At 53.1% G+C, this 47,457-nt stretch carries 62 protein-coding genes, 1 rRNA gene and 1 other annotated feature; of the genes, 59 read left to right on the forward strand and 4 right to left on the reverse strand.

Features of this window, described 5'->3' with window-relative positions; genetic code table 11:
* Positions 1–338: 338 nt before the first annotated feature.
* The 17 genes from DFP98_RS36305 (at position 339) to tuf (ending at position 20,343) form a co-directional block, all read left to right on the forward strand.
* Positions 339–1,772, forward strand: a complete 1,434-nt coding sequence (locus DFP98_RS36305; protein ID WP_116065540.1) for an aldehyde dehydrogenase family protein — start codon at positions 339–341, stop codon at positions 1,770–1,772.
* 316 nt (positions 1,773–2,088) lie between these two features.
* Positions 2,089–2,238: a 50S ribosomal protein L33 gene (rpmG, locus tag DFP98_RS36310; RefSeq protein WP_094050645.1), complete on the forward strand. Its 150-nt coding sequence runs from the start codon at positions 2,089–2,091 to the stop codon at positions 2,236–2,238.
* A 17-nt stretch (positions 2,239–2,255) separates the two neighbouring features.
* The gene (gene secE, locus DFP98_RS36315) at positions 2,256–2,465 is read left to right on the forward strand and encodes a preprotein translocase subunit SecE (RefSeq protein ID WP_116065541.1); all 210 of its coding nucleotides are present in this window, start codon (positions 2,256–2,258) and stop codon (positions 2,463–2,465) included.
* 25 nt (positions 2,466–2,490) lie between these two features.
* Positions 2,491–3,024: a transcription termination/antitermination protein NusG gene (gene nusG / locus DFP98_RS36320; RefSeq protein ID WP_116065542.1), complete on the forward strand. Its 534-nt coding sequence runs from the start codon at positions 2,491–2,493 to the stop codon at positions 3,022–3,024.
* Between the two features lie 86 nt (positions 3,025–3,110).
* Positions 3,111–3,536, forward strand: a complete 426-nt coding sequence (gene rplK / locus DFP98_RS36325; RefSeq protein ID WP_116065543.1) for a 50S ribosomal protein L11 — start codon at positions 3,111–3,113, stop codon at positions 3,534–3,536.
* A gap of 117 nt (positions 3,537–3,653) precedes the next feature.
* On the forward strand, positions 3,654–4,346 hold the full coding sequence (gene rplA / locus DFP98_RS36330; RefSeq protein WP_116065544.1) for a 50S ribosomal protein L1: 693 nt from the start codon (positions 3,654–3,656) through the stop codon (positions 4,344–4,346).
* 66 nt (positions 4,347–4,412) lie between these two features.
* Positions 4,413–4,622: a sequence feature (ribosomal protein L10 leader region), on the forward strand.
* Between the two features lie 56 nt (positions 4,623–4,678).
* The gene (gene rplJ, locus DFP98_RS36335) at positions 4,679–5,179 is read left to right on the forward strand and encodes a 50S ribosomal protein L10 (RefSeq protein WP_116065545.1); all 501 of its coding nucleotides are present in this window, start codon (positions 4,679–4,681) and stop codon (positions 5,177–5,179) included.
* A 59-nt stretch (positions 5,180–5,238) separates the two neighbouring features.
* Positions 5,239–5,601, forward strand: coding sequence for a 50S ribosomal protein L7/L12 (gene rplL / locus DFP98_RS36340; RefSeq protein ID WP_116065546.1), 363 nt, complete (start codon positions 5,239–5,241; stop codon positions 5,599–5,601).
* Between the two features lie 151 nt (positions 5,602–5,752).
* Positions 5,753–6,367 carry a class I SAM-dependent methyltransferase gene (locus DFP98_RS36345; RefSeq protein WP_116065547.1) on the forward strand — a complete coding sequence of 205 codons (615 nt, stop codon included), beginning with the start codon at positions 5,753–5,755 and terminating at the stop codon, positions 6,365–6,367.
* Positions 6,368–6,612: 245 nt separating this feature from the next.
* A complete protein-coding gene (gene rpoB / locus DFP98_RS36350; RefSeq protein ID WP_116065548.1) occupies positions 6,613–10,158 on the forward strand; it encodes a DNA-directed RNA polymerase subunit beta in 3,546 nt (1,181 codons plus the stop codon).
* A 45-nt stretch (positions 10,159–10,203) separates the two neighbouring features.
* Entirely contained in the window at positions 10,204–13,827 is a 3,624-nt protein-coding gene (gene rpoC, locus DFP98_RS36355; protein WP_116065549.1) for a DNA-directed RNA polymerase subunit beta', read from the forward strand.
* Positions 13,828–13,935: 108 nt separating this feature from the next.
* The gene (locus DFP98_RS36360; RefSeq protein WP_116065550.1) at positions 13,936–14,793 is read left to right on the forward strand and encodes an ATP-binding cassette domain-containing protein; all 858 of its coding nucleotides are present in this window, start codon (positions 13,936–13,938) and stop codon (positions 14,791–14,793) included.
* On the forward strand, positions 14,790–15,494 hold the full coding sequence (locus DFP98_RS36365; protein WP_116065551.1) for a hypothetical protein: 705 nt from the start codon (positions 14,790–14,792) through the stop codon (positions 15,492–15,494). Before DFP98_RS36360 ends, DFP98_RS36365 begins: the two co-directional genes overlap by 4 nt.
* Positions 15,495–15,972: 478 nt before the next feature.
* On the forward strand, positions 15,973–16,395 hold the full coding sequence (rpsL, locus tag DFP98_RS36370; protein WP_116065552.1) for a 30S ribosomal protein S12: 423 nt from the start codon (positions 15,973–15,975) through the stop codon (positions 16,393–16,395).
* Between the two features lie 57 nt (positions 16,396–16,452).
* On the forward strand, positions 16,453–16,923 hold the full coding sequence (gene rpsG, locus DFP98_RS36375) for a 30S ribosomal protein S7 (protein ID WP_116065553.1): 471 nt from the start codon (positions 16,453–16,455) through the stop codon (positions 16,921–16,923).
* A 39-nt stretch (positions 16,924–16,962) separates the two neighbouring features.
* A complete protein-coding gene (fusA, locus tag DFP98_RS36380; protein WP_116065554.1) occupies positions 16,963–19,035 on the forward strand; it encodes an elongation factor G in 2,073 nt (690 codons plus the stop codon).
* Between the two features lie 114 nt (positions 19,036–19,149).
* Entirely contained in the window at positions 19,150–20,343 is a 1,194-nt protein-coding gene (gene tuf, locus DFP98_RS36385) for an elongation factor Tu (protein ID WP_116065555.1), read from the forward strand.
* Positions 20,344–20,411: 68 nt separating this feature from the next.
* Here the strand turns inward: tuf and DFP98_RS36390 are convergent, their stop codons facing one another.
* Positions 20,412–20,999, reverse strand: coding sequence for a YitT family protein (locus tag DFP98_RS36390; protein WP_116065556.1), 588 nt, complete (start codon positions 20,997–20,999; stop codon positions 20,412–20,414).
* Between the two features lie 98 nt (positions 21,000–21,097).
* A complete protein-coding gene (locus DFP98_RS36395; protein WP_116065557.1) occupies positions 21,098–21,793 on the reverse strand; it encodes a DUF421 domain-containing protein in 696 nt (231 codons plus the stop codon).
* 341 nt (positions 21,794–22,134) lie between these two features.
* Here DFP98_RS36395 and rpsJ point away from each other — a divergent pair, with 341 nt between their 5' ends.
* From rpsJ to DFP98_RS36585, 38 genes are all read left to right on the forward strand, one after another.
* Positions 22,135–22,443 (forward strand): 30S ribosomal protein S10, encoded by a 309-nt coding sequence (gene rpsJ / locus DFP98_RS36400; RefSeq protein ID WP_116065558.1) that lies wholly within the window; start codon positions 22,135–22,137, stop codon positions 22,441–22,443.
* Positions 22,444–22,488: 45 nt separating this feature from the next.
* Positions 22,489–23,115, forward strand: a complete 627-nt coding sequence (gene rplC, locus DFP98_RS36405) for a 50S ribosomal protein L3 (RefSeq protein WP_116065559.1) — start codon at positions 22,489–22,491, stop codon at positions 23,113–23,115.
* 31 nt (positions 23,116–23,146) lie between these two features.
* Complete coding sequence (gene rplD, locus DFP98_RS36410; protein ID WP_116065560.1) at positions 23,147–23,770, forward strand: 50S ribosomal protein L4; 624 nt, start codon at positions 23,147–23,149, stop codon at positions 23,768–23,770.
* Complete coding sequence (rplW, locus tag DFP98_RS36415; protein ID WP_094050626.1) at positions 23,770–24,063, forward strand: 50S ribosomal protein L23; 294 nt, start codon at positions 23,770–23,772, stop codon at positions 24,061–24,063. The genes rplD and rplW overlap by 1 nt, the downstream gene beginning before the upstream one ends.
* Positions 24,064–24,092: 29 nt before the next feature.
* On the forward strand, positions 24,093–24,923 hold the full coding sequence (gene rplB / locus DFP98_RS36420) for a 50S ribosomal protein L2 (protein ID WP_116065561.1): 831 nt from the start codon (positions 24,093–24,095) through the stop codon (positions 24,921–24,923).
* 63 nt (positions 24,924–24,986) lie between these two features.
* Positions 24,987–25,268: a 30S ribosomal protein S19 gene (rpsS, locus tag DFP98_RS36425; protein WP_116065562.1), complete on the forward strand. Its 282-nt coding sequence runs from the start codon at positions 24,987–24,989 to the stop codon at positions 25,266–25,268.
* Positions 25,269–25,356: 88 nt separating this feature from the next.
* Positions 25,357–25,695 (forward strand): 50S ribosomal protein L22, encoded by a 339-nt coding sequence (rplV, locus tag DFP98_RS36430; protein ID WP_094050623.1) that lies wholly within the window; start codon positions 25,357–25,359, stop codon positions 25,693–25,695.
* 13 nt (positions 25,696–25,708) lie between these two features.
* Positions 25,709–26,371, forward strand: a complete 663-nt coding sequence (gene rpsC, locus DFP98_RS36435) for a 30S ribosomal protein S3 (protein WP_116065563.1) — start codon at positions 25,709–25,711, stop codon at positions 26,369–26,371.
* A 2-nt stretch (positions 26,372–26,373) separates the two neighbouring features.
* Positions 26,374–26,811: a 50S ribosomal protein L16 gene (rplP, locus tag DFP98_RS36440; protein ID WP_116065564.1), complete on the forward strand. Its 438-nt coding sequence runs from the start codon at positions 26,374–26,376 to the stop codon at positions 26,809–26,811.
* Positions 26,798–26,995: a 50S ribosomal protein L29 gene (gene rpmC / locus DFP98_RS36445; RefSeq protein WP_094050620.1), complete on the forward strand. Its 198-nt coding sequence runs from the start codon at positions 26,798–26,800 to the stop codon at positions 26,993–26,995. The genes rplP and rpmC overlap by 14 nt, the downstream gene beginning before the upstream one ends.
* 23 nt (positions 26,996–27,018) lie before the next feature.
* The gene (gene rpsQ / locus DFP98_RS36450; RefSeq protein ID WP_094050619.1) at positions 27,019–27,282 is read left to right on the forward strand and encodes a 30S ribosomal protein S17; all 264 of its coding nucleotides are present in this window, start codon (positions 27,019–27,021) and stop codon (positions 27,280–27,282) included.
* Between the two features lie 35 nt (positions 27,283–27,317).
* Complete coding sequence (gene rplN / locus DFP98_RS36455; RefSeq protein ID WP_116065565.1) at positions 27,318–27,686, forward strand: 50S ribosomal protein L14; 369 nt, start codon at positions 27,318–27,320, stop codon at positions 27,684–27,686.
* 45 nt (positions 27,687–27,731) lie between these two features.
* Entirely contained in the window at positions 27,732–28,085 is a 354-nt protein-coding gene (gene rplX / locus DFP98_RS36460) for a 50S ribosomal protein L24 (RefSeq protein WP_116065566.1), read from the forward strand.
* A gap of 35 nt (positions 28,086–28,120) precedes the next feature.
* The gene (gene rplE / locus DFP98_RS36465) at positions 28,121–28,663 is read left to right on the forward strand and encodes a 50S ribosomal protein L5 (RefSeq protein ID WP_116065567.1); all 543 of its coding nucleotides are present in this window, start codon (positions 28,121–28,123) and stop codon (positions 28,661–28,663) included.
* Between the two features lie 50 nt (positions 28,664–28,713).
* Complete coding sequence (locus DFP98_RS36470; protein WP_027087364.1) at positions 28,714–28,899, forward strand: type Z 30S ribosomal protein S14; 186 nt, start codon at positions 28,714–28,716, stop codon at positions 28,897–28,899.
* A gap of 30 nt (positions 28,900–28,929) precedes the next feature.
* Positions 28,930–29,328: a 30S ribosomal protein S8 gene (rpsH, locus tag DFP98_RS36475; protein ID WP_116065568.1), complete on the forward strand. Its 399-nt coding sequence runs from the start codon at positions 28,930–28,932 to the stop codon at positions 29,326–29,328.
* 30 nt (positions 29,329–29,358) lie between these two features.
* The gene (gene rplF / locus DFP98_RS36480) at positions 29,359–29,901 is read left to right on the forward strand and encodes a 50S ribosomal protein L6 (protein ID WP_116065569.1); all 543 of its coding nucleotides are present in this window, start codon (positions 29,359–29,361) and stop codon (positions 29,899–29,901) included.
* A 61-nt stretch (positions 29,902–29,962) separates the two neighbouring features.
* Positions 29,963–30,328 (forward strand): 50S ribosomal protein L18, encoded by a 366-nt coding sequence (rplR, locus tag DFP98_RS36485; protein WP_116065570.1) that lies wholly within the window; start codon positions 29,963–29,965, stop codon positions 30,326–30,328.
* A 29-nt stretch (positions 30,329–30,357) separates the two neighbouring features.
* Positions 30,358–30,855 (forward strand): 30S ribosomal protein S5, encoded by a 498-nt coding sequence (rpsE, locus tag DFP98_RS36490; protein ID WP_116065571.1) that lies wholly within the window; start codon positions 30,358–30,360, stop codon positions 30,853–30,855.
* A 13-nt stretch (positions 30,856–30,868) separates the two neighbouring features.
* On the forward strand, positions 30,869–31,048 hold the full coding sequence (rpmD, locus tag DFP98_RS36495) for a 50S ribosomal protein L30 (RefSeq protein WP_116065572.1): 180 nt from the start codon (positions 30,869–30,871) through the stop codon (positions 31,046–31,048).
* A gap of 42 nt (positions 31,049–31,090) precedes the next feature.
* Positions 31,091–31,534 carry a 50S ribosomal protein L15 gene (gene rplO, locus DFP98_RS36500; RefSeq protein ID WP_116065573.1) on the forward strand — a complete coding sequence of 148 codons (444 nt, stop codon included), beginning with the start codon at positions 31,091–31,093 and terminating at the stop codon, positions 31,532–31,534.
* Positions 31,534–32,832, forward strand: a complete 1,299-nt coding sequence (secY, locus tag DFP98_RS36505) for a preprotein translocase subunit SecY (RefSeq protein ID WP_116065574.1) — start codon at positions 31,534–31,536, stop codon at positions 32,830–32,832. The genes rplO and secY overlap by 1 nt, the downstream gene beginning before the upstream one ends.
* 27 nt (positions 32,833–32,859) lie before the next feature.
* Positions 32,860–33,504, forward strand: coding sequence for an adenylate kinase (locus DFP98_RS36510; RefSeq protein WP_116065575.1), 645 nt, complete (start codon positions 32,860–32,862; stop codon positions 33,502–33,504).
* A 6-nt stretch (positions 33,505–33,510) separates the two neighbouring features.
* The gene (gene map, locus DFP98_RS36515) at positions 33,511–34,257 is read left to right on the forward strand and encodes a type I methionyl aminopeptidase (protein ID WP_116065576.1); all 747 of its coding nucleotides are present in this window, start codon (positions 33,511–33,513) and stop codon (positions 34,255–34,257) included.
* Between the two features lie 15 nt (positions 34,258–34,272).
* Positions 34,273–34,575: a KOW domain-containing RNA-binding protein gene (locus tag DFP98_RS36520; protein ID WP_116065577.1), complete on the forward strand. Its 303-nt coding sequence runs from the start codon at positions 34,273–34,275 to the stop codon at positions 34,573–34,575.
* A 3-nt stretch (positions 34,576–34,578) separates the two neighbouring features.
* The gene (gene infA / locus DFP98_RS36525) at positions 34,579–34,794 is read left to right on the forward strand and encodes a translation initiation factor IF-1 (protein ID WP_116065578.1); all 216 of its coding nucleotides are present in this window, start codon (positions 34,579–34,581) and stop codon (positions 34,792–34,794) included.
* A gap of 34 nt (positions 34,795–34,828) precedes the next feature.
* Positions 34,829–34,942 (forward strand): 50S ribosomal protein L36, encoded by a 114-nt coding sequence (gene rpmJ, locus DFP98_RS36530; protein ID WP_003333770.1) that lies wholly within the window; start codon positions 34,829–34,831, stop codon positions 34,940–34,942.
* A gap of 24 nt (positions 34,943–34,966) precedes the next feature.
* On the forward strand, positions 34,967–35,335 hold the full coding sequence (gene rpsM / locus DFP98_RS36535; protein ID WP_094050606.1) for a 30S ribosomal protein S13: 369 nt from the start codon (positions 34,967–34,969) through the stop codon (positions 35,333–35,335).
* Positions 35,336–35,351: 16 nt separating this feature from the next.
* A complete protein-coding gene (rpsK, locus tag DFP98_RS36540) occupies positions 35,352–35,750 on the forward strand; it encodes a 30S ribosomal protein S11 (RefSeq protein ID WP_094050605.1) in 399 nt (132 codons plus the stop codon).
* A gap of 154 nt (positions 35,751–35,904) precedes the next feature.
* Positions 35,905–36,849, forward strand: coding sequence for a DNA-directed RNA polymerase subunit alpha (locus DFP98_RS36545; RefSeq protein WP_116065579.1), 945 nt, complete (start codon positions 35,905–35,907; stop codon positions 36,847–36,849).
* Between the two features lie 33 nt (positions 36,850–36,882).
* A complete protein-coding gene (gene rplQ, locus DFP98_RS36550; protein WP_116065580.1) occupies positions 36,883–37,248 on the forward strand; it encodes a 50S ribosomal protein L17 in 366 nt (121 codons plus the stop codon).
* Between the two features lie 104 nt (positions 37,249–37,352).
* A complete protein-coding gene (truA, locus tag DFP98_RS36555; RefSeq protein WP_116065581.1) occupies positions 37,353–38,189 on the forward strand; it encodes a tRNA pseudouridine(38-40) synthase TruA in 837 nt (278 codons plus the stop codon).
* 294 nt (positions 38,190–38,483) lie between these two features.
* The gene (rplM, locus tag DFP98_RS36560) at positions 38,484–38,921 is read left to right on the forward strand and encodes a 50S ribosomal protein L13 (protein ID WP_116065582.1); all 438 of its coding nucleotides are present in this window, start codon (positions 38,484–38,486) and stop codon (positions 38,919–38,921) included.
* Positions 38,922–38,939: 18 nt separating this feature from the next.
* Positions 38,940–39,332 carry a 30S ribosomal protein S9 gene (gene rpsI, locus DFP98_RS36565; protein WP_116065583.1) on the forward strand — a complete coding sequence of 131 codons (393 nt, stop codon included), beginning with the start codon at positions 38,940–38,942 and terminating at the stop codon, positions 39,330–39,332.
* Between the two features lie 219 nt (positions 39,333–39,551).
* A complete protein-coding gene (locus DFP98_RS36570) occupies positions 39,552–40,244 on the forward strand; it encodes a phosphoadenylyl-sulfate reductase (protein ID WP_116065584.1) in 693 nt (230 codons plus the stop codon).
* Positions 40,245–40,318: 74 nt separating this feature from the next.
* Positions 40,319–41,497: a sulfate adenylyltransferase gene (gene sat / locus DFP98_RS36575; RefSeq protein WP_116065585.1), complete on the forward strand. Its 1,179-nt coding sequence runs from the start codon at positions 40,319–40,321 to the stop codon at positions 41,495–41,497.
* Positions 41,498–41,561: 64 nt separating this feature from the next.
* Entirely contained in the window at positions 41,562–42,380 is an 819-nt protein-coding gene (gene cwlD, locus DFP98_RS36580) for an N-acetylmuramoyl-L-alanine amidase CwlD (RefSeq protein WP_246017109.1), read from the forward strand.
* A 45-nt stretch (positions 42,381–42,425) separates the two neighbouring features.
* The gene (locus DFP98_RS36585; protein ID WP_116065586.1) at positions 42,426–43,544 is read left to right on the forward strand and encodes a P-loop NTPase; all 1,119 of its coding nucleotides are present in this window, start codon (positions 42,426–42,428) and stop codon (positions 43,542–43,544) included.
* A 70-nt stretch (positions 43,545–43,614) separates the two neighbouring features.
* Here DFP98_RS36585 and gerD read toward each other — a convergent pair whose 3' ends face one another.
* Positions 43,615–44,298: a spore germination lipoprotein GerD gene (gene gerD, locus DFP98_RS36590; protein WP_246017117.1), complete on the reverse strand. Its 684-nt coding sequence runs from the start codon at positions 44,296–44,298 to the stop codon at positions 43,615–43,617.
* A gap of 133 nt (positions 44,299–44,431) precedes the next feature.
* Between gerD and DFP98_RS36595 the strand changes: the two genes are divergently transcribed.
* Positions 44,432–45,046, forward strand: a complete 615-nt coding sequence (locus DFP98_RS36595) for a KinB-signaling pathway activation protein (protein WP_147310332.1) — start codon at positions 44,432–44,434, stop codon at positions 45,044–45,046.
* On the opposite strand, the gene pdaB is transcribed toward DFP98_RS36595, so the two are convergent.
* Positions 45,039–45,839, reverse strand: a complete 801-nt coding sequence (gene pdaB, locus DFP98_RS36600; protein ID WP_116065589.1) for a polysaccharide deacetylase family sporulation protein PdaB — start codon at positions 45,837–45,839, stop codon at positions 45,039–45,041. The two genes, DFP98_RS36595 and pdaB, sit on opposite strands and share 8 nt — an antisense overlap.
* Before the next feature lie 166 nt (positions 45,840–46,005).
* On the opposite strand from pdaB, the gene DFP98_RS36605 reads away from it, so the two are divergent.
* The 3 genes from DFP98_RS36605 to DFP98_RS36615 all read left to right on the forward strand — a co-directional run.
* The gene (locus DFP98_RS36605) at positions 46,006–46,617 is read left to right on the forward strand and encodes a stage II sporulation protein M (RefSeq protein ID WP_116065590.1); all 612 of its coding nucleotides are present in this window, start codon (positions 46,006–46,008) and stop codon (positions 46,615–46,617) included.
* A gap of 140 nt (positions 46,618–46,757) precedes the next feature.
* Positions 46,758–46,988, forward strand: coding sequence for a hypothetical protein (locus DFP98_RS36610; protein WP_116065591.1), 231 nt, complete (start codon positions 46,758–46,760; stop codon positions 46,986–46,988).
* Positions 46,989–47,359: 371 nt separating this feature from the next.
* Positions 47,360–47,457 (forward strand): 16S ribosomal RNA (locus DFP98_RS36615); the annotation flags it as partial.

Raw genomic sequence — 47,457 nt, forward strand, 5'->3', positions numbered from 1 at the left:
GAATGGGTCATGAGTCTAGATGACCGGTCAAAATTCTTCTGGCCGAGAAAGAACGTGAAATAAAGAGCATAACTGCGACATGAGTCGGTTTGATATGGAAGACTCCGGAATTAGGGGGTCGCACCGTATAAAGCGGGTTTTCCATCTTAAATTTGAGAAAAGCCGTTTTTTCGAAAATTAAAGCGGAAAACCCGATTTAATTGAGCCGAATCGCCCCGGTAGCCGGAAATAAAGCGGGTTTCCCGCTTTATTGGCAATAGGATCGAAGGGGAGTGCAGAAGCGGACTCAGCGTAGAAGGTAAGTAAAGCAAGAGCGGAGAGAAAGGAGTCGAAGTGAAGTGGAAGAGAGAAAAAGGTTGTTCATCGGCGGTCGATGGCAGGAAGCGAGGAGCTGCGAGGAACTGAGGTCGCCTTACTCGGGGGAGATTATTGCTGAAGTCCCCGTCGCCGATAAAACGGAGACGGACGAAGCGATTCGCGCGGCCTGCGAGGCGAAAGCTGCGATGGCCGCTCTGCCGGCGCATGAGCGGGCGGCCATTCTGGAGCGGGTAGCCGCACTGCTCGACAGCCGCATTGAGGAAGCTGCGCGGCTGATCGTCCTGGAGGCGGCCAAGCCGATCAAGGCCGCCAGGGCGGAGATCGGCCGCACGGTGCAGACTTACAAGTTCGCCGCAGAAGAAGCGAAGCGAATCGGCGGAGAGACGATACCGCTCGATGCCGCTCCGGGAGGAGAAGACAGGTTGGCGTATACGGTGCGGGAGCCGTTGGGCGTTATCGGGGCGATCATGCCGTTTAACTTCCCGTTTAATCTGGTCGCGCACAAAGTCGGGCCCGCGATCGCCGCCGGCAATACCGTTGTGCTGAAGCCGGCCGAGCAGACGCCTCTGTCGGCGCTGTATATCGCCGAGCTGTTCGCGGAAGCCGGACTGCCTTCGGGGGCGCTGAACGTGGTGCCCGGGCACGGGGAGGTCGCAGGCGCCGTGATCGTGGAGGACGAGCGGGTCGCGATGATTACGTTCACCGGAAGTCCGGCGGTTGGCAAAAGCATACGAGCGAAAGCGGGACTAAAGCGCGTAACTTTGGAGCTTGGCTCCAATTCGGCGCTTATCGTCGACAGAGGCGTCGATCTCGATGCGATCATGCCGCGCTGCGTGACCGGCGCTTTCTCCAATCAAGGTCAGGTATGTATCTCTCTTCAACGGATTTACGTCCATGAGGAAGTTTACGAAAGCTTCGTCGAGAAGTTTGTAAAGGCGGCAAAACGCTTAAAACAGGGCGATCCGTTCGATCCCGAGACGGATCTGTCGGCGATGATATCTCCCCGTGAGACAGAGCGGGCACTGGGCTGGATTCGGGAGGCGAGGGACGAAGGAGCTAAAATTGCGACGGGGGGAGCCGTCAAGAACGGGATGCTCGAGCCGACCGTCATTACGGAGGCGGACCGGCAAATGAAGGTGTCGTGTCGGGAAGCGTTCGCTCCGCTCGTCGTAATCGGCAGCGTAAAGTCGGTGGACGAAGCGATCGGCGAGGTGAACGATTCGTCATACGGACTGCAGGCCGGCATCTATACGACCGATTTGTTTACGGCGCTTGGCGCGGCCGAGAGGCTGCGGGTAGGGGGCGTCATGATCAACGATATTCCGACGTTCCGCGTCGACCATATGCCGTACGGCGGCGTCAAGGAAAGCGGGACGGGGCGCGAGGGCGTCAAATATGCGGTCGAGGAGATGACGGAGACGAAATTGGTCGTCATCAACAAGCGCCTCGGTTAGCGGGAAGTCTATTTTTCCGGGGCCGACGGTTAAATAGAGCGAAAACAGGAAGAATGGTATTAAGCCGATTTTGTAAGGTTAACACTTGTCCAGACGGTTTTCGTTGACATCGATATGCCCCTGTGATAAATTATTTTAGTAACCTTAATGTGGTTTCTTATGCGCTGGCTCTGAATCATCGGCGAAACACCAGGAATTGTTGTCTTGATGGCTTGCCATCAGCCGGCAATTTCAAACTCAGCCTTGGTTCGCCAAGCTGGAGTTTCCGCTGAATGGTTGTATTTTTATGAAGTCATGGTCCCGGGAGGTGGAAGGGATGCGGGTGATCATCACGCTGGCTTGCACGAGCTGCAAGCAACGGAACTACACGTCGAGCAAGAATAAACGGACTCACGCCGATCGCATCGAGTTGAAGAAGTTCTGCAAATTTTGCAATGAACATACTCCTCATCGCGAGACGCGGTAACCCTAGGAGGTATGAACGTGACTTTCCTGGCTAAAATGAAGCAAAACTTTGGGTCCTTTTTTTCGTTTTTTGCCGATAGCTGGAACGAACTAAAGAAGGTCCGTTGGCCCAACCGGAAAGAACTCGTAAGCTACACTGTCATTGTTATTGTGACGGTGGTTCTGGTTACGATCTATTTCTGGGTGCTGGACATCGGTATTTCATCCCTCGTCGATATGATCATCTGACGCAGGAACCAAAGGTGGCTTTTCCATGGAGAAAAGATGGTACGTAGTGCACACGTACTCCGGGTACGAGAACAAAGTTAAGGCGAACCTGGAGAAGCGCGTGGAATCTATGGGTATGCAAGACAAAATCTTCCGCGTCCTCGTGCCGATGGAAGAAGAGATCGTCAACAAGGACGGCAAGAAAAAGACGGTTATGCGTAAAGTGTATCCGGGCTACGTCCTCGTAGAGATGATCCAGACGGACGATTCTTGGTATGTAGTCCGCAATACGCCGGGCGTTACCGGCTTTGTAGGCTCTACCGGATCGGGATCGAAGCCGACGGCGCTTCTGCCTGATGAAGTGGAAGGAATTCTGCGTCATATGGGCATGGACGAGCCGAAGCCGGCAGTCGATTTCGAACTGAAAGAGAACGTCCGCGTCAAAGTCGGTCCTTTCGCCAATTTTGTCGGATCCGTGGAAGAGATTCTCGCCGACAAGAGCAAGCTTAAGGTGCATGTCAACATGTTTGGCAGGGAAACCCCGGTTGAGTTGGATTTCACTCAAGTGGAGAAGATATAAGTTATCTTTGTGGTTCGGGTTTCTTGAAAGAGCGGGAGGGGCGAGAGTTCCGTTAAACCGCATTATGGGTCAGGGAGGTGTGCAACATGGCAAAGAAAGTGATTAAGCTGGTAAAGTTGCAAGTTAACGCGGGTAAAGCTAACCCTGCGCCGCCAATCGGTCCTGCGCTCGGTCAAGCTGGCGTTAACATCATGCAATTCTGTAAAGAGTTCAACGCTCGCACGGCGGATCAAGCCGGCCTGGTAATTCCGGTCGTTATTTCCGTTTACGAGGATCGTTCCTTCACGTTCGAGACGAAAACTCCTCCGGCAGCGGTACTGCTTCGCGTAGCGGCGGGAATCCAAAAAGGTTCCGGCGAGCCGAACAAGAAGAAAGTCGCTACGGTTAAGCGCGCGAAAGTTCGCGAGATCGCCGAGCAGAAAATGCAAGACTTGAACGCGGCTTCCGTTGAGGCTGCTATGCGTATGGTCGAAGGTACGGCTCGCAGCATGGGCGTAGCTATCGAAGACTAATCGCCTTAATGGCGGTTCGCGCGCCCGAATGGACGCGCAAGTGGGAGGAGATTCTGCCTGTTCCCTATTACGGGTGGCGGATCGAAACCGTTAATACCACAAAAGGAGGAGAACAACTTGGCAAAACACGGCAAGAAATACAATGAGTCCGCCAAGCTGATCGACCGCGACGCAACCTACGAATCGTTGGAAGCGATCGAGCTCGTGAAGAAAGCGGCAACGGCCAAATTCGACGAAACTGTCGAAGCGGCTGTCCGTCTCGGCGTTGATCCGAGAAAACAAGATCAAGCAGTGCGCGGCGTAGTCGTCCTGCCTCACGGCACCGGCAAAACGCAACGCGTCCTCGTATTCGCGAAAGGCGACAAGCTGAAAGAAGCTGAAGCTGCGGGAGCGGACTACGTGGGGGATGCCGACCTCATCAACAAAATCCAACAGGGATGGTTCGAGTTCGACGTCTGCGTCGCGACTCCGGACATGATGGGCGAAGTCGGTAAACTCGGCCGTATTCTCGGGGGCAAAGGCTTAATGCCGAACCCTAAGGCTGGCACCGTAACGAACGACGTTACGAAGGCTATCCAAGAGATCAAAGCCGGTAAAATCGAATACCGTCTGGACAAAGCCGGACAAATTCACGCTCCGATCGGCAAAGTTTCGTTCGACGCTGAGAAGCTGAACGAGAACTTGAAAGCTCTGATCGACGCGCTGAACCGTGCTAAGCCTGCATCTGCTAAAGGAATCTACCTGAAGAACATCGCGGTTTCTTCCACGATGGGACCAGGCGCTCGCGTTAACGTGGCGGTATATCGCTAATTCCTAAGCTGCTGGCAACAAACGGTCTTTGACATCGGACCGCTTTAATGGTAGTCTGATGAAGTTGACAAACGAATATGGATACCGTAGACCGTAGGTGCTTGGGGAGCGAGTATAATAGCGGCATTCGCCGACTATGAGACCGTCGCCCAGCTTAATTTCCTACCGAGGTGTGTGAATAGAGCTTATCTTGCGTGCCGGACGCCGTGTGCGTCCGCATGCAAGCAAGTCGTGCCATGCCTCCGCAACTTCTGTGGGGGCATTTCTTATGCCTCGGGACTTTGCGAGAGTATATACGGAGTTTATCCAAACCACTATAGGAGGTGCACACAATGGCAAATGCGAAAATCATTGCAGCTAAACAGCAGGAAGTCGACGCGATTGCAGCCAAGCTCCGCGAGAGCAGCAGCACGGTCGTTGCCGACTATCGCGGTCTGAACGTAGCTCAAGTGACCCAGCTCCGTAAGTTGCTGCGCGAAGCCGGCGTTGAATTCCAAGTTCTGAAGAACTCTCTGGTTAGCCGCGCTGCAGCAAGCGCGGACCTGAGCGATCTTGACAGCGTGTTGACCGGACCGACGGCTGTTGCATTCGGCGCCGACGCCGTAGCTCCAGCTAAGATCCTCAGCGATTTCGCGAAGAAGAACGATGCGCTGAAAATCAAAGGCGGTATCGTAGACGGAGTGTTCTACGACGCGGCTCAAGTGAAGGCGTTGGCGGATCTTCCTTCCCGCGAAGGCTTGCTGTCCATGCTGCTTAGCGTTCTTCAAGCTCCTGTCCGCAACTTCGCCCTCGCGGTTAAAGCGGTATCGGAGAAGAACGAAGCAAGCGCATAATCCCAATTTTCATCAAATTATGAAGATCAACTGATCTCAATACAATGGAGGATACACAAATGAGCAAAGAGCAAATCTTGGAAGCCATCAAAGCGATGACTGTTCTCGAACTGAACGACCTGGTTAAAGCAATCGAAGAAGAATTCGGCGTAACGGCAGCAGCTCCTGTAGCTGTAGTTGCAGGCGGCGCTGTTGAAGCGGCTGCTGAGCAAACTGAATTCGACGTTATCCTGACTGACGCTGGCGCTTCCAAAATCAACGTTATCAAAGCGGTTCGCGAGCTGACGGGCCTTGGCTTGAAAGAAGCTAAAGACCTCGTTGACAACGCACCGAAGCCAATCAAAGAGAAAGCGTCCAAAGAAGAAGCGGACGCAGTTAAAGCTAAGCTTGAAGAAGCTGGCGCTAAAGTAGAAGTAAAATAATAAGCGGGACCTCACGAACCCCTTGAAGATTTTCTTCGAGGGGTTTGTTCATGCGTAAAGTTGATCATGCTTAAATATGTGGTCAAAAGCGGGCTTTATGAACTCCCTCGCAAAGAAGGCATCCCTACAGAAGTGCGGAGGTGTCACACGAATGAACGATCATTACTATTCGGTCAAGCCTCAGTCGGCGAGCGATCGGCGCGTCTTCGAAACGACGCTGCGCGACGTTCGTCTGAGGCTGATGTCGGATGCTGGCGTGTTTTCGCGGGACGGGGTGGACTACGGCAGTCGGGCGCTGATCGAGCATATGGAGTTTCCCGCCGATGCGAAGGTGCTGGATATCGGATGCGGATACGGTCCGATCGGACTTGTTGCGGCCCGCCTTGCGCCGCAAGGACATGTCAAGCTGATCGATATTAACGAGCGGGCGGTTGAGTTGGCCAGACTGAATGCGGAAGCGAACGGAATAAGCAACGTCTCGTTCGCGCAGAGCGACCTGTACGAAGCCGTTCGGGAGGACAGCTTCGACATCATTCTGTCCAATCCTCCGATTCGCGCAGGCAAAGCCGTTGTTCACCGGGTGTTCTCGGAAGCTTTCGAAAGGCTGAATCCCGGAGGGGAGCTTTGGATTGTGATCCAGAACAAGCAGGGCGCTCCATCCGCGCGAGCCAAATTGGAAGAAATTTTTGGCGAGGAAGAAGTCGCGGAAGTCGCTAAGGACAAAGGATTTCGGATTTACAAGGCCAAAAAAACAAAAAGTGCATAAAAAAATTGACTTGACAAATTCGCTGTGGTATTATTAGAAAATGTCAGTATTAGGATGGGCTAATTGTCTTCAACACGGAAGCCCTCAAACTCAGGTCCTTTCCCAGGAATAACTTTGCATCAATTGGCGTATAATGGGTTTGTTTTGGGGTAAAGGCAGGGTGAGTTGCCATTGTGCCGCCTACCGGCGCATAAGTGGCTTTTCTTTATTTATGTGTTGAAGCAGACTTAAGGGGTGAGGTTAAGTTGGCAGGACATCTTGTTCAGTATGGCCGCCGTACGCGGCGCAGCTACGCCCGAATTAATGAAGTGTTGGACGTTCCCAACCTGATCGAAATCCAGCAGCAATCGTACCAGAAATTTTTGGACGAGGGTTTGCGGGAAATTTTTCAGGATATTTCGCCGATCTCCGATTTTACGGGCAACTTGGTGTTGGAGTTTATCGACTACAGCCTGGGAGAGCCCAAATATTCGGTTGACGAATCCAAGGAACGCGACGTCACCTTCGCGGCTCCGCTTCGCGTGAAAGTTCGGTTGCTTAACAAGGAAACCGGCGAAGTGAAAGAGCAGGAAGTGTTCATGGGCGATTTCCCGCTTATGACGGAGACGGGCACGTTCATTATCAACGGCGCGGAACGCGTTATCGTCAGTCAATTGGTGCGCTCCCCGAGTGTCTATTTCAGTACGAAAGTGGATAAGAACGGCAAGAAGAATTACACCGCCACCATCATCCCGAATCGCGGAGCCTGGCTTGAGCTTGAGACGGATGCTAAAGATATTATATACGTGCGGATCGATCGTACGCGGAAAATTCCCGTTACGGTGCTTCTTCGCGCGCTTGGTTTCGGAACAGACGCCGAAATTCTCGATCTGCTCGGACAAGACGATTACATTCGCAACACGCTTGAGAAGGACAACACGGATTCGACCGAGAAAGCGCTCATCGAGATATACGAGCGTCTTCGCCCGGGCGAGCCTCCTACGCTCGAGAACGCGCGCAGCTTGCTGATTGCTCGTTTCTTCGATCCGAAGCGTTACGATCTGGCGAACGTGGGCCGCTATAAGGTCAACAAGAAGCTGCATATCAAAAACCGCTTGTTCAACCAACGGCTTGCCGAGACGCTGGTCGATCCTTCGACGGGCGAGATCATCGCCGAAGCCGGCCAGATGATCGATCGCAGACTGCTCGATCAAATCTTGCCGATGCTTGAGAAGAATGTCGGCTTTAAGAACTATCGCGTTGTCGGCGGCGTTCAAGAAGCAGAGGATATTCCTCTGCAGACGGTCAACGTATTCTCTCCGCTGGAAGACGGCAAAGTCGTGAAGGTAATCTCCAACGGGATCATCGACAAGACGGTTAAGAACATTACGCCGGCGGATATTATCGCGTCGATCAACTACTTCATGAACCTGCTGCAAAGCATCGGCAACACCGACGACATCGACCACTTGGGCAACCGTCGTCTGCGTTCCGTCGGCGAATTGCTGCAAAACCAGTTCCGTATCGGTCTGTCCCGGATGGAGCGCGTCGTTCGCGAGCGGATGTCGATCCAGGACCAGAATGCGATCACGCCGCAAGCGTTGATCAACATTCGTCCGGTCATTGCGGCGATCAAGGAGTTCTTCGGATCTTCCCAGCTGTCGCAGTTTATGGACCAGACGAACCCGCTGGCGGAATTGACGCACAAGCGCCGTCTGTCCGCGCTCGGACCAGGCGGTCTCACGCGGGAACGCGCGGGCTTCGAGGTGCGGGACGTTCACAACTCGCACTACGGCCGGATGTGTCCGATTGAGACGCCGGAGGGACCGAACATTGGTCTGATCAACTCGTTGTCCTCCTTCGCGAGAATTAACGAGTACGGCTTTATCGAAGCGCCTTACCGCAAAGTTGATCCGAACACGAACCGCGTCACCGAAGAGATCGTCTACATGACCGCGGACGAAGAGGATAACTACATTATCGCGCAAGCGAATGCGTTGCTGAACCCGGACGGTACGTTCCAGGAAGAGAACATTATCGTACGCTACAACAAGCAGACCGATAATATCTTGACGATGCCGAGCGACCGGGTAGACTACATGGACGTTTCTCCGAAGCAGGTTGTGTCGGTCGCAACAGCGATGATTCCGTTCCTTGAGAACGATGACTCCAACCGCGCGCTGATGGGATCGAACATGCAGCGTCAAGCCGTTCCGCTGCTCATTCCGGAAGCTCCGTTTGTCGGAACGGGCATGGAGCATAAGTCTGCGAAGGACTCCGGGGTATGTATTGTATCCAAATACGACGGATATATCGAACGCGTGTCTGCCAATGAAATCCAACTGCGCCGCGTCGAGATCATCGACGGCAAGGAAGTCAAAGGCGACATTATCAAATACAAGCTGCAAAAGTTCATGCGTTCCAACCAAGGGACGTGCATCAACCAGCGTCCTCTCGTTCGCCGCGGCGACGTGATCAAGAAAGGCGACATTATGGCGGACGGTCCTTCTACGGACAAGGGCGAGCTCGCGCTCGGCCGCAACGTCGTCGTTGCCTTTATGACGTGGGAAGGCTACAACTACGAGGATGCGATCCTGCTCTCCGAAAGACTCGTTCGCGAGGACGTCTACACTTCGATTCACATCGAAGAGTACGAGTCGGAAGCGCGCGATACGAAGCTTGGGCCTGAAGAGATTACGCGCGACATCCCGAACGTCGGCGAAGACGCGCTGCGCAATCTCGACGAGCGCGGCATCATCCGCGTCGGCGCGGAAATCAGCGCAGGCGACATTCTCGTCGGCAAGGTTACGCCGAAGGGCGTTACCGAGTTGACGGCGGAAGAGCGGCTGCTGCATGCGATCTTCGGCGAGAAGGCGCGCGAAGTGCGCGATACGTCGCTGCGAGTACCGCACGGTACGGACGGCATCGTCGTTGACGTTAAAGTGTTTACCCGCGAGAACGGCGACGAGCTGCCTCCTGGGGTTAACCAGCTCGTGCGTGCCTATATCGCCCAGAAGCGGAAAATTTCCGAAGGCGACAAAATGGCCGGACGTCACGGAAACAAAGGGGTTATCGCCCGTATTTTGCCGGAAGAAGATATGCCGTTCCTGCCGGACGGAACGCCTGTACAGGTCGTTCTGAACCCGCTGGGGGTACCTTCCCGGATGAACATCGGGCAAGTGCTTGAGGTCCATCTCGGCATGGCATGTAAGCTGCTCGGCATCCACGCCTCTACGCCAGTATTCGACGGAGCGTCCGAACACGACGTCTTCGATACGATGGAAGAGGCCGGCATGGCGCGCAACGGCAAATGGCGCCTTCGCGACGGACGTTCGGGAGAACTGTTCGAACGCGAAGTTACTGTCGGCGTCATGTACATGATCAAGCTGGCGCACATGGTTGACGATAAGATTCACGCCCGTTCCACAGGTCCGTACTCGCTCGTTACGCAGCAGCCTCTCGGCGGTAAAGCCCAGTTCGGCGGCCAGCGCTTCGGGGAGATGGAGGTTTGGGCGCTCGAGGCTTACGGCGCGGCCTACACGCTGCAAGAGATTTTGACCGTCAAGTCCGACGATGTCGTCGGGCGCGTGAAAACGTACGAATCGATCGTTAAGGGCGAGAACGTACCGGAGCCGGGCGTTCCTGAATCGTTCAAAGTATTGATCAAAGAGCTCCAAAGCTTGGGCATGGACGTGAAGATCCTGTCCGGCGACGAGCAGGAGATCGAAATGAAGGAAATCGACGACGATGAGGATTCCGCGGGAGATAAGCTGAATCTGAACCTCGAAGGTTCCGAGGTTGGCGTCGAATAACTTTAGGATCCGAAATCTTAGCAACGATGAAGGAGGGCTTGCTCCTTGTTAGACGTCAATAACTTTGAGTTTATGAAGATCGGTTTGGCTTCGCCCGATAAGATCAGATCGTGGTCCAGAGGCGAAGTCAAGAAGCCGGAAACGATAAACTACCGGACGTTAAAACCGGAAAAAGAAGGCTTGTTCTGCGAGAAAATTTTCGGACCGACCAAGGACTGGGAATGTCATTGCGGCAAGTATAAGAGAGTGCGTTACAAAGGCGTCGTCTGCGATCGCTGCGGCGTCGAAGTCACCCGGGCTAAGGTGCGCCGCGAGCGGATGGGCCATATCGAGCTTGCCGCTCCGGTATCCCACATCTGGTATTTCAAAGGGATTCCTAGCCGCATGGGTCTGGCGCTGGACATGTCTCCTCGTTCGCTCGAGGAGATCATCTACTTCGCATCCTATGTGGTCACGGATCCGGGCGATACGCCGCTGGAGAAGAAACAGCTGCTCTCCGAGAAAGAGTACCGCAGCTACCGCGACAAGTACGGCTATGCGTTCCATGCCGGCATGGGCGCGGAAGCGGTCAAGAAGCTGCTGCAGGACATCGACCTCGATCGCGAGCTCGAGACGCTTAAGGAAGAGCTTCGCACGGCTCAAGGCCAACGCCGCAACCGTGCGATCAAGCGCCTGGAAGTTATCGAATCGTTCCGCAACTCCGGCAACCTGCCGGACTGGATGATTCTCGACGTGCTTCCGGTCATTCCTCCGGAGCTTCGCCCGATGGTCCAACTGGACGGCGGACGCTTCGCGACGAGCGACTTGAACGACCTGTATCGCCGCGTCATCAACCGGAATAACCGGCTGAAGAGATTGCTCGACCTGGGCGCTCCGGACATTATCGTGCAGAACGAGAAACGGATGCTTCAGGAAGCGGTCGACGCCTTGATCGACAACGGCCGCCGCGGCCGTCCGGTAACGGGACCGGGCAACCGTCCGCTGAAATCCCTCAGCCATATGCTGAAAGGAAAGCAAGGACGTTTCCGTCAAAACCTGCTCGGTAAGCGGGTCGACTACTCCGGTCGTTCGGTTATCGTTGTAGGCCCGAGCTTGAGAATGTACCAGTGCGGTCTTCCGAAGGAAATGGCGCTGGAGCTGTTCAAGCCGTTCGTGATGAAGGAGCTTGTGCTGAAAGGCTTGGCTCACAACATCAAGAGCGCGAAGCGCAAAGTCGAACGCGTCAGCCCAGAAGTATGGGACGTGCTGGAGGAAGTTATCAAGGAGCACCCCGTGCTGCTGAACCGCGCGCCGACACTGCACAGATTGGGCATTCAAGCTTTCGAACCGATTCTGGTCGAAGGCCGCGCAATCAAGCTTCACCCGCTCGTCTGTACGGCGTATAACGCCGACTTCGACGGCGACCAGATGGCCGTTCACGTGCCATTGTCGGCCGAAGCGCAAGCGGAAGCCCGCTTGCTCATGCTGGCTGCCGGCAACATCTTGAACCCGAAAGACGGCAAGCCGGTCGTTACTCCGTCGCAGGATATGGTACTTGGTTGCTACTACCTGACGATGGATAACAACAAATCTTACGGCTCCGGGTTTAAGTTCGCCAACGTTAACGAAGCGGTTTCCGCTTATCAACGCGGCACGGAAGGCGTTTCGCTGCACGCCCGCGTCGTTATTCCGGTTAAGGAACTGAAGAAGAAGACGTTCACGCCGGAACAGCAGGAAGCTCTGATCGTAACGACGATCGGCAAAATCATTTTCAACGAAATTTTCCCGGACACGTTCCCTTACATTAACGAGGCGACGAAAGAAAACCTCGTTAAAGGTACGCCGGATAAATATTTCATCTACGAAAAGGGCGCCGACCTCTCGAAGTTTATCGAGGATCCGGCCATCCCTGGAGCAGTAGGCAAAGAATATCTGGGCAACATCATCGGCGAATGCTTCCGTATTTACCATACGACGCAGACGTCGGTCATCCTGGATAACATCAAGCAGCTCGGCTTTACGTACTCGACGCGGGCGGGTATTACGATCGGCGTCTCCGACGTTATCGTACCTGAGGAGAAGCAAGAGATTCTCAAGAAGTCCGAAGAGCGCGTCAAAGTCGTTACAACGCAATATCGTCGCGGTCTGATCACGAACGAAGAACGCCGCGACCGCGTTATCGAAATCTGGAGCAAGACGAAGGACGAGATCACGGACATCCTGATGAAATCCATGGATCGCTACAACAGCATCATGCTGATGGTCGATTCCAAGGCGCGGGGCAACAAGTCGCAAATCACCCAGTTGGGCGGAATGCGCGGCTTGATGGCGAACCCGTCCGGACGGATTATCGAGTTGCCGATCAAGTCGAACTTCCGCGAAGGCCTTACCGTATTGGAGTACTTCATCTCCACGCACGGAGCGCGGAAAGGTCTGGCCGATACGGCTCTTCGTACCGCCGACTCGGGTTATCTGACTCGTCGTCTCGTCGACGTCGCGCAGGACGTCATCGTCCGCGAGGACGATTGCGGCACGGATAAAGGCATTACCGTTTCTCGGATCGAGGACGGCAAAGAGGTTATCGAAGATCTGTTCGACCGAATCGAAGGACGCTACGCGTTCGAGACGGTTCGCCATCCGGAGACGAAAGAGATCATTGCTCACCGCAACGATCTGCTCGATACGCCGAAGGCGGAAGAGATCGTTCGCGCGGGCATCAAGAGCATTCAGATTCGTTCCGTGCTTAGCTGCCGCGCCCGTCACGGCGTCTGTAAGCTCTGCTACGGACGCAACCTGGCGACTGGCAAGCAAGTGGAGATCGGCGAATCCGTCGGCATCATTGCCGCGCAATCGATCGGCGAGCCGGGAACGCAGCTCACGATGCGTACGTTCCACACCGGCGGCGTTGCCGGAGACGATATCACTCAAGGTTTGCCGCGTATTCAGGAGCTGTTCGAAGCGCGTAATCCGAAAGGTCAAGCGATCATCTCCGAGCTCGACGGCGTCATCAAGGAAATTCGCGAGACGAAGGACCGTCGTGAAATCGAGCTGCAAGGCGGAGCTGAATCGAAGATTTACCCGGTCAGCTACGGTTCGCGCATTCGCGTCGTGCAAGGCCAGCAGGTCGAAGCCGGCGACGAACTGACGGACGGCTCGATCGACCCTAAAGAAATGCTGCGCATCAAGGGCATTCGCGGGGTGCAGAACTACATTCTGCAAGAGGTACAGCGCGTATACCGGAACCAGGGCGTTGAGATCAACGACAAACATATCGAAGTTATGATCAAGCAGATGCTTCGTAAGATCCGCATCGTTGATCCCGGAGATACGCCGCTGCTTCCAGGCGCGTTTGTCGACTTGCATGAGTATGAAGCAGCCAACCGCGAAGCGATCCTCTCCGACAAAGAGCCTGCGGTTGCTCGCCCGGTACTGCTGGGGATTACGAAGGCGTCTCTCGAGACGGATTCGTTCCTGTCGGCAGCGTCCTTCCAAGAGACGACTCGCGTTCTGACCGATGCCGCTATCAAAGGCAAGGTCGACCGCCTGCTCGGACTCAAGGAGAACGTCATTATCGGGAAGCTCATTCCTGCAGGTACGGGAATGGCACGTTACCGCAACATCAAGGTCGTCTCGCCGTTTGACGAGCAAACGGATGAAGAGGCCGAGCTTGAGCCGGTAGGCGCGGAGTAAAATCGATAGACATAGAAGCGGATACCGTCAGCGGTATCCGCTTTTTTGCGAAATTCGCGCGCCTAACGAGCACCCCCACTTCATTTTAGAGCTGCCGGAGGTAAAAGGATGACGGACACCCCGCTTGTCGCTCTTGTCGATATTGAACGCCGCTTGTCCGGAAAAGTCGTATTAAACAAGCTGTCTCTGTCTATTCACCGCGGGGAAGTTATCGCGCTGCTAGGGCGCAACGGCAGCGGCAAAAGCACTCTTCTCAAAGTTATAAGCGGTCTTAGTCCGATCGAAGCGGGGGAGAGACGCTCCGCACTTCCGTATAAGCGAATCGGATTCGCACCGGATCGGTTTCCCAAACTTCGTTTTACGGCCGAAGAATATTTGCGAGCGATGTGCAAGATTAGAGGGATGAACCCCGCACAGTCGGAACAGCGTGTGGACGAATTGCTGGAACTGTTTCGGCTTCCTTCCAACTCCGGGCGTTTAAGGCATTACTCCAAAGGGATGCTGCAGAAAGTCAATCTGATGCAGGCCCTGCTGGAAGAGCCCGAGCTGCTGCTGCTCGACGAGCCGCTGTCCGGGCTGGACGAACGGACGCGTGAGGAGTTGACTGAAGCGTTAGCGGGCCTTAAGGCCAAAGGAATTGCGATCGTATACTCGTCGCACGAGCTCCACCTTGCGCAGCGGATCGCCGATCGGACCGTACGGCTGACGGAAGGGAAAATCACCATAGAGGAAAATGAAAAGATCGCTCCTATCCGCGTCAAAACAATCGATTTTCAACTGGAGGAGGAAGCGGCGCAACAGGTGTGCAACTTGATGACGGCGGATATTCGGTTACAGAGAGTGCGGGCGGGTTGGCGGGCCGTGGTCGAGGCTGGACAGGCCGACGCTTTCCTGCTTGCTATATTGAACTCCGGAGGCCGCATTCATTCCGTTGCGGATGAAGAAGGGAGGCCGGGAGCGAGATGATCGGAACGTTGCGTTTTGCTTTCCATGATTATGTCAGATCGTATCGCTATGTCGCACCGCTCTTGGCGTTCATGACATTCCTCATCTTCGTCTATACCGTTGTGCCGAATCCGGTGATGCCGAGTTACTCTATGACGGTCTCCTTGACGTTTTTGATTGCGGCTTGGCTAGGCTTCGGGTTCGTAGACGCTGAAGACGAAACGCAGCAGCTTGTCGGTGTACTGCATGCCGGAGGATGGATTACGTATTTTGTCGGCAGGTGGCTGCTTATGCTCGGAGTTGGCGCGTGTCTGACCATTTTTGCGACGTTCTACCCGATCTTATTCAACAAGTTCGACAGACAGCCTGGAGTCGAAGAAGTATTGTCGGCGTTGGCCGGTCACATGGGAATGGCGCTGCTGGGAGTCGGAATCGCCTATCTCTTCACTTGCAGACTGGTTGGAAAATTAAATTACGCCATTACGGGTTTGGTTCTGGTATTGAGTCTTTCCTTTGCCGCCGGCGGCATCCGGGAATCGCTTCCCGAAGGGCTGAGCTTTATCGCCTATTTGCTTCCTCCGGTATTTTCCCTGATCGATGCTTTTAATCGCTACGAAACCGCTTCGATGGCGGAGGCGGCTTACGCGCTGCTCGCTCCGCCGCTGTACAGTCTGATTTTATTGCTCGTTTATTTGCGACTGATGAAACGAAAGATGCTCTAGGGCGTGTCTGCACACCCGCTCGGGGGCGTCTTTCATCGCCTTTTCGCACCCTGCTGCGTCACATTTGCTTGACGTACCTCCGGTACGCCTTCACAAAAGTTCCTTGCATGGAACGAAAATTCGGCAATATCTGCTGTCCTCGGAGTATGCAGACACGCCTAAGTTGGAATCTAGGTTCTTGACACGTCATTTTCGAAGTGATAATATGTTCTAGTGTGTGCCAGAGGTGCGTCCATCCGACGTATCCTGACCGGTGCGGACCTGGGCGATGGTGAAGTGTTGTCGGCCGGCGATTCGCCGAGCCGCTTGAGAATAGGAATAACGGGTTTGATGCGGTTGACCGCTTGCGTGCGGATCTCCGGTCGGGCCCTTTCTCGTCTCTCAAAATGAACCACCTGGATCTGTGGGCTTCGCGACCGCGTCGATCCGATCGCTTATTCTTTATATTTTTTACCCGTCAAGGGAAGGGGGTGGCAACATGCCAACAATCAACCAGCTCGTTCGTAAAGGTCGTCAATCGAAGGTTGTAAAATCGAAATCGCCGGCGCTCCAAAGAGGTTTCAACGCTCTCAAACGCGTGGAAACGGATCTGAGCGCTCCTCAAAAGCGCGGGGTTTGCACCCGTGTAGGTACGATGACGCCGAAAAAACCGAACTCCGCTCTTCGTAAATACGCTCGTGTTCGCTTGACGAACCGCGTAGAGGTGACAGCCTACATCGGAGGAATCGGCCACAACCTGCAAGAACACAGTGTCGTTCTTGTACGTGGAGGCCGGGTTAAAGATCTTCCGGGTGTTCGTTACCACATCGTTCGCGGAGCATTGGATACGGCGGGAGTTAACAACCGTAAACAAGCTCGTTCCAAGTACGGAACGAAAAGAGCGAAAGCGAAGAAATCCTAATTCGTTACAGACGGCCTAAGCTGACTGAACGTTAAGAACGAGAAAGGAGGAACCTTAATGCCACGCAAAGGACCGGTTCCGAAACGGGACGTACTCCCGGATCCGCTGTACAACAGCAAACTGGTAACTCGCCTTGTTAACCGTATCATGATCGACGGTAAGAGAGGCGTAGCGCAACAATTGCTTTATGATGCGTTCAAATTGATTCAAGAGCGCTCCGGCAAAGACCCAATGGAGGTTTTTGAAGCGGCGATCAAGAATATCATGCCAGTGCTTGAAGTTAAAGCTCGCCGTGTAGGTGGAGCAAACTATCAAGTTCCGATCGAAGTTAAACCTGAGCGCCGCACGTCGCTTGGACTGCGTTGGCTCGTGAACTACGCACGCAATCGCGGCGAGAAAACGATGGAAGAACGTCTGGCAGCAGAAATTCTGGACGCTTCCAACAACACGGGCGCAGCAGTCAAGAAGCGTGAGGACACTCACAAAATGGCGGAAGCGAACAGAGCGTTCGCTCACTACCGCTGGTAATTTTCGCGAAGCTAGACATTTTGAAGGGAGACTATATTCATGGCTAGAGAGTTCTCCTTGCAAAATACGCGCAACATCGGGATTATGGCGCACATTGATGCGGGTAAAACCACGACTACTGAACGGATTCTGTTCTTTACCGGCCGTACTCATAAAATCGGCGAAGTGCACGAAGGCGCTGCGACGATGGACTGGATGGAGCAAGAACAAGAGCGCGGCATTACGATTACGTCTGCCGCAACGACTGCTCAGTGGAAAGGTCACCGCATCAATATTATCGACACTCCGGGTCACGTTGACTTTACGGTAGAAGTCGAGCGCTCCCTGCGCGTATTGGATGGGGCCGTTGGCGTTTTTAGCGCCAAAGAAGGCGTAGAGCCGCAATCCGAGACGGTATGGCGTCAAGCCGACCGTTACGGCGTACCGCGGATCGCTTACGTTAACAAGATGGACATCATCGGTGCAGACTACCTCAATGTTATCAACGACATGAGAGAGCGTCTGAACGCGAATGCGGTCGCAATTCAATATCCGATGGGTGCCGAAGATACGTTTATCGGCATGATCGACATCGTTGAGCGCGTCGCATACAAGTACACCGACGACAAGGGCAAAGCGCCGGACGAGATCGAAATTCCTGCGGAATATGCCGACAAAGTCGAAGAGCTGCGCGCTATTCTCGTAGAGAAGGTTGCAGAGCTTGACGAAGAGCTGACAATGAAGTATCTGGAAGGCGAAGAGCTTACCGTTGAAGAAATCAAAGCAGCTCTGCGCAAAGGCGTCTGCGAAGTGAAAATCTTCCCGGTCGTCTGCGGTACTTCCTACCGCAACAAAGGCATTCAGCCAATGCTGGACGCTGTAGTCGCTTACCTGCCTGCTCCGACGGACGTTCCTGACATCAAGGGCGTTCTGGACGACGGCACGGAAACGACGCGCAAGTCTTCAGACAGCGAGCCGTTCGCGGCGCTGGCGTTCAAAATCATGACCGACCCTTACGTTGGCCGTCTGACTTTCTTCCGCGTTTACTCTGGCGTACTGAACTCCGGTTCTTACGTTATTAACGCGACGAAAGGCAAACGCGAGCGTATCGGCCGTATTCTCCAAATGCACGCGAACAGCCGTCAAGAAATCGACATCGTCTACTCCGGAGATATTGCTGCGGCAGTAGGTCTGAAGGATACGACGACAGGCGACACGCTGTGCGACGAGAAGAATCCGGTTATTCTTGAGTCCATGAACTTCCCAGAGCCGGTTATCCAGCTTGCGGTTGAGCCGAAAACAAAGGCCGACCAAGACAAAATGGGTATCGCTCTGCAGAAGCTGGCTGAAGAAGATCCGACGTTCCGTGCTCACACGGACGAAGAAACCGGCCAAACGATTATCTCGGGGATGGGCGAGCTTCACCTCGAAATTCTCGTTGACCGTATGCTTCGCGAATTCAAAGTCGAGACGAACGTTGGTAAGCCGCAGGTTGCTTACCGCGAGACGTTCCGCACGCCGGCGAAAGTCGAAGGCAAATTCGTTCGTCAATCCGGCGGACGCGGTCAATACGGCCACGTCTGGATCGAGTTCGAACCTCAGGAGCCGGGTGCCGGCTTCGCGTTCGAGAACAAGATCGTCGGCGGCGTCGTACCGCGCGAATATATCGCTCCGGTACAAGCCGGTATCGAAGAGTCGATGAAGAACGGCGTACTTGCCGGCTTCCCGCTCGTAGATATCAAAGCAACGATCTTCGACGGATCTTATCACGACGTCGACTCCTCGGAGATGGCGTTCAAAATCGCCGGATCGATGGCGCTTAAAGCAGCGAAGGACAAATGTAATCCTGTGTTGCTCGAGCCGATCATGAAGGTTGAAGTAACGGTACCCGAAGAGTATTTCGGCGACGTTATGGGTATGCTGAGCTCCCGCCGCGGACGCATCGAAGGATCGGATATGCGTTTCGGCGCACAAATCGTTCGTGCGAAGGTGCCGTTGGCAGAGATGTTCGGATACTCCACAACTCTTCGTTCCGGTACGCAAGGTCGCGGTGTATTCTCGATGGAGCTGTCGCACTACGAAGAAGTGCCTAAATCCATCTCCGAAGAAATCGTGTCCAAGGCAAAAGGCTGAGCGTAAGTTTGCCTTTTCTGGAAAGCAGGCGGAGGGAGAATCGCTTGATGCGGCGCTCCCACGTCATTAAATAAAAAATCAAATCCTTTTACTCATTAAGGAGGAACAGTATCAATGGCTAAGGCTAAATTCGAACGTAACAAACCCCACGTGAATATCGGCACGATCGGTCACGTTGACCACGGTAAAACGACGACAACTGCTGCAATCACTTCGGTATTGAACAAAAAATACGGAAGCGGTGCTGCTGTAGCATTCGACCAAATCGACAAAGCTCCAGAAGAGCGCGAGCGCGGAATCACGATCTCCACGGCTCACGTTGAGTACGAGACGCCTAACCGTCACTACGCTCACGTTGACTGCCCAGGACACGCTGACTACGTTAAAAACATGATCACGGGCGCTGCTCAAATGGACGGCGCAATCCTGGTTGTATCCGCTGCTGACGGCCCAATGCCGCAAACGCGCGAGCACATCCTGCTCTCCCGTCAAGTAGGCGTTCCTTACATCGTCGTCTACCTGAACAAGTGCGACATGGTTGAAGACGAAGAGCTGCTCGAGCTGGTTGAGATGGAAGTTCGCGACCTGTTGAACGAGTATGAGTTCCCAGGCGACGACACTCCAATCGTTCGCGGCGCTTCCCGTGAAGCTCTGGCTAATCCAGACGGCCCTTGGGCTGACAAAATCGTTGAGCTGTTCGAAGCTATCGACAGCTACATCCCGACTCCTGAGCGCGCAACTGACAAGCCTTTCTTGATGCCGGTTGAGGATGTGTTCACGATCACAGGTCGCGGTACGGTTGCTACTGGCCGTGTTGAGCGTGGTATCATCAAAGTCGGCGACGAGGCTGAAATCATCGGCCTGCACGAAGAAACTCGCAAAACGGTTGTAACGGGCGTTGAAATGTTCCGTAAATTGCTCGACCAAGCTCAAGCTGGCGACAACATCGGCGCATTGCTCCGTGGCGTTGACCGTAAAGATATCGAGCGCGGTCAAGTTATCGCAAAGCCAGGTTCCGTTAAGCCTCACACGGAATTCACGGCTCAAATCTACGTTCTGACTTCTGCTGAAGGCGGCCGTCACAAGCCTTTCTTCACAGGCTACCGTCCGCAGTTCTACTTCCGTACGACGGACGTAACGGGCATCATCAACCTGCCGGAAGGCACTGAGATGGTTATGCCTGGCGATAACATCACAGTTACGGTTCAACTGATCTCCCCGATCGCTATCGAAGAAGGTACTCGCTTCGCTATTCGCGAAGGCGGCCGTACGGTAGGCGCAGGCGCAGTTGCATCCATCCAAAAATAAGAGCTTCAAAACAAAAATGTCCAAGGCTTTCAGCCTTGGACATTTTTTTTCTTCTATTATATATGTAATCAGTAAGCGAAAAATTTAGAGGTGCAGAGGCTCGTCGCAAGACCGCCGGAAGTGATTGTCGCAATGGACAGAAAAAACGTATCGAGCGAAAATAGAATTCCTCCTGCTCCGATCACAATCGCATCCATAATAAGAATCAGAAGGCCCACATTGATTTTCATCTTTTTCGCCAGCAGCTTGGCCAACAGGTCGACGCCGCCGGTGCTTGTGTCGAATTTTAGCAGTATTCCGAAGCCGATTCCGATAAACATTCCGCCCACAACCGAGGCGACGAAGGGGTGAACCGCAATAATAGGGGCAAACGGATTGTAGGGATCGAGGAGATCGATGGCGTAGGACAGAAATATCATTCCAAACAGGCTGTTGAAAAAAAAGCCTCGATCCTTAAACCAAGTATATACGAAGACAGGCAAACTGCATGCGATAAGGATAATGCCGACCTTGACTCCGAACAAATAATTGCTGATCAATGCGATTCCGATAAAACCTCCGTCGAGCACTTTGAGCGGCATAACGAAGAAGTCGATTCCTACGGCGATTAACAGACAACCGACCACGATAACGACAAGCTTTCGAAACGAGAGCAAAACCGATCATCCCTTTCATTCCCTGCCTGTCTTATTTATATGGAGAAGACAGGCGGAGAATGACGTTTAACTGGAAAAAAGGGGAAAAACGTTCTCTATTAGTGGCGCTTAAGGGAGTCGTCGTATGGATCGATATATAGCTTGTTCTGCGAGTCGACCTGTGCGAAATAGATTTTGTCCATAGAGACTCCGAGTTGACGGAGCTTGCTATTCAGCCAGTCGCGATTCAACCCGACTTTCTTCAAGGAGTCCTCCATAATTTTTCCGTCCATAATGACCGCCATATTGTACTTCTCGGGAGGCACCGGCAAGTTGATGTCGGAAGGAGTAAGCGGCTGGTATTCCTTTTTGAGCAGAACGTTCAGTTCTCCGCTAGTGTCCAGAATCGCGAAATCGACCTGAGCCACGTTAAACACGTTTTTTTTGCGCAGCATCTCCAGCAATTCGTCCGATGTGATTCGTTCTTCCCTCAAGTTATCTTCGAGAATTTTCCCGTTCCTCATTAAGATGGTCGAGGTACCGTCCAGGAAGTCGCGCGCCCTTTTGCTTTTCAACTGTAGAACTTCAATGCCATACGAAATGCTTACCCACACGACAAGAGCCACAATGCCGATGTACCACTCTGAATCGGTATCGAGCGACAAGTAGGCCGCCAGGTTGCCGATCGAAATTCCCGTTATGTACTCGAATAGCGACAGTTGCGACACCTGCCTCTTTCCAAGAATCCGAGTGATAATAAATAAGACGGCGACAGCCATAAAAGTTCGAAGCGTAATCTCCAGCCATGTCGGCATACCGATTCCTCCATTAAAGGGTTGCTGTGCTGCAAACCGAAGTGTAGACGTTCATTGCATCAGTGTCTCCAAAAATATCGCCCTCATGTATGTGCTGCGATGAGAAGACGAAGGGGCAAATCGGATCGGATCGGTACGTTTTTAATTTATGAAAATTATTTGTTGCATTTGCATGGGCAGATCGCTATAATAGTGAATGTTGGTCTGTGACTGTGCGCTGATGTGAGAGGTTGCCGACACACCCGGCCCCTTTGCCATAAGGGTGGCCAACAGGTGCAAGTCGGGTTATTCTCACGGAGTATGTCCGATTCCAAAATTGGGCGAATGAAGGAGGGAATTCTATGGCAAAGCAAAAAATCCGCATCCGTTTGAAAGCCTACGATCACCGTGTTCTCGATCAATCCGCGGAGAAAATCGTAGAAACTGCAAAACGTACTGGTGCAGGTGTGTCGGGTCCAATCCCGCTGCCGACTGAAAAGCAGATCATCACGATTCTGCGTGCGGTCCACAAGTACAAGGACTCGCGTGAACAGTTCGAAATGCGTACGCACAAGCGTTTGATTGATATCGTCAATCCGACGCCGCAAACGGTAGATGCGCTGATGCGCCTTGATCTGCCGTCTGGCGTCGATATCGAAATCAAACTGTAATAAGGCCTGGAGCCAAACAGATTCATCAAGAAAAGAGGTGTCAACATGTCAGGAATCTTGGGACGTAAACTCGGAATGACGCAAATCTTCGCAGCGGACGGCAGCGTAGTGCCTGTTACTGTAGTAGAAGCGACTCCGAACATCGTATTGCAAAAGAAAACTGCGGATAACGACGGATACGAAGCAGTTCAGCTCGGCTTCGCGGACAAACGCGAAAAGCTGGCTACCAAACCCGCGATCGGCCACGCAAAGAAGGCAGGCACGGGCCCCAAGCGCTTCATCCGCGAAGTTAGCGGACTTACGCCAGCAGAAGTTGAAGTTGGTCAGGAACTTAAAGTTGACCAATTCTCCGAGGGCGATATTGTTGACGTAACGGGGATTTCCAAAGGTAAAGGAACTGTAGGCGCCATTAAGCGTTGGGGCTTTGCCCGCGGCAAAATGACGCACGGTTCGAAATTCCACCGCGGTAACGGTTCGCTCGCGACGATTCGTGACGCAAACCGCGTGCCGAAAGGTAAGAAGATGCACGGTCGCATGGGCCGCGAGACGATCACGGTTCAAAACCTGGAAATCGTCAAAGTCGACGCAGAGCGCAATGTGCTGCTGATCAAGGGCTCCGTACCGGGCGCTCGCAACAGCTATCTCAAAATCCGCACAGCGGTGAAGAAATAATTCGTAACGTAAGAGGAAAGGAGGACCACTCATGCCGAAAGTATCCGTATTTAACGTAGACGGCAAAGAAGTCGGACAATTGGATCTGGCGGAAGGAGTATTCGGCCTAGAGCCGAATGTACACGTTCTGCACAGCGCCGTATTGCTCCAGCAAGCTGCCGTTCGTTCCGGCACACACGACACTAAAGGACGTTCTGAAGTGCGCGGTGGCGGACGTAAGCCATGGAAACAAAAAGGTACCGGACGCGCTCGTCAGGGCAGCATCCGTTCGCCGCAATGGAAAGGCGGCGGCATCGTCTTCGGACCGACGCCACGCAGCTATGGCTTCAAATTGCCTCGTAAAGTTCGTCGTTTGGCCATCAAGTCGGCTCTATCCAGCAAAGTTGTGGATAACCAATTGATCGTTCTTGATCAACTGAGCCTGGCCCAACCGAAAACGAAGGAAATTGCAAAAATCTTGAACAATCTCAAAGTATCCCGCAAAGCGCTGGTCGTTACTGCGGACTACGAAGAGAACGTGGCTCTGTCCGCCCGCAACATCCCAGGCGTGAAGTTCGTCGCTGCAGACGGAATTAATGTCCTCGACGTGATGAAGCATGATCAATTGATCATCACGAAGGATGCGGTCGCTAAAGTCGAGGAGGTGTTCGCGTAATGAGAAACCCTCGCGATTTGATCAAACGACCGGTCATTACCGAGCGTACGAGCGAGTTCATCGAACAGCGCAAATATGTGTTCGAAGTTGAACTGAAAGCTAACAAAACGGAAATTAAGCAAGCGATCGAGCAGATCTTCAAGGTGAAGGTCGTCGGCGTAAATACGCTCAGAATGCCTGCCAAGCCGAAGCGCTACGGCAGACACAGCGGTTATACGTCCGAGTGGAAAAAAGCCATCGTGCAGCTTTCCGAAGACAGCAAACCGCTGGATTTCTTTGAAGCTTCCGTATAAAAAGTCTCTAAAGTAAGGAGGGAATCCAATTGCCAGTCAAAAAGTTTAATCCGACAACGGCCAGCCGTCGTCAAATGACGATCGCCACGTTCGAAGAGATTACGACGAACGAGCCCGAGAAATCGTTGCTCGCGCCGCTCTCCAAACGCGCAGGCCGCAACCATCAAGGTAAAATTACGGTTCGCCACCACGGCGGCGGACATAAGCGTAAATACCGGATTATCGACTTCAAGCGCACGAAGGACGGCATCCCCGCTCGCGTGGCTACAATCGAATACGATCCGAACCGTACGTCTTATATCGCTTTGATCAACTATGCGGACGGTGAGAAAGCTTACATCATCGCTCCAAAAGGCCTTAAAGTCGGCGACGTGATTACGTCCGGACCTGAAGCCGACATCAAAGTGGGCAACACGCTTCCGCTGGAGAACATTCCTGTTGGTACGGTTATCCACAACATTGAGCTTAAGCCCGGCAAAGGCGGACAACTTGTTCGCGCAGCAGGCACAAGCGCTCAATTGCTTGGTAAAGAAGAAGCCTACGTTACAATTCGTTTGACTTCCGGCGAGATTCGCCGTATTCTCAAAACTTGCCGCGCAACGATCGGCACAGTTGGTAACCAAGACCACGAATTGCTTAACATCGGTAAAGCCGGCCGTAATCGCTGGTTAGGCAAACGCCCGACCGTTCGCGGCGTCGTCATGAACCCGAACGATCACCCGCACGGCGGTGGCGAAGGACGCGCTCCAATCGGACGCAAATCCCCGCTCTCTCCATGGGGTCAGCCAACTCTGGGCTACAAGACTCGCAAGAAGAAAAAAGCTTCTGGCAAATACATCGTTCGTCGCCGCAGCAAGTAATCGTTACTTGCTTGCCGGCGCGAGCGTCGAACTCTCAAGCCGGTTTGAAGGGAGGAGCATTCCATGGGTCGCAGTTTGAAAAAAGGACCTTTCGTGGACGACTATCTGCTTAAGAAAGTAGAAGAACTGTCCGGTTCGAATAAAAAAGTCGTTATCAAGACTTGGTCTCGCCGCTCGACGATTTTCCCGCAATTCGTGGGTCAGACGTTCGCGGTATACGACGGTCGCAAGCACGTGCCGGTCTATGTATCTGAAGACATGGTCGGTCACAAACTGGGCGAATTCGCGCCTACGCGTACGTTCAAAGGCCATACGGACGACGACAAGAAAACAGGCAAACGCTAATATAACCCTACGAAGTGAGATCGAGCCCGAGCGTTGAAGACGTAGCGGGCGATCGTCACGAGACGTACGTAAGGGAGGAGGTACACCGATGTCTCAGCAAGCGAAAGCTGTTGTGAATAACATTCGCATTCCGGCGCGCAAAGTCCGCCTGGTCGTGGACTTGATCCGCGGCAAGAAGGTTGGAGACGCGATCGCGATTTTGCGTCATACGCCTCGTTCGGCCTCTCCGGTTCTGGAGAAGCTGCTGAACTCCGCGATTGCTAACGCCGAACACAACTATCAGCTCGACGTGAACAAATTGGTCGTTTCCGAAGCCTTCGTTAACGAAGGACCAACCATGAAACGGTTCCAGCCTCGTTCCCAAGGTCGTGCATTCAGTATTTTCAAACGTTCCAGCCATATTACGCTGGTCGTATCCGAGAAATAAGGAGGGACAACGTGTGGGTCAAAAAGTAAATCCCGTCGGTCTTCGTATCGGCATCATTCGTGACTGGGAATCCAAATGGTATGCGGACAAAGATTTCGGCTCCCTCCTCATCGAGGACGTCAAAATCCGTGAATTCCTGAAGAAGAAGCTGAAAGAAGCCGCGGTTTCCAAAATCGAAATCGAACGTGCGGCCAATCGCGTCAACGTTACGATTCATACGGCTAAGCCAGGTATCGTCATCGGTAAAGGCGGTTCGGAAGTCGAAGTGCTTCGCGGCCAACTGACCAAGCTGACGAACGGCAAGAAAGTACACATCAACATCTCTGAAATCAAAAACCCTGAGCTGGACGCTATCCTCGTTGCCGAGAGCATCGCGCAACAACTGGAACGTCGCGTTTCCTTCCGTCGCGCTATGAAACAAGCGATGCAACGGACGCAGCGCGCTGGAGCAAAAGGAATCAAGACTTCCGTTAGCGGTCGTCTGGGTGGAGCGGAGATTGCTCGTCAAGAAGGATACAGCGAAGGAACGGTGCCGCTGCACACGCTTCGTGCTGACATCGATTATGGAACAGCGGAAGCTCATACGACTTACGGCCGTATCGGCGTAAAAGTATGGATCTACCGCGGCGAAGTCCTTCCGGCGAAGAAAAGAGCTGTCCAGGAAGGAGGCAACTGATCATGTTGGTCCCTAAACGCGTCAAACACCGCAAAGTACACCGCGGTAAAATGAAAGGTCGCGCCAAAGGCGGCACGGAAGTGCACTTCGGCGAATTCGGCCTGCAGGCACAGGAAGCTTCTTGGGTAACGAACCGTCAGATCGAGGCTGCTCGTATCGCGATGACTCGTTACATCAAACGGGGCGGTAAAGTTTGGATCAAAATCTTCCCTTCGAAACCGATCACCCAAAAGCCTCTCGAGGTGCGGATGGGTAGCGGTAAAGGTAACGTAGAAGCATGGGTTGCCGTTGTGAAACCGGGCAAAGTAATGTTCGAGCTCGCAGGGGTATCCGAGGAGATCGCACGCGAAGCAATGCGTCTTGCCGCTCACAAGCTGCCGGTGAAGACGAAGTTTGTGAAACGTGAAGAACTGGGTGGTGAAGCAAATGAAAGCCAGTGAATTTCGCAACCTGACATCGGCGGAACTCGAGCAGAAGATCGCCGGCTTCAAGGATGAACTGTTCAACCTCCGCTTCCAACTGGCTACCGGCCAACTGGACACCCCGCACCGCCTTGGCGAACTGCGGAAAGAAATCGCTCGGGCTAAAACCATTTTGCGCGAGCGTGAACTCGGCATCGGCTAAAACCCGGGAAAAGGAGGATGACCATGAGCGAACGCAATAATCGCAAAGTGCAAATCGGTAAAGTCGTCAGCGACAAGATGGACAAAACGATTGTGGTAGCTGTTGAGACGTACAAGAAGCACAGCCTGTACCACAAGCGGATCAAATACACGAAGAAGTTCAAAGCGCACGATGAGAACAACGAAGCGCAAATTGGCGACACCGTGAAAATCATGGAGACCCGCCCGTTGTCGAAAGACAAAACATGGCGTCTGGTCGAAATCGTCGAGAAAGCTGTACTGGCTTAATTCGACTTACTCGTTATTGAAAGGAGGACCCTGCGATGATTCAACCGTTTACGCGTCTGAAAGTTGCCGACAACTCCGGCGCGAAAGAATTGATGTGCATCCGCGTGCTTGGCGGTACTGGACGCCGCGTAGGACATATCGGTGATATGATCGTATGCTCTGTCAAACAAGCAACACCAGGCGGCGTTGTCAAAAAAGGCGACGTAGTCAAATGTGTTATCGTTCGTACGAAACGTTCGGTACGCCGCAAGGACGGCTCCTATATTGCGTTCGACGAGAACGCAGCCGTCATCGTAAAGGATGATAAGGGCCCACGTGGCACTCGTATCTTCGGACCTGTTGCCCGCGAACTTCGCGAACGCGACTTTATGAAAATCATTTCCCTGGCACCGGAAGTTTTGTAAGACTCCGGAACGCACCGATGGAGAAAGACTCAAGGAGGTGTACCCATGCCCCGTCTGAAAAAAGTGCTTGAATCGCACAACAATAAACTGCACGTGAAGAAAGACGATAACGTAATCGTCATCTCCGGCAAAGACAAAGGCAAGAAAGGCCGCATTATCGCAGCCTATCCGCGTGAAAACCGCGTTCTTGTCGAAGGCGTGAACATGATCAAACGTCATACTCGCCCGAACCCGCAAAACCAACAAGGCGGTATCATCGAACGCGAAGCGGCAATTCATGCTTCGAACGTCATGCATATCGATCCTAAGAGCGGCAAGCCGACACGTATCGGCTACAAAACGCTCGATAACGGCAAGAAGATCCGGGTCGCAAAACGTTCCGGAGAATCGATCGACTAATCGGAGTAACAACGGAAAGGAGGTCATTGTGACTCATGGCAGCAAGAATGAAGGAACGTTTCCTGAATGAAATCACTCCTGCGCTAATGCAGAAGTTTAGCTACAAGTCCGTTATGCAAGTGCCGAAAATCGAGAAAGTCGTCATCAACATGGGTGTCGGCGAGGCGGTTTCCAACTCCAAAATCATCGATTTTGCGGTTGAGGACATGCAGAAGATTGCCGGTCAGAAGCCTGTAGTTACGCGGTCCAAGAAATCGATCGCAGGCTTCCGTCTGCGGGAGAACTTGCCGATCGGCGTCAAGGTTACGCTGCGCGGCGAACGGATGTACCACTTCCTGGATAAGCTGTTCAACATTTCTCTTCCTCGCGTACGCGATTTCCACGGCGTCTCGACCAAATCGTTCGACGGCCGCGGCAACTATACGCTTGGCCTGAAAGAGCAGCTGATCTTCCCGGAGATCGAATACGACAAGATCGATAAAGTTCGCGGGATGGACATCGTCATCGTCACGACGGCACAATCGGACGAAGAAGCGCGTGAGCTGCTCACCCAATTGGGTATGCCGTTTGCGAAGTGACGATAACCCGGTCAATAGCAAAAGGTTACCTAATGGAGGTGTGAAAGCAAGTGGCAAAAACATCGATGAAAATCAAGCAACAACGCGCGCCGAAGTTTAAAGTCCAAGCTTACACGCGCTGCGAGCGTTGCGGACGTCCGCATTCCGTATTACAAAAGTTCAAAATCTGCCGGATCTGTTTCCGCGAGTTGGCATATAAGGGCCAGATTCCTGGCGTCAAAAAAGCGAGCTGGTAATCAGCCTAGTTCGGGAAGGAGGTTTACCCCATGGTTATGTCTGATCCTATTGCAGATATGTTGACGCGCATTCGCAACGCGAATCTGGTGCGTCATGAGTCTGTGGAACTGCCTGCGTCGACGGTGAAAAAGCAAATTGCTGAAATCCTGAAGCGCGAAGGCTTTATCCGCGACGCGGAGTATGTCGAAGACAACAAGCAAGGTTTGATCCGTATTTTCTTGAAATACGGCGCGAACAACGAGCGCGTTATCACAGGCCTTAAACGCATCAGCAAGCCCGGCCTGCGCGTATACACGAAATCGAACGAAGTTCCGCGCGTGTTGGGTGGCCTCGGCATCGCGATCATTTCCACATCCAAAGGCATCATCACCGACAAGGAAGCCCGTCAAGGCAAATCCGGCGGCGAAGTGCTTTGCTACGTTTGGTAATTTAACTGTCACACGATTGGAGGTGTACCCATGTCCCGTATTGGACGCAAACCGATTCAGGTGCCTAACGGCGTGAACGTGAACCTGGACAACAACGTAATTACAATCAAAGGACCGAAAGGAACTTTGTCCCGCACGCTCCACGGAGATATGAAAGTTTCGTACGAGTCCGATGTCATTACTGTTGAACGTCCTTCCGATAACAAGCTTCACCGTGCTCTGCACGGAACGACCCGTAGCGTAGTGGCCAACATGGTAAACGGCGTAACTGACGGTTATGCAAAGAACCTTGAGCTGGTCGGCGTAGGTTACCGTGCAAGCAAATCCGGCGAGAAGCTGGTATTGAACGTTGGTTATTCTCACCCGGTTGAGTTCGTTCCTGAGAACGGTATTGAATTCGAGGTTCCTGCTCAGAACAAAATCATCGTTAAAGGCATCAATAAAGAAGCCGTTGGCGAGATCGCGGCTAAAATTCGCGCCGTTCGTCCTCCTGAGCCTTACAAAGGCAAAGGAATCAAGTACGAAGGCGAACGCATTATCCGTAAAGAGGGTAAAGCAGGTAAGAAGAAATAAGACGAACGCGGCGGCCTGAGTGCCGTTCGGCGTTAATTTTATGAAGGGAGTGTAAATGCGGATGATTACTAAAGCCGACAAGAACAAGGCACGTCTGAAAAGACACCTTCGGGTTCGTAAGAAAATCAGCGGGACAAGCGAGCGTCCACGTCTGTCCGTGTTTCGTTCCTCCAAGCACATCTATGCTCAATTGATCGATGACGTTCAAGGCGTAACGCTGGCCAGCGCATCGACAGTCGACAAGGAGCTTGCTGGAAACGGAAACGGCGGAAACGTGGAAGCTGCGCGCAAAGTTGGCGAGCTGATCGCTAAACGCGCGAAGGAAAAAGGACACGAGAACGTTGTGTTCGATCGCGGCGGTTATTTGTACCACGGACGTATTCAAGCACTGGCGGATGCTGCACGCGAAGCCGGTTTACAGTTTTAATTCACTTTTGACACAAGGAGGTAAACGACTTGCGTGTAGATCCGAACACATTGGAACTGACGGAGAAAATGGTACAAATTAACCGTGTCTCCAAAGTCGTCAAGGGCGGACGTCGCTTCAGCTTCAGCGCACTCGTCGTTGTCGGAGACGGCAAAGGCTGGGTTGGCGCGGGCATCGGCAAAGCATCCGAAGTTCCTGACGCAATCCGCAAAGGCGTTGAAGACGCCAAGAAAAATCTGGTCTTCGTACCGTTCGTTGGAACGACGATTCCACATGCCGTTACGGGAAGGTTCGGCGCCGGCAAAGTGTTGTTGAAACCAGCATCGGAAGGTACGGGCGTTATCGCGGGCGGTCCTGTTCGCGCGGTGCTCGAACTGGCTGGAGTCGGCGATATTTTGACGAAATCGCTGGGATCCTCCAACTCCATTAACATGGTCAATGCGACGTTGGAAGGTTTGTCTCGCCTGAAACGCGCCGAAGACGTAGCGAAACTGCGCGGCAAAACCGTTGCAGAGCTATTCCGCTAAGGAGGGGAAACAGATGGCACAGCTTCAAATTACCCTCGTTCGCAGTTTGATCGGCCGTCCTGAGAATCAACGCCAAACGGTGAAATCTCTGGGCCTCGGCAAGCTGCATTCGTCCGTAGTTAAGGAAGACAATGTCGCGATTCGCGGCATGGTCAATACGGTTAGTCACCTGATCGAAGTTAAAGAAGTGTAAAATAGACACCAAGCATAAAAAATCAAGGAGGTGCGACGTACGATGAAATTGCATGAGCTGTCTCCTAACGCAGGCTCCAAGTTCACCCGTAAGCGGGTTGGACGCGGCGCCGGCAGCGGTCTCGGCAAAACGTCCGGTCGCGGTCACAAAGGGCAGAACGCTCGTTCCGGCGGCGGTGTGCGTCCCGGATTCGAGGGCGGACAAAACCCGTTGTACCGTCGGGTTCCTAAGCGCGGTTTCAACAACGATCGTTTTGCTACTGTATTCGCGATCGTTAATCTTGATGATTTGAACCGTTTTGCGGCGGGAACGGAAGTTACGCCTGAATTGCTTCTGAGCGAAGGCATACTGAAAAATCCAAAAGACGGAATTAAAATTTTGGGCAATGGCGAGTTGAGTGTGCAACTGACTGTTAAAGCTCATAAGTTTTCTCAGTCTGCTGCAGAAAAAATTCAAGCCGCCGGCGGTAAAACCGAGGTGATCTAATGTTCGCGACCGTCACTAACATTTGGAAAGTTGAGGACCTTCGCAAGAGGATCCTCTTCACCCTTTTCATCCTGTTAATTTACCGTATCGGTTCCTTTATCCCGGTCCCGAACATTAATAAAGACGTGTTGACGATGGCCGACCAAGCGGGTACCGACCTGTTCGGCCTTCTGAATACTTTCTCCGGCGGTGCGCTGTTCAATTTCTCCATCTTTGCCTTGGGAATCACACCGTACATTACGGCGTCGATCATCGTTCAATTGCTTTCCATGGACGTCATTCCGAAGTTCTCGGAATGGCAGAAGGAAGGCGAGAACGGCAAGCGTAAGCTGGCTCAGATCACTCGTTACGGAACGATCGTTCTCGGGCTTATCCAAGCTTTCGCTACGGCAATCGGCTTTAACCGGATGTATTCGTACGAAATGGTCATCGATGCGAATGTCGCGACGTATCTTATGATTGCGATTGTATTGACGGCAGGTACGGCATTCCTGATGTGGCTCGGCGAGCAGGTCAACGAAAAAGGTATCGGCAACGGTATCTCGATCCTGATCTTCGCGGCGATCGTCGCATCCTTGCCTAAACACATTCGCGACATTTACGAAACCCAATTCGTAGATTCCAGCCAAGTGTTCCTGAACATTGTGAAGGTGCTGATTATCCTGATCGTAATCGTCCTGATTATCGCAGGCGTCATCTTCATTCAGCAAGGCGTGCGCAAGATTCCTGTACAATACGCCAAACGGGTTGTCGGACAGAAGATGTACGGCGGCCAATCGACGCACATTCCGCTTAAAGTGAATGGCGCGGGCGTAATCCCGGTTATCTTCGCGGTATCGCTGCTGATGTTCCCGATCACGATTGCTCAGTTCTGGGCGAACAAGGCTTGGGCACAGTGGGTTATCAATCATATGTACTACGACCAGCCGCTTGGCATGGTGCTGTACGTACTGCTGATTATCGGATTTACGTTCTTCTACACGTTCGTTCAGTTCAACCCACAGCAATTGGCGGACAATATGAAGAAGAACGGCGGCTACATTCCGGGCATTCGTCCGGGCAAGCCAACCGCCGGTTTCCTGACGCGGGTCATTACTCGCATCACGCTTGCAGGCGCGATTTTCCTGGCTTTGATCTCGGTTCTGCCGGTGTTCTTCGGATATCTTGCGGATCTTCCTCGTACAGTTCAACTGGGCGGCACCTCGCTGCTCATTATTGTCGGGGTAGCGCTTGAGACGATGAAGCAGATCGAGAGCCAATTGATCAAACGCCATTACAAAGGGTTTATCAATAAGTAATCTACGAGACGGACAGGAGGAACAGCAATGAACATTCTGTTTATGGGGCCTCCTGGCGCCGGCAAAGGAACGCAGGCAGAGCGGATCGTAGCGCAATTCGGCATTCCGCACATCTCGACGGGTGATGCGTTTCGTTTAGCCATGAAGCAAGGCACGCCGCTGGGACAGAAGGCTAAGGAGTACGTCGACCAAGGTCTTCTCGTTCCGGACGAAGTGACGAACGGCATCGTGCGCGATCGTCTCGCGGCTGAGGATTGTGCGAGCGGATTTCTGCTCGACGGCTTCCCGCGGACGCTCGCTCAAGCTGAAGCGCTCGACGGCATGCTGGCCGAAATGGGCCGCAAGATCGATCACGTCATCAACCTCAAGGTGGACCGCGGCTTCCTGTTGGCCCGCCTGACCGGAAGACGAATCTGCAAAACTTGCGGCGCAACGTATCATATTGTGTTTAACCCTCCGAAGCAGGAAGGCATCTGCGATAAGGACGGGGGAGAGCTGTATCAGCGTTCCGACGATACGGAAGAGAAAGTGGGCACTCGTCTTGACGAGTATATCAGCAAGACGGCTCCGCTGCTGACGTATTACGGCGACAAAGGTTTGCTCCGCGAAGTAGACGGAGAGAAGGATATCGACGCGGTAACGGGCGATATTGCTTCCCTACTCAGAGGTTAATCGGCTATGATCGTGATCAAGTCCGAGAAAGAGTTGAACTTGATGCGGGAGGCGGGCCGAATCGTCGCTGAGACGCATCGCTTGATGAAGCAAGCGATCGTTCCCGGCGTGACGACCGCCGAGCTCGATCGGATCGCCGACGCGTTCATCCGAAGCCAAGGCGCCGTTCCCTCTTTCAAAGGTTACAACGGTTTTCCCGCCAGCATATGCGCCTCCACGAACGAGGAACTCGTGCATGGGTTTCCCGGACCGCGGAAGCTCGTAGAAGGCGACATCATCAGCATCGATATCGGTGCACAGTATCAGGGCTACCACGGCGATTCCGCATGGACATACGGAGTCGGCCAGATCAGCGACGAAGCGCAAAGATTGCTGGACGTGACCGAAGCTTCCCTCTATGCAGGGCTTGAGTTGGTTCGTCCGGACGTCAGGTTGTTTACAGTCTCTCATGGTATTCAGAAGGTGATCGAAGACGCGGGCTTCTCCGTCGTCAGAGAATATGTCGGACACGGCGTAGGCGCGGCTCTTCACGAAGAACCGCAAATTCCGAATTACGGAGCGCCGGACCGCGGACCGAGACTGAAGCCGGGGATGACGCTCGCGATCGAGCCGATGGTCAATGTGGGAGAGCGATACGTAAAGACCTTGTCCGACAATTGGACGGTCGTTACGGTGGACGGATCCCTGTGCGCGCATTTCGAGCATACGATAGCCGTGACCGAAGACGGGTATGAAATACTGACCCGTGCATAAAGCCAGGTGAAGGATATGACGGTAAACGTGAAGCTTGCGCCCGGCGACATCGTAAGAAGCCGGCGTGGAAAAGACGAAGGTGAGCTAGCGGTCGTGATCGCCCTTGTCGAGGAGCGATTCGCGCTCGTGGCCGACGGCGATAAACGCCGCTTCGACCGGCCCAAACGCAAAAACGTGCTGCATCTCGAACGGATCGGGGTCCGAAGCGAGGAGGTTGCCAGCAGCATTCGCGACACTGGACGCGTAACCAACGCGAAGCTTCGGTACGCTATCGATCAAATCGAACGACGGCTCGATGCTGAAGAGAAAGGAGAATGACGGGTGGCCAAAGAGGACGTCATCGAGGTTGAAGGAACGGTCGTTGAACCGTTGCCGAATGCCATGTTCAAGGTAGAGCTGGAGAACGGACATCAAATCCTTGCGCATGTTTCCGGTAAGCTCCGGATGCATTTCATACGGATTCTGACGGGGGATAAAGTGGTTATTCAATTATCGCCCTACGATCTGACGCGCGGACGTATCACATACCGCAAATAAGTTCGTTCGCTCCACATTTAAGGAGGGTATTATCATGAAGGTGAGACCTTCGGTCAAACCGATTTGCGAAAAATGCAAAGTCATTCGCCGCAAAGGTAACGTCATGGTTATCTGCGAGAACCCGAAGCATAAACAAAAACAAGGCTAACGATAGAAGGAGGTGCCTCTTACTATGGCACGTATATCTGGTGTTGACCTCCCGCGCGACAAGCGCGTGGAAATCGCCCTGACGTACATCTTCGGAATTGGCAAGTCCACTTCCCAGAAGGTGCTGGCGTCCACGGGCGTCAATCCCGACACTCGCGTTCGTGATCTGACCGAAGACGAGCTGGCTCGTCTGCGCGAAACGATCGACAAAGAAGTGAAGGTCGAGGGCGACTTGCGTCGCGAAATTGCACTAAACATCAAACGGCTGATCGAAATCGGCTGCTATCGTGGCATCCGTCACCGCCGCGGTCTTCCGGTTCGCGGACAACGTTCGAAGACGAACGCTCGTACACGCAAAGGTCCGCGTCGTACGGTAGCGAACAAGAAGAAATAAGGGGGGATAACAAAACATGGCACAAAAGGGCAAGAAAGTCGTTCGTACCAAGCGTCGTGATCGCAAGAATATCGACTCCGGCGTGGCACATATCCGTTCCACGTTCAACAATACGATCGTTACGATTACGGACCCGCACGGTAACGCGGTTTCCTGGGCTAGCTCCGGTAACCTCGGTTTCAAAGGTTCCCGTAAGAGCACGCCGTTTGCCGCTCAAATGGCTGCCGAGTCCGCAGCACGCGCTGCAATGGAACACGGAATGCGTTTGGTTGAAGTATCCGTTAAAGGTCCCGGCGCAGGCCGCGAAGCTGCGATTCGTTCGTTGCAAGCTGCCGGTCTTGAAGTCAGCATGATCCGAGACGTAACGCCAATCCCGCATAACGGATGCCGTCCTCCGAAACGCCGCCGCGTATAACAACGTTGCTGTTGTGGTATCAAACAAGAACAACTTGAGAATAATGGTTGTAACGGTTAGGCATACTACACGGTTTAGCCCATAAACATTGCTGAAATATCTCATTGGGTGAACAAAGGCAACGTCAGCGACGTTTTTGAAGGAGGTTTTGGTTATGATAGTGATCGAGAAACCAAAAATCGATTCCGTGGAACTTCATGATGACAAGAGATACGGGCGTTTTGTTGTTGAGCCGCTGGAACGCGGCTACGGCATGACGCTCGGCAACTCTCTGCGCCGCATTCTGCTGTCGTCCTTGCCGGGCGCAGCCGTCGTATCGGTTCAGATTGACGGCGTGCTTCATGAATTTTCCACGATTCCGGGTGTTATTGAGGATGTAACGCAAATCATCCTCAATCTGAAGCAGTTATCGCTGAAGATTCATTCGGACGAGGAGAAAGTGCTCGAGATCGATGCGGAAGGCGACGGGGTCGTAACGGCCGGCGATATTCGCGCGGACAGCGACGTCGAAATTCTGAATCCGGATTTGCATATCGCAACTCTGGCTTCCGGAGCCCGTCTGCACATGCGCATTTTCGCGCGTGTCGGACGCGGTTATGTGCCTTCGGATCGGAACAAGAAGGAAGATCAGCCGATCGGCGTTATTCCGGTCGATTCGATCTACACCCCGATTACTCGCGTGAACTATCAGGTTGAGAATACGCGTGTCGGTCAGGTTACAAACTACGACAAGCTAACGCTTGAAGTATGGACCGACGGCAGTATTCGGCCTGAAGAAGCAGTGAGCTTGGGCGCCAAAATTTTGACCGATCACCTTTCCTTGTTCGTAGGGCTTACGGACGAGGCTAAAGATACCGAAACGATGAAGGAAAAAGAAGAGGACAAGAAAGAAAAAGTGCTTGAGATGACGATCGAAGAGCTCGATCTTTCCGTCCGTTCTTACAACTGCCTGAAGCGTGCCGGCATCAACACCGTTCAAGAGCTGATCACGAAAACTGAAGAGGACATGATGAAGGTCCGCAACCTGGGCCGCAAGTCTTTAGAGGAAGTTCAAGAGAAGCTGGAAGAACTGGGATTGGGCTTACGCTTCGAGGAATAGCATCGTTACCAGCAGCAAAGGAGGGAAAACAAAATGGCTTATCAAAAACTGAGTCGCGATTCCAGCGCGCGGAAAGCTTTGTTCCGCGATCTGACGACCGACCTGTTCCTGTACGAGCGCATCCAAACGACTGAAGCGAAAGCTAAAGAAGTTCGCTCGATCGCAGAGCGTCTGATCACTTTGGCTAAGCGCGGCGACTTGCACGCCCGTCGTCAAGTGGCGGCGTTCGTTCGTCGTGAAACGCTGAATGGCGAGCAAGACGCCATCCAAAAACTGTTCTCCGATCTCGCACCGCGTTATGCGGAGCGTCCGGGCGGCTATACGCGCATCCTGAAGCTGGGACCTCGCCGCGGAGATTCGGCTCCGATGGTGTATCTCGAGCTCGTAGATCGCGCTTAAGGAACGGAGCAAAGAAGGATGGACCGAATCCCGCATTCGGATCATCCTTTTTTTGTGCTGAAGCTTGGAATTCGGCCGCTTAGGCCTCGCTTGGAGGAGATGGCATGCGCAATATCGCTCTCATTGTCAGTTATGACGGGACGGACTACAGTGGGTTTCAAAGCCAACCCGGCGGCAATACGATTCAGGATAAATTGGAGCAGGTAATTTCTAAACTGACCGGCGAGCGAGTGCGATTGATGGGCTCCGGAAGAACCGATGCCGGGGTACATGCCCGCTGCCAAGTCGTCAACTTTGAGACGTCCTCCACTATTCCGATCGAGAGATGGGCAATCGCGCTAAGCACGAGACTGCCAAACGATATTGTCGTGCAGAGCGCTTATAGCGTTCCCGATCATTTTCATTCCCGCCGCGATGCCCTCAGCAAAACGTATCGCTATACGATCAATTGCAACCGCATGCCGGATTTGTTTCGGCGACGCTATGAATTCCACCATCCGACTCCGCTAGACCTCGAAGCAATGAGAGCCGGGGCGGCGCATCTGGTCGGCGAGCATGACTTTACTTCGTTTACTTCCCCGCTGTCGACCAAGCCGAGTCATGTACGCACCATTCTTGAGACGAAGCTTGTTCACGAAACAAGAACCGAGGCGGAAGGGCTATACGCCAATCCGATCTATAACCGCGAGTGGGACGAGCGCCATTATCCGGGCAAGACGCGCGGTGTGATTCATCTCTACGTGACAGGCACGGGGTTTCTCTACAATATGGTGCGCATTATTGCCGGGACACTGATTCAGATCGGCGAAAGCAAGATCGCCCCCGAAGCGATGCCGGGCATTTTGGCGGCTCGCAACCGCGCAAGGTCGGGGCCGACGGCCATTCCTCAAGGACTTTCCTTGTGGGAGGTCGTCTATGAGCATTTGCCGTCAGGTCAGTGAGAATGGGAATAAATTCGAAATGGAGTCTCTTAGGGCGTGTATCCTAGGCTACGAGCGAAAATTTGCAACTTTAAACTTGCATAAGCATTGGGCTTCATGTAAAATAGAGTTTGTGCTTTCTGCGTGGCTACCCACGGCCCCAGCGCAGAGAAGTCACTCTTTTGGTGTGTTTGACGGAATCGATCCTCGATCGGTTTCCACATCCAAGTCAAGCGCATCGTTGAAATACCCGATGTATGAATGTAATTGATCTAACCCATAAAAGCAGGGAATTTACCCGAAGGAGGATGTTTCATGCGTACAACTTACATGGCTAAGCCGCTTGAAGTAGAGCGCAAATGGCTTATCATCGACGCCGCTGGCAAAACGCTCGGTCGTCTGGCCAGCGAAGCGGCTGCTCTGATCCGCGGCAAACACAAACCGGAATTTACTCCTCATATCGATACCGGAGATTTCGTTATCGTCATCAATGCGGAGAAAATCGTCCTGACAGGCAAGAAGCTGCAGCAGAAGAAATACTACACGCACTCCCACTATCCAGGCGGACTGAAAACGACGACCGCTCAGGAAATGCTGAACAAGAAACCTGCTCGCATCATCGAATTGGCGGTTTACGGCATGCTTCCTAAGAACAAGCTCGGACATCAGCTTCAAGGCAAGCTGAAAGTGTACGCTGGTAGCGAACATCCACATCAAGCCCAACAACCTGAAGTTTACGAACTTCGCGGATAATAAAAGGAGGACTTTCGAATGGCTCAAGTGCAATATTTAGGAACGGGTCGCCGCAAGCACTCCGTTGCGCGGGTTCGTCTCGTGCCGGGTGAAGGCCGCATCGTTATCAACAAACGCGAAATCAACGACTACTTTGACGTCGAGACGTTGAAGCTGATCGTTAAACAACCATTGAACCTGACCGAGACTGTCGGTAAATACGACATTATCGTACTGGCTCATGGCGGCGGTACGTCCGGCCAAGCCGGCGCAATCCGTCACGGAATTTCCCGCGCACTGCTTAAAGCGGATCCGGAACTGCGCCCTGCGCTGAAGAAAGCCGGCTTCCTGACTCGCGATGCCCGCATGAAAGAGCGTAAGAAATACGGCTTGAAAGCCGCTCGTCGCGCTCCTCAATTCTCGAAGCGTTAAGAAGCTTCGGCATACAAGGAAACTCAGCCTCCGACCCTTATGGTCGGGGGCTTTCTTGTTGTTTTTCAATGAGAAGGAGCGATAATTTCGTTCCTTTTTTTCAATTAAATTGCTGATCTTGCATCCACTTTAATCTATTTTGGATTGAAGTATTTGGGTTGCAGGCGTATAATGGGTGTATTCATACTTAAATACTTGGGTATAGCGGAGGTCATAACGATGAATTTGATCGAAAAGGAAAATCTGATTCGAATCAAAGCCGAAGAGTTTGAGAACGCATCGCCGGAAACCGTCATCGCTTGGGCGATCGAGACGTTCCCGAACATCACGTTCGCGTGCAGCTTCGGAGCAGAGGACGTTGTGCTGGTGGATATGATTCAGAAGATCAGCCCGTCTACGGACATTTTTTATCTGGACACCGATTTCCACTTCAAGGAAACCTACGAGACGCGCGACCGCATCGCTGAGAGGTACAACCTGAAGTTCGTCGAAGTGAAATCGAAGCTGACGCCGGAGCAGCAAGAGGCGGAGCACGGGGCGGAGCTATGGAAGAGCGATCCGACGGCTTGCTGCAACCTGCGCAAAGTCGAGCCGCTGACGCGCATTCTCTCCCAGTACGAAGCGTGGATTACCGGCATTCGCCGCGATCAGGCGCCCACTCGCGCAAATTCGAAGAAAGTCGAATACGATACGAAGTTCGGCCTGGTGAAATTTAATCCGATCGCTGCATGGACTTCGGAAGACGTCTGGAATTACATTCGCGACAACGATCTGATCTACAATCCGCTGCACGACCAGAACTTTCCCAGCATCGGTTGCGAGTATTGCACCAAGCCGGTCATGCCGGGCGAAGATCCCCGTTCGGGCCGTTGGGCGGGCAATGAGAAGACGGAGTGCGGTCTGCACAAATAAGTTGCCGAGCTGTTTGAATGGAATGATATCAATTTTATCGCATTTTATCGCTTAACGAAGGAGCTACTCAGAAGATGAGCGCAATTTTGCCGCATGGCGGAGCATTGGTTAATCGGGTGGTTGAAGGGCAGGAACGCGAGGCATTGTTGGCCCAAGCCGGCGAATGGGTATCGATTCCTGTCAACGCGTGGACGATATCGGATCTGGATCTGATCGGTGTCGGAGCGTTCAGCCCGTTGACCGGATTTATGAACGAGGACGACTACCTGTCTGTTGTGAACGACATGAAGCTGGCGAACGGAGCGATCTGGAGTATCCCGATTACGCTGGCCGTGTCGGAGGATTACGCGAAAAAGCTGTCTCCCGGTCAGAAGGCCGCTCTTGTCGGAGAGAGCGACGGCATCCTATACGGCGTGATCACCGTAGAGAGTATCTATAAAGCGGATAAGCGGCATGAGGCCGTAAAAGTATTCAAGACGGACGATATCGAGCATCCCGGCGTCGTAAAGCTGTTCGATCGTCCCGACACCTACATCGGAGGACCGGTTCAAGTGCTGAATCGTCCCGTTCCCGAGAAGTTCAACGAATTTTATTTTACACCGACGGAAACTCGCCGTATCTTCGCGGAGAAAGGTTGGAAGACCGTAGTCGGCTTCCAGACTCGCAATCCTGTACACCGGGCGCACGAGTATATTCAGAAAGCGGCGATGGAAATCGTCGACGGCCTGTTCCTGAACCCGCTCGTCGGGGAGACGAAATCGGATGACGTCCCGGCTAACGTAAGGATGAAGAGCTATCTGGCCCTGCTGGAAAACTATTATCCGCAAGATCGCGTGTTTCTGGGTGTATTCCCTGCGGCGATGCGTTATGCAGGCCCGCGAGAAGCGATCTTCCACGCGCTTGTGCGCAAGAACTACGGCTGCACCCATTTTATCGTCGGCCGGGATCACGCGGGCGTAGGCGACTACTACGGAACCTACGAGGCCCAGGAACTGCTGAAGGCGTTCCCTCCCGAGCAATTGGGCATTACTCCGCTCTATTTCGAGCATAGCTTCTTCTGCACGAAATGCGGCAATATGGCATCCAGCAAAACCTGTCCGCATGGCAAAGAAGACCATCTGACTCTGTCAGGCACTAAGGTCCGCGCCTTGCTGCGCGACGGAATTTGCCCGCCTCCAGAGTTCTCGCGTCCCGAAGTGGCAGCAATTCTCATCGAAGGCATGGCTGAAGCCAGCAAATCTTACTCGATATAACTCATAAAAATCCACCTTGTCCCATAAAATGTAGGGAGTTTTCCCGGGACGAGGTGGATTTATTTTGTTAAACGGACAACGCAAATCATGGCTTCACACGCTGAAGAGACGTAAACATCTGGTGGTATGGGTGACGAGGCAGGCTCTGCTGCGCCTTGGGATCGTCGTATGCCTGATCGCTCTGACCGCGGCTTTGTTTCTGAGCGAAATTCCGTCGGCGCGGACGTGGACGCATTGGACGCTGCCGTTGTCCGGCAAAGTCATTGCGCTAGATGCCGGGCATGGAGGAGCCGACGGAGGCGCGGTCAGCCGAGACGGGGTGATCGAGAAGGATTTGAACCTGGCTGTCGTGCTGTATTTGCGGGACTATCTGCAGCAAGCCGGAGCTCTTGTAATTCTGACTCGGGAAGGCGATTACGATCTGGCGCAGCCCGGTACGAAGAGCTATACCCGCCGCAAGACCGAGGATTTGCTGCGCCGAGCCGAGCAGGTCAGCAAGCGACAGGTCGATCTGGCCGTAAGCATCCATATGAACAGCATCCCGTCACCCAGATGGTCTGGAGCTCAGACGTTCTATGCGGCGAATAACGCGGAAGGCAAGCGTCTGGCCGCAGATATCCAGACCGAGCTGAGGAACGTGCTGGGCAACACGCAGCGGATTGCCAAGCAGGCGGACACCGTCTACTTGCTTAAGGCGCTCAAAATGCCGACCGCGCTCGTCGAAGTCGGATTTCTGTCGCACCCGGAAGAGGCGAGCTTGCTCGCGGACGAAGAGTATCAGAGGAAGGTGGCGGCGTCTATTTATCGCGGAATTCTGAAATTTGCGTCCGAACAGCCGGAATCTCCGCCTCAATCCGGTGAATCGAAAGAGCCTGTGTTATAATGGCTATTGTAAAGGCATGCACTATTAAGTAATGGGGGTCGACTTGTGGTCACCAAAGAAAAGGTATTGGAAGCTCTGCAGCCCGTGCTTGAGCCCGCGCTTAAACGAAGCCTGACCGAATTGGGGCTCGTTCGAGATATAATGATTCGGGAGTCGGCCGTCTCGCTGACCGTCGTGCTGCATCCGGACAGCATGGAACAGGCATCCGCCATGGAGCAGGACGTCGTTAAGGCACTCTCAAGCGTAGTCGAAGGCACGCCTCATATTCGAGTTCGCGCGATGACGGAGCTTGAGCTGTCGGAGGCGGGAGCGGGCCGGGAGAGCGCGGCGTCCAAGTCGTCGGCCAAGGCTCAGGAAGCGCCGATTAAAGGGCATGGCGCCGGTCTGGAGCAGCATACGATTCTTCATCCGGAGAGCGGCGTCGAGTTCATTGCCATCGCCAGCGGCAAAGGCGGCGTCGGCAAGTCTACGGTGACGGTAAATCTGGCTGTCGCCCTGGCGCGCCAAGGCAAGCGAGTAGGCTTGATCGATAGCGACATCTACGGATTCAGCGTGCCGGATATGATGGGCATTGAGGAGCGTCCGGTGCAGGTCGGCAACAAAATTCAGCCGATCGAACGCTTTGGGGTGAAGGTCATCTCGATGGGCTTCTTCGTCGAAGACAATAGTCCGATCGTCTGGCGCGGACCGATGCTTGGTAAGATGCTGCGCAATTTCTTCGCCGAGATCGATTGGGGAGAGCTGGATTACCTGCTGCTCGATTTGCCGCCGGGAACGGGAGATGTTGCGCTTGACGTTCACCAGATGATTCCGCAAAGCAAAGAAATCATCGTGACGACGCCTCATGCGACCGCCGCCTTCGTTGCGGCTCGGGCCGGAGCGATGGCCATCAAGACGAATCACGAGATTATCGGAGTCGTCGAGAACATGTCCTACTTCGAGAGCAAAGCGACGGGCGAAAGGGAATATGTATTCGGCAGAGGGGGCGGCGGCAAGCTGGCCGAGACGCTCGGCACCGATCTGCTGGCGCAATTTCCGCTCGGAGCTCCCGACAATCATCCGGCTGAACCGGATTTCTCCCCGTCGGTGTACAAGGCCGACTCGGAGATCGGGCGCGAATATCTAGCTCTGGCGCAGACGATCATCGACCGCTGCGCCAAATAATGAAGCAAAGGGGCTGTTTCCTGCAGCGGGCATATTGCCGCCGCGGGAAACAGCCCCACGTTGTCTAACTTTATTCACCGCCGCCGCTTTCCGAATCTCCGCTTCCGCCTTCGCCTTCTCCGCTTTCTTCCGCACCGCCGCTCTGATCCTTTTTCTCCTCTTTTTTCTGAGTCTTCGGAGTCAGTTCTTCCTTTACGACGCTTTGCAGAAGCTTAATAATTTCCAGCTTAAACAGCGGATTCTGCATTTGTTCGGTGACCGAGCTCATAATTACTTTGCGAACGTCGGGGTTTTTCATCGAATCGGTCAAAATTTTCGTCATTTCCGGTGTTTTAAACATGTCGACGAGTTCATGCTGATAAGCCGGATCCTTCATAAGATCTTTATGAATTTGTTTGTTGTCTTTGCTGACGGCTTTGGCAAACTCTCCTGCGAATTTGGGATCGCGCATAATGCCTTCCAATACGGTGGAATATTCCGGTGCAGTCAGGACGTCTTTAACGGCGAGTCGGACCTGGACCTGATCCGAAGGCGTCATGCTCTTCATTTGCAGCGTGCTTTCTCCATACTGGGCGTTAGACGCCTTTTCCATTGCTTTCTGACCTTCCTCGGAACCGAGGATGTCGACGACCATCGATTTGACTTCTTTATAACTGACTTGACCCCCGCCCCCGCCTCCGGACTCCTGCCCGCAGGACGTCACTAAGAGGGAGGCGCCCAGCAGACATCCTAACCATCGCAAGCGATATCGCATACCGACCATTCCCTTCATAGGGTTATGGCTGTAGTATGCTTCGACAACCTTGTGAATATAAGGAGTTGTTCATGGCTTTTTAGCTTGTTCATGGTAAAATGAAGGTTGAACATTCGGAGGAGGTTTCCTTAACTTGAGCTTACGAAAATGGATGAAATTATTCGGTATGACGATTGTGATCGGCGCTATTGTAACTGTGGTCGGGAGCGTATGCATTCAGCTGTTCAATCCTGATTTTCGCAACGTAGAGGCAAGCGGATGGTTGTCCTACGTGTTAATGATGGCTTTGATCGGAATGACTTTCGGCGCTTTTGCGCATATGGGCTTTTTCGCGTATATGATGTTGAATTATATCGCTCGCAGCATTTTCAAACGGCCTTATTATTGGGTGGCCATTCAAGGCTTTGTCGCTCTGTTCGTGCTAATTGAAATCGGTTATTGGACTTACGACACGAATTTTCCAAGCTTGACGTTCCTGGTCGTTCCGCTCGCGCTGCTGGTCGGTTCGGTGCTGGTTGCGTGGTTTAAAGTCAGCCAGACGGCGGCAGGAGCCTGGATTCCGACGATTTTCTTCATGGTCGCCATCACGGTGCTGGAGTCCATCCCCGCTTTCAGAACGGGGGACATCTCTTCCCTGCTGTACCAGCTGATCCCGCTATTTATCTGCAACGGGTATCAAATCATGCAATTGCATAAAATATTGGGACAGCCGTCCGGAGCCGGAGCGGCTGCCGCCTTAGCTAAATAAAGTAAGGAGAGGCCAGTTCGTTCCATGCGGAACGATCCTGCACGACTTTGCTTTTGGTCTCTGTCTGGTTGATCAATTGGGATACCGTAACAAATTCGTAACCTTTGGCGCGAAGCTGATCGATGATTTCGGGAAGCGCCTGATGCGTCTGTTTGCTGGAATCGCTGGCATGCAGCAGGACGATGTCGCCCTCGTGCGCCTTCTCGACGACTCGGTTTACGATCGTATCCACTCCGGGATTTTTCCAATCGAGAGAATCCGTATCCCACTGAACGACCTTGTAGTTAAGCTCGTCCGCGATGCGGAGCACGCGCTTGTCGAAATCCCCGTTGGGCAATCGGATCAACGACGGGGATTTGCCGGTCATATCCCTTAGAATGCCGTCCGCAATCGTGATCTGCCTGCGGATTTCCTCTTCGCTGTATTGACTGTAGTTGTCGTGCTTGTGACCGTGGCTGCCGATTTCGTAACCGGCATCCGCGATCTTTTTGACAAGATCGGGGTGCGCTTTGCTCCAAGGCGCAGACAAGAAAAAGGTGACGTTTTCCACGTTTTTGGCTTTCAAAACTTCCAGGATCGGTTCGGCTCGTTTTTCTCCCCAGCTAATGTCGAACGTAAGCGCAATCACCTTGCGGTCCGTCGGCACGTTGTATACGGCGGAGGGAGGATGCGGAGCAAAGACGCTCAGGTTGTTTTTTTCGACCCAGATCACGGCTACGGATAGCATGGCCGCCATAGTAAGAAAAAATGCCTTTTTAATGCGCCGCCCGTTAAATACGAAAAAGTGATTCATGGATTCGATCGGCTCCTTTCCGGAGGTTAAGATGGTTCGACGGCTTCGTTGCGCCTAAGACGGGACTGGCCGTAGAACTTGGATACTATCAATGTATGCTTGGCCCATAGAGATATTCGAATAGAGTTGAAGCTCACATCAGTCGTTCGATTGGGGGATAAAGCTAATGTTTACGCGTCAAGGCTTGCTGCTCTCATGGAGAGAAACGCGCCCGTATTTTATTTTTGCGGTTATTTTGTTTTTTGCCGGAATGGTCATTGGGGGGACGCCGAACGCGCCTACGGAATATCTGGAAAGCCAGCTCCAAGGAATCGCTACCCTTTCGAACTCGATCAAAAACTCCGACACACCTGAGATAATGGCGTTTCTTCTGATCACCGCGAATAACATTTTTGCTTCGTTGATGGCAATGGGGATGGGCATTATTGCGGGGATTATGCCGATCTACACGCTGGTGGCCAACGGAATGGTTCTCGGCTACTTGTTGTCGCAATTCTCGGAAAGCGGAGAGAACATGTTCATGTTGATCGTCAAAGGCTTGCTGCCTCACGGTATTTTGGAGCTGCCAGCCGTATTCCTCGCTTGCGCGTTCGGAATAAGATTTGGTATGACGTTGATCAGGGGCGTGTTCGGTTCGGCATTCGGTAAAAAAGAACCTTGGCAGCCGTTCGTCCGAACGGCTACGGGAGCGTTACCGGCTATAATCGTTGTCGTCGTTTTGCTGCTGCTTGGCGCCGTTGTGGAGAGTACGGTTACTTTCTGGCTAATGAAGCCTTGAAGTTAAGTTGGGCGATTTCCCCAGATCGATGTCATAAAGTTGGCAGAAAAGGAGCATAACAGTAGAACGCGCCGGAGTTTGCCCGCGACCTGTCGGGCGAAGGCTCCGGCCTTCTAATTACGGGAGGATGATTCCGTTCTATGCTCGGTATGATGTTTACGGATAAGGAATGCAAGGAGTTCGATTACTTGCTTCGCAAGGAAATGGACGAGATGCTGCTCGATATGAGCGATCGTCGGTTAGACGGACCTGTAAAAGATGCAATTACAAGGCGGTACAAAATCATCTTCCGCATGTACGCGCGCATTGCTCCGCCAAGGGAATTATCGCGTTATGCGCTAGGGTTAAAGCAGCAAACTCATAAATCTTGAAAAAAATCGAATCTAGAGCTTGACCAGCGCTATTAAATTGTGGTAAATTAGCTTTCGCCCCGCTTTTAGAGGGGACGAGCGGACAAGCTTCGAAATAACGGCAAAAAAGTTTTTGAAAAAAACTGTTGCCAAGAGGTAGTCAGCTGTGATACATTATAAAGGTCGCTGTTAACGCGGTGACGGAATAAAGCAACACTGAGAAACACCGATTGTTCTTTGAAAACTGAACATTGAGCGTAAGAAACAAAAACGTCGGAAGACGGCTTCGGTCGTCGGAAGGCAAACCAGCAGTGAATGAGCCTCAAAGGCTCTGTGCGTTGGAGACTTTCACTCTCGGGACTTCCTCTGGAAGCCCTGCCGTGAAAGCTCCTTTCATGGAGAGTTTGATCCTGGCTCAGGACGAACGCTGGCGGCGTGCCTAATACATGCAAGTCGAGCGGATCTCTGATGGAGCTTGCTCCTGATGAGG

This window comes from Cohnella phaseoli (assembly GCF_003386235.1).
GTDB lineage: Bacteria > Bacillota > Bacilli > Paenibacillales > Paenibacillaceae > Cohnella > Cohnella phaseoli.

What these genes read in the sequence shown, in the direction of transcription:
- rplK (WP_116065543.1), top strand. Translation starts at nt 3,111, where the DNA reads ATGGCAAAGAAAGTGATTAAGCTGGTAAAGTTGCAAGTTAACGCGGGT.
- DFP98_RS36545 (WP_116065579.1), top strand. Translation starts at nt 35,905, where the DNA reads ATGATAGTGATCGAGAAACCAAAAATCGATTCCGTGGAACTTCATGAT.
- DFP98_RS36360 (WP_116065550.1), top strand. Translation starts at nt 13,936, where the DNA reads ATGACGGACACCCCGCTTGTCGCTCTTGTCGATATTGAACGCCGCTTG.
- rpsK (WP_094050605.1), top strand. Translation starts at nt 35,352, where the DNA reads ATGGCACAAAAGGGCAAGAAAGTCGTTCGTACCAAGCGTCGTGATCGC.
- rpmJ (WP_003333770.1), top strand. Translation starts at nt 34,829, where the DNA reads ATGAAGGTGAGACCTTCGGTCAAACCGATTTGCGAAAAATGCAAAGTC.
- rplE (WP_116065567.1), top strand. Translation starts at nt 28,121, where the DNA reads ATGGCAGCAAGAATGAAGGAACGTTTCCTGAATGAAATCACTCCTGCG.
- rplF (WP_116065569.1), top strand. Translation starts at nt 29,359, where the DNA reads ATGTCCCGTATTGGACGCAAACCGATTCAGGTGCCTAACGGCGTGAAC.
- sat (WP_116065585.1), top strand. Translation starts at nt 40,319, where the DNA reads ATGAGCGCAATTTTGCCGCATGGCGGAGCATTGGTTAATCGGGTGGTT.
- rpsQ (WP_094050619.1), top strand. Translation starts at nt 27,019, where the DNA reads ATGAGCGAACGCAATAATCGCAAAGTGCAAATCGGTAAAGTCGTCAGC.
- rpsM (WP_094050606.1), top strand. Translation starts at nt 34,967, where the DNA reads ATGGCACGTATATCTGGTGTTGACCTCCCGCGCGACAAGCGCGTGGAA.
- DFP98_RS36365 (WP_116065551.1), top strand. Translation starts at nt 14,790, where the DNA reads ATGATCGGAACGTTGCGTTTTGCTTTCCATGATTATGTCAGATCGTAT.
- fusA (WP_116065554.1), top strand. Translation starts at nt 16,963, where the DNA reads ATGGCTAGAGAGTTCTCCTTGCAAAATACGCGCAACATCGGGATTATG.
- rpmG (WP_094050645.1), top strand. Translation starts at nt 2,089, where the DNA reads ATGCGGGTGATCATCACGCTGGCTTGCACGAGCTGCAAGCAACGGAAC.
- DFP98_RS36610 (WP_116065591.1), top strand. Translation starts at nt 46,758, where the DNA reads ATGCTCGGTATGATGTTTACGGATAAGGAATGCAAGGAGTTCGATTAC.
- rplL (WP_116065546.1), top strand. Translation starts at nt 5,239, where the DNA reads ATGAGCAAAGAGCAAATCTTGGAAGCCATCAAAGCGATGACTGTTCTC.
- DFP98_RS36605 (WP_116065590.1), top strand. Translation starts at nt 46,006, where the DNA reads ATGTTTACGCGTCAAGGCTTGCTGCTCTCATGGAGAGAAACGCGCCCG.
- rplV (WP_094050623.1), top strand. Translation starts at nt 25,357, where the DNA reads ATGTCTCAGCAAGCGAAAGCTGTTGTGAATAACATTCGCATTCCGGCG.
- rpsI (WP_116065583.1), top strand. Translation starts at nt 38,940, where the DNA reads ATGGCTCAAGTGCAATATTTAGGAACGGGTCGCCGCAAGCACTCCGTT.
- pdaB (WP_116065589.1), bottom strand. Translation starts at nt 45,839, where the DNA reads ATGAATCACTTTTTCGTATTTAACGGGCGGCGCATTAAAAAGGCATTT.
- rplM (WP_116065582.1), top strand. Translation starts at nt 38,484, where the DNA reads ATGCGTACAACTTACATGGCTAAGCCGCTTGAAGTAGAGCGCAAATGG.
- rplQ (WP_116065580.1), top strand. Translation starts at nt 36,883, where the DNA reads ATGGCTTATCAAAAACTGAGTCGCGATTCCAGCGCGCGGAAAGCTTTG.
- secY (WP_116065574.1), top strand. Translation starts at nt 31,534, where the DNA reads ATGTTCGCGACCGTCACTAACATTTGGAAAGTTGAGGACCTTCGCAAG.
- rplC (WP_116065559.1), top strand. Translation starts at nt 22,489, where the DNA reads ATGTCAGGAATCTTGGGACGTAAACTCGGAATGACGCAAATCTTCGCA.
- gerD (WP_246017117.1), bottom strand. Translation starts at nt 44,298, where the DNA reads ATGCGATATCGCTTGCGATGGTTAGGATGTCTGCTGGGCGCCTCCCTC.
- truA (WP_116065581.1), top strand. Translation starts at nt 37,353, where the DNA reads ATGCGCAATATCGCTCTCATTGTCAGTTATGACGGGACGGACTACAGT.
- rpsL (WP_116065552.1), top strand. Translation starts at nt 15,973, where the DNA reads ATGCCAACAATCAACCAGCTCGTTCGTAAAGGTCGTCAATCGAAGGTT.
- tuf (WP_116065555.1), top strand. Translation starts at nt 19,150, where the DNA reads ATGGCTAAGGCTAAATTCGAACGTAACAAACCCCACGTGAATATCGGC.
- rpmD (WP_116065572.1), top strand. Translation starts at nt 30,869, where the DNA reads ATGGCACAGCTTCAAATTACCCTCGTTCGCAGTTTGATCGGCCGTCCT.
- rplO (WP_116065573.1), top strand. Translation starts at nt 31,091, where the DNA reads ATGAAATTGCATGAGCTGTCTCCTAACGCAGGCTCCAAGTTCACCCGT.
- map (WP_116065576.1), top strand. Translation starts at nt 33,511, where the DNA reads ATGATCGTGATCAAGTCCGAGAAAGAGTTGAACTTGATGCGGGAGGCG.
- nusG (WP_116065542.1), top strand. Translation starts at nt 2,491, where the DNA reads ATGGAGAAAAGATGGTACGTAGTGCACACGTACTCCGGGTACGAGAAC.
- rpsH (WP_116065568.1), top strand. Translation starts at nt 28,930, where the DNA reads ATGGTTATGTCTGATCCTATTGCAGATATGTTGACGCGCATTCGCAAC.
- rplX (WP_116065566.1), top strand. Translation starts at nt 27,732, where the DNA reads ATGCCCCGTCTGAAAAAAGTGCTTGAATCGCACAACAATAAACTGCAC.
- rpsG (WP_116065553.1), top strand. Translation starts at nt 16,453, where the DNA reads ATGCCACGCAAAGGACCGGTTCCGAAACGGGACGTACTCCCGGATCCG.
- rplN (WP_116065565.1), top strand. Translation starts at nt 27,318, where the DNA reads ATGATTCAACCGTTTACGCGTCTGAAAGTTGCCGACAACTCCGGCGCG.
- DFP98_RS36510 (WP_116065575.1), top strand. Translation starts at nt 32,860, where the DNA reads ATGAACATTCTGTTTATGGGGCCTCCTGGCGCCGGCAAAGGAACGCAG.
- DFP98_RS36345 (WP_116065547.1), top strand. Translation starts at nt 5,753, where the DNA reads ATGAACGATCATTACTATTCGGTCAAGCCTCAGTCGGCGAGCGATCGG.
- DFP98_RS36570 (WP_116065584.1), top strand. Translation starts at nt 39,552, where the DNA reads ATGAATTTGATCGAAAAGGAAAATCTGATTCGAATCAAAGCCGAAGAG.
- rpsS (WP_116065562.1), top strand. Translation starts at nt 24,987, where the DNA reads ATGGGTCGCAGTTTGAAAAAAGGACCTTTCGTGGACGACTATCTGCTT.
- rplP (WP_116065564.1), top strand. Translation starts at nt 26,374, where the DNA reads ATGTTGGTCCCTAAACGCGTCAAACACCGCAAAGTACACCGCGGTAAA.
- rpsJ (WP_116065558.1), top strand. Translation starts at nt 22,135, where the DNA reads ATGGCAAAGCAAAAAATCCGCATCCGTTTGAAAGCCTACGATCACCGT.
- rplD (WP_116065560.1), top strand. Translation starts at nt 23,147, where the DNA reads ATGCCGAAAGTATCCGTATTTAACGTAGACGGCAAAGAAGTCGGACAA.
- rpmC (WP_094050620.1), top strand. Translation starts at nt 26,798, where the DNA reads ATGAAAGCCAGTGAATTTCGCAACCTGACATCGGCGGAACTCGAGCAG.
- rplW (WP_094050626.1), top strand. Translation starts at nt 23,770, where the DNA reads ATGAGAAACCCTCGCGATTTGATCAAACGACCGGTCATTACCGAGCGT.
- rplJ (WP_116065545.1), top strand. Translation starts at nt 4,679, where the DNA reads ATGGCAAATGCGAAAATCATTGCAGCTAAACAGCAGGAAGTCGACGCG.
- rplR (WP_116065570.1), top strand. Translation starts at nt 29,963, where the DNA reads ATGATTACTAAAGCCGACAAGAACAAGGCACGTCTGAAAAGACACCTT.
- DFP98_RS36395 (WP_116065557.1), bottom strand. Translation starts at nt 21,793, where the DNA reads ATGCCGACATGGCTGGAGATTACGCTTCGAACTTTTATGGCTGTCGCC.
- DFP98_RS36520 (WP_116065577.1), top strand. Translation starts at nt 34,273, where the DNA reads ATGACGGTAAACGTGAAGCTTGCGCCCGGCGACATCGTAAGAAGCCGG.